Origin of the sequence: Enterocloster citroniae, from assembly GCF_040545455.1 — a bacterium.
GTDB classification, from domain to species: Bacteria; Bacillota; Clostridia; order Lachnospirales; family Lachnospiraceae; genus Enterocloster; species Enterocloster citroniae.
Map to the genome: position 1 here is coordinate 1 of NZ_JBEPLZ010000033.1, position 43,336 is coordinate 43,336.

Here is a 43,336-nt window from a genome sequence, read left to right on the forward strand (position 1 = left end):
AATGCTTATCTTTTGGTCTTTGGTTCGGAATAGTGTAGTGCTGGCGGTCTATCTCTTGTTTTCGGTTGCTTGCTTCCTTACCGTACATGAGCATTAGTTGCTGGTATGATACACTATAACGATATTCGATATAATAATTATAATATCGATATTCGATATAGTCAAGTATGTTTTGTATTAGATGAGAAACATGAAAAAAAGCTCTTGATATGACCCTTGGTTACCATTTATAGTAAAGCTGTTTATAGAATTTTTATAATTATACAAAAGGGTAGGAGAAGAGTATGAAAGATTTAACACCGCAGCTGTTTCTGTCCATGAAACAGTATTCCAAAGAACAGTTTGTCAATGACGTGGTATCGGGCATTATTGTGGCGATCATAGCCCTCCCGCTGTCCATCGCCCTGGCCCTTGCTTCGGGTGTGACGCCGGAACAGGGCCTTTACACTGCCATTGTGGCCGGCTTTGTGATCTCCTTTTTAGGGGGAAGCAAGGTGCAGATCGCAGGGCCCACCGCTGCATTTGCCACCATTGTTGCCGGTATCGTGATCAAAAATGGGACGGAGGGACTGGCGGTGGCCACGATCCTGGCCGGCATTCTGCTGATCATTATGGGCGTGCTGCGCCTGGGAAGCCTGATCCGGTTCATTCCATATACTATCACCACTGGTTTTACCACCGGTATTGCTGTCACCATATTCATTGGGCAGATCAAGGACTTTATGGGACTGACATTTGAAACATCCCCTGTGGAGACCATGGAAAAGCTTCATGAAGTCATTGCCTGTGCAGGCACCTTTAACCCCATGGCGGTAGCGGTGGGGGCGCTGTCCCTGGGAATCCTTATTATATGGCCCAGATTTTTTAAGAAGATACCCCCCTCGCTTGTGGCGGTGATCGTTTCCGCCGTGCTGGTAAAAGGCCTGGATCTGAGAGTAAATACTATTGGGGATCTGTACACCATATCCTCCAGCCTGCCCGTTTTTCACCTGCCCCAGATCTCCTTTGAACTGGTCCGCAGGGTCATGCCTGATGCTCTGACCATTGCGGTCCTGGCAGCCATTGAATCCCTTTTATCCTGTGTGGTTGCAGATGGCATGGTGGGAGGAAAGCATAATTCCAACATGGAACTGATCGCCCAGGGAGCGGGCAATGCGGCTTCCGCCCTGTTTGGCGGGATCCCGGCCACGGGAGCCATTGCCAGAACTGCGGCCAACATTAAGAACGGGGGGCGCACACCGGTGGCCGGTATGGTCCACGCCGCCGTCCTTTTGTTAGTCCTTATTTTCCTTATGCCCTATGCGGCTCTGATCCCCATGCCGGCCATTGCCGCCATCCTTTTTATGGTGGCGTATAATATGAGCGAGTGGAGGGAATTTCTGGATGTGGTAAAGACCTCTCCCAAAAGCGATACCGCAGTACTGCTGATCACATTTTTCCTCACCGTGGTGTTTGATCTGGTGATGGCCATCGGAGTGGGGCTGGTCCTGGCCTCCCTGCTGTTTATGAAACGGATGTCTGATGTTTCCGATATATATGGATGGAAGTATGAGGAGGATTACAGGGAAGGGGATGACAGGGAACGAATTGACTTAAAGCCGGTGCCAAAGCATGTGATGGTGTTTGAGGTGGACGGCCCCATGTTTTTTGGCGCAGCGGACAAGATTGCCCAGATTCCCCTTGACACAAAGAAACAGGTCCTGATCCTGCGCATGAGAAGTGTACCAGCCATGGATGCAACTGCGTTAAACAGCCTGAAAAAGCTTCATGCCCGGTGCCGCAAAGCACACATCACAATGATCCTGTCCCATGTCAATGAGCAGCCCATGTCAGTGATGGAAAAGTCCGGTTTTGACCTGGAGATCGGCAGGGATAATATAGCTGTCTCTATTGACGCGGCCTTAAGCCGCGCTGCCATGATTGACAGAACAGCTGAATCAGTATAGACTGTGAGTGACTGAATAATTTGACGCGGTCCCGAATAGATTGAGAGTACAAAAACGGCTCCATGACAGGGAATGAGGAAGACATGCAGGGAGGGCCGGGAAAAGAGGAACAGGTATGAAGGTTGTTGATATGCATTGTGACACCATTTCTGAATTATATAAGGATCACAGGGCGGGCGGAAACGCATCGATCCTGGAGAATTCCATGATGATCGACCTTAAGAAAATGCAGGCAGGTGATTACGGGCTCCAAAACTTTGCCCTATATACCAATCTGGACCGGGCGGAGGGGAAGCCCTTTGAATACTGTATGCAGCTTCTGGATACATTCTATAATGAGATGGAAGCCCACAGGGATATGATCGGTATTGTAAAATCCTACAAAGATATTGAGGAGAACTGGAAGCAGGGAAAGATGTCGGCCCTTCTGACCATTGAGGAGGGAGGCGTTTGCCAGGGGGAACTGGGGTTTTTACGCAATTTCTACCGGCTGGGTGTCAGGATGATGACCCTGACCTGGAACTATCCGAATGAACTGGCATTTCCAAACAAAAGGGAAATGCAGGAAAATGGCCGTTCCCGTCTGGTGGCGGACACGGAAAACGGCCTGACAGAAACAGGGGTCCGGTTTGTCCGGGAAATGGAGCGCCTGGGAATGATCATTGACATTTCCCATTTAAACGATGCGGGGATCTGGGATGTGTTCCGCCATACAAAAAAACCGTTTGTGGCCAGCCATTCCAATGCAAGGGCAGTTGCCTCCCATGCCAGGAACCTTACTGATGAGATGATACGCGCCCTGGCGGAGAGGGGAGGAGTGGTGGGGATTAATTACTACTCCTGCTTTTTACACGATTTTGCAGAGGGAGAATCTGAGATCAGCCGCATTTCCCATATGGTGGATCACATGAAGCATATCCGCAACATAGGCGGAATCGGCTGTCTGGGCCTGGGGTCTGATTTTGACGGGATCGAATGTGAACTGGAGATGAAGGACGCATCCCAGCTGTCCCTTTTGGCAGATGCCATGAGCAGGGAAGGCTTTTCCCAGTCGGACATAGAGGCTGTTTTTTATAAAAATGTCCTGGGATTATACAGGGAAATCCTCTGATCGTAAAAAATTTACGCAGATTTTACAATTCCATGGGGCGGATTTTACTTGCATTTGGTATGCTGTTTACATATCTTCCATGCACGGCCGTGTGTATACGGATGGCAGCCTTGTACACGGATGGCAGCCTTGTACACGGATGGCAGTCTTATACGTGGAAGCTACATACTCAGAAAGGCGGAGAAGCGGAGATGGAACGGATTTATATCATAGAGGATGATGAGAATATCAGGAACCTGTTAAAGATTGCCCTGGAGGGCTTTGGCTATGATCCGGAAGGGTTTGAGACAGCCGAGGAGGGCCTGGCAAGGATGAAGGAAGAAAAGCCGGACCTTGCCATCTTTGACTGGATGCTTCCGGGGATGGACGGAATTGAGGCGATCAAGCAGGTCAGGCTTTCAGAAGGACTTAAGGATATTCCCATCATGCTTCTGACCGCCAAGGAAAAGGAACTGGACAAAGTGGTTGGACTGGACTGCGGGGCGGACGATTACATGGTTAAGCCTTTTGGGGTCCTGGAATTGTCAGCCCGTATCCGAAGCCTGCTGCGCAGGACCAGGAGGGAGGAGGAACGGGACGTACTGTCTTACCAGGGGATTTCCGTAAACCGAAAGACCAGGGAGGTTATGAGCAGCGGCCGGGTGTCGGAGCTGACCCTGAAGGAGTTTGAACTTCTGGTATATCTTTTGGAAAACCAGTCCCGGGTGGTAACAAGGGATGAACTGCTAAACCGGATATGGGGTTATGAGTATGACGGGGAGACAAGGACCTTGGATATGCATATACGTACCCTGCGCCAGAAACTGGGCGAAGAGGGGGGATCCTGTATCAAGACGGTCAGGGGAGTGGGCTACCGCATGATCAAGGCGGAAGCATAGCTCGCTGAATATGTTGGAGTTACCTTAGGAGGAGATCATGCGTAAAGCCATATTGGAACGCTTTATTCTTGTATTGTTAGCGGCGCTGTGTATTAACAGCGTCATCTTTTATATTGCCAGCAGCAATATGATCCTGACCACGTCCAGCCGGGACATGAAATACACCATCAGGGCCATTGACAGCATACTGGATTATGACGGGGACCTGATGAGCCAGATGCACAAGCTGGAGGCATTTACAGACCAGGATTCCAGCCGGGTCACCCTGATCAGGACAGACGGAACCGTTATCACGGATTCGGATGCGGATGCGGAGTATCTGGACAATCATCTGGGCAGGGAAGAGATACGGATGGCGGTGGAAAAGGGGGAAGGGCATGCCAGAAGGTATTCCAGCACCCTGGGGAAGACCATGCTTTACGTGGCCTGCCGGTCGGACCACGCCGACATGGTCCTGCGGCTGGCCGTACCCTATTCGGGCATCAGCGAATACCTTCCCATGCTGCTGCCTGCCGCCATTGTAAGCTTTGGGGCGGCTATGCTGTGCTCCCTGATCACCACCCAGCGGTTTGTGTCCTCGGTCACCAGGCCCATGAGGGATATTTCCAGGAAAATGCTGCAGGTAAAGGGGGATTACACGGAGCTGCATTTTGACAGGTACCAGTATCCGGAGATCAATGTCATTGCCGAGACCATCACTAATATGTCCCAGAATGTGAAGGAGTATCTGAGCCAGATCGACAGGGAAAAACAGATACGCCAGGAATTTTTCAGCAATGCATCCCATGAGCTGAAGACCCCCATTACCTCGATCCAGGGATATGCGGAACTGCTGGAGAGCGGGATGATCCAGGATGAGTCCATGAAAATGGATTTTGCCAGGAGGATTAAGAAGGAGGCGGCCAATATGACAGGCCTTATCAATGATATCCTGATGATTTCCCGGCTGGAGGCAAAGGATGCGGAGGTGGTGATGACCGATGTGCGCATCAGCGTGCTGCTGGAGGAGATCATGGACAGCTTAAAGCCCCAGGCGGCATCCAGCCAGGTGTTCATGCATGTGGACTGCCAGCCCCTGTGCATAAAGGCCAATGTCCAGCAGATCAAAGAGCTTCTCACCAACCTTTTAAGCAATGCGGTAAAATATAATCACCCAGGAGGACAGGTTTGGATCAATATCCGGGAGCAGGACGACAACATGGTCATCCGGGTGCGGGACAATGGAATGGGGATCCCTGAGGAGAGCTTAGACCGCATTTTTGAGCGGTTTTACCGCGTGGATAAGGGGCGCAGCCGCAAACAGGGAGGCACGGGCCTGGGACTTTCCATTGTGAAGCATATTGTGAATTTTTATCATGGAACCATCCATGTGACCTCCAGGCTGGAACAGGGCACGGAATTTGTAGTCTCTCTCCCCTTAAACCGCTGTGAAAAATAGATTGTACGCAAAAAAATACACTTTATCGCTTTAAATTCGCAGGAATTTAAAGTAATAAAATTGACGGCGGAATTTTTTTGTAGTATGATAGAAAACATCCCTGAACGGGAGCAATCTATGGGATGAAAAGAGGAGAGAGCATTATGAAAAAAACATCAAAGATCATGTCTCTGGTGCTTGCGGGTGCCATGGTTCTGTCCATGAGCGCATGCGGCGGCAGCACGGCAGGGACAGCAGCAGACACCACGGCGGCAGATACCGCAGCGGCAACCGCTGCAGAGGCGGCTGAGACATCCAAGGAAGATGCCGGGGAAGCCAAGGAGACATCTGCACAGGCAGCGGACGGCACGGTTTATAAGATCGGCGTCCTTCAGCTGGTCCAGCACACGGCTCTGGATGCGGCAAACCAAGGTTTTATCGCAGCCCTGGATGATGCGGGAATCGCATATGAGGTGGATCAGCAGAACGCATCCGGCGACCAGTCCGCCTGCCAGACCGTTGCATCCAAATTTGCTAATGACAAAAAGGATCTGATCCTGGCCATTGCGACCCCGGCAGCACAGGCCGTGGCAGGCGCTGTTTCAGATGCACCCGTGCTTGTGACAGCAGTGACCGACCCTGCTGAGTCAGGCCTTGTGGATACCAATGAAAAGCCAGGGGGCAATGTAACAGGAACCTCTGACCTGACCCCTGTAAAGGAGCAGGTGGAGCTGCTTCAGAAGATCCTTCCCGATGCAAAAAAAGTGGGGATCCTGTACTGCTCAGCAGAGTCCAATTCCGAGATCCAGGCACAGATGGCAAAAGAAGCCATTGAGGCGGCGGGAATGACCAGCCAGGATTTCACCGTATCCAGTTCCAATGAGATCCAGACCGTTGTGCAGTCCATGGTGGGCAAGGTGGATGCCATCTACGCGCCAACGGATAACACCATTGCGGCCGGTATGACCACGGTGGGCATGGTTGCAGGGGACAACAAACTTCCTGTTATCTGCGGAGAGTCCGGAATGGTGGAGAACGGCGGTCTTGCAACTTACGGGATCGACTACTACCAGCTGGGCTACATGACCGGCCAGCAGGCAGTGAGGATCCTTACTGAGGGAGCTTCACCGGCCGATATGCCAATCGAGTACCTTCCGGCTGAAAAGTGTGGGTTGACAGTCAATGAGGAGACAGCTTCCACACTTGGAATCGATGTATCTAATCTGAAGTAATATTTGTATCAGGATGTTTCCCAAAGGCGGTGCTGCGGGGCTCCGGCGGACATGAAGATCCGCCGGAACCTGCGGCACCCCATTTTAGCGTTCAGGAGCAATCTTTTTTTGGTTAAAACTGGTTATGTGATAGATGGTTTGCTCAAGCCGGAGCGCGCTGCCATGGGAGGTTTGGGCAAGCTATTTATAGAATGATCAAAATAGCAGTACGAAAATGCACTACAAATGGAGGTTTAAGATGAATATACTAAATGCGCTGCAGGGCATGGGCCCCGCGCTGTTGGATGCAGTGGGGCAGGGTGTGCTCTGGGGGATCATGGTATTGGGCGTGTACATAACATATAAGCTGCTTGATATCGCGGATTTGACCGTGGACGGCAGCTTTGCCCTGGGCGGCTGCGTGTGCGCCATGCTGATCGTAAACAGGGGCATGGACCCGGTGGCGGCCTTGGCTCTTGCCACCCTTGCGGGCATGGCGGCAGGCTTTGTCACAGGTATCCTGCACACCGTGTTTGAAATCCCATCCATTCTGGCAGGGATCCTGACCCAGATTTCTTTGTGGTCCATCAATCTGTGGATCATGGGCAATAAGAGCAACCTTCCTCTTCTGAAGGTGGATTCCATGGTGACCCAGCTTTCAGGGGCCACGGGGCTGAACCAGGCCCAGTCCTCCCAGGTGATCGGCATTATCGCGGCGGTGATCGTTGTGGCGGTCCTGTACTGGTTCTTTGGCACGGAAATAGGAAGCGCCCTCAGGGCAACGGGCAATAATGAGGATATGATACGGGCATTGGGGGTCAATACCAGTGTTACCAAACTCCTGGCCCTGATGATCAGCAATGGTCTGGTGGGCATGTCGGGAGCACTGGTGTGCCAGAGCCAGAAATACGCAGACATACAGATGGGCACCGGAGCCATTGTGATCGGACTGGCGGCCATCGTGATCGGAGAAGTGATCTTTGGATGGTTCCGCAACTTTGCCTGCAAACTGGCGGCAGCGGTCATTGGTTCCGTTATCTATTTTGTGATCCGTGCCGTTGTGCTGCAGCTGGGGCTGAATCCAAACTATATGAAGCTGCTTTCCGCCATCATTGTGGCCCTGGCCCTGTGTATCCCGGTGGCGGCCGCAAAATGGAAAGCCTATAGGGCATATTCAGAAGGAGGGGAAAGCTGATGCTGGTACTGACTAATGTGAGAAAGACATTCAACAAGGGAACCATCAACGAAAAGAGGGCTTTAAACGGTATCGACCTTTCCCTGAAGGACGGTGATTTCGTCACTGTCATAGGAGGCAACGGCGCCGGTAAATCCACCATGCTCAACATGATAGCAGGGGTGTATCCCATTGATTCGGGAAAGATAGAGATAGACGGGATCAATATTTCCAGACAGCCGGAGCACAAGCGGGCCAAATACATCGGACGCGTGTTCCAGGATCCCATGAAGGGCACGGCCGCGGGTATGGAGATCCAGGAAAACATGGCGCTGGCTTTTAGAAGAGGGCAGAGGCGCGGTCTGGGCTGGGGGATCCGCGCCAATGAAAAAGACTATTACAGGGATATGCTCACCCGCCTGGGCCTTGGGCTTCAGACCAGGATGACCAGCAAGGTGGGACTTTTGTCCGGCGGACAGCGTCAGGCCCTGACACTTCTGATGGCAACCCTTCAGAAGCCCAGGCTCCTGCTTCTGGATGAACACACGGCCGCCCTGGATCCCCAGACTGCAAAAAAGGTTCTGGACCTGACCAATGAAATGGTAACGGAACAAAAGCTTACAGCACTTATGGTAACCCATAACATGAAGGACGCCATCCAGATCGGCAACCGTCTCATTATGATGAATGACGGCCGTATCATTTACGATATTTCCGGCGAGGCCAAGAAAAATCTTACCGTGGATGATCTTCTTAAAAAGTTCTCCGAAGCCAGCGGAGGCGAGTTTGCCAATGACAGAATGATGCTCTCCAAATAATTCCTTACGAAATTTAAGAAATATTTCACTTTTTCCCATACAATTTTGTGATATACTTTACGCTGTATGAGTTTACATGCCGAAAAACTAATTTGGAGACGAACGGAATCATGCTTGAACATAAGGATTATTTATCAAGCCTTAACAAGGCCAGAAGAAAACGTAATCAGAACATAGACCCCAGATATCTCCTGCTTTTGCTGGCAGCAGTGATCCTGGTGGGCTTAATTGTTGTGGGAATCAAGACCGTAAAGAAGCCGGCCTCCGGGCGGGTGGCGGGAAGTACGCCTTCACAGGAAGGCCAGATCGCTACCCCGGCTCAGGCACAGGCGGAAGGTTCACTGTCACCGGAGGAGGAGGCCGCCAGGAAGGAAGAGGAGGAGATTGATAAAACCATCAGCTCCTACACCAACCTGGGTATTGTGCAGGTGTCCGGATATCTGAATATCAGGGAGACACCCAGCACGGACGGTAAGATCATCGGTAAGCTGTCCGGAGACGGCGCCTGCGAGATACTGGGCACAGAGGGAGACTGGTCCCACATCACCTCAGGCGGTGTGGACGGATATATCAGCAACCAGTACCTGCTCACCGGGGAGGAAGCAAGGGCCAAGGCAAAAGAACTGGTTAAGCTGAGGGCCACGGTTACAGCGGACAACCTTAACATCCGCCAGGCACCGGAACTGGATCCCAGCAATGTGGTGGGACAGGCCTTAAAGGGCGAACGGTATGTGGTCCTGGGGCAGCAGGACGGATGGATCCAGATCGAAGAAGGCTATATATCAGCGGATTATGCGGATGTTTCCTATTCCCTGAATGAAGGACGCAAACTGGATATGAAGGCCATGGCCATCAACCAGTACGACAATCTGGTGATATCCAAGGTGAATAATTACCTGAACGTGCGGGCCGAACCCAAGCAGGACGGAAAGATCATTGGCAAGATGACAAGTAAGGCGGCAGGTGAGATCCTGGAGACCCTGGATGGATGGTACAAGATCAAATCAGGCCCCATTATCGGTTATGTATCCGCGGACCCGCAGTTTACGGCCACCGGCCAGGAGGCCAAGGATATTGCCATGCAGACAGCTGCGTTGAAGGCTGTTATCAACACGGATGTGCTCAACGTGCGCACGGAGCCCAGCACGGATTCCAAGATCTGGACCCAGATCGTAAAGGATGAGAGATATCCGGTAGTGGCCCAGCTGGACGGATGGGTAGAGATCGAGCTGGATTCTGTGGATGAGGAAGATGGAAGCACCAAGGATAAGGCGTACATTTCCACAAGGGATAACAATGTGGAGGTGCGTTATGCCCTGAATGAAGCCATCAAATTCTCGCCTCAGGAGGTTGCGGCTAATAACGCGGCATCCCGCCGTTCCCAGATTGTCAACTACGCACTGCAGTTTGTGGGAAATCCCTATGTTTGGGGCGGTACCAGCCTTACAAAGGGAGCGGACTGCTCCGGATTTACCATGAAGGTAATGGAACACTTTGGTGTTTCCCTTCCCCATTATTCCGGCTCCCAGGCCAAGATGGGCAAGGCGGTTACCTCCGGCAACATGAGGCCGGGTGATCTGATCTTCTATGCAGGCAGCGGCGGAAAGATCAACCATGTATCCATGTATATCGGCAACGGACAGGTGGTCCATGCAGCCAGCCGAAAGAGCGGCATCAAGATCTCCACCTGGAACTACAGGTCTCCGGTGGCGATCAGGAACGTACTGGGCGATTGATGAGCCGCCCTGAACTGTTGCAAAATTTCATAGATAAGTAAATGCAGCAGCCGGTCAGCGTATATTTTTGCTGGCCGGCTGTTTTTGTAACCTGGAAGCATTGTGATCCTCATATGCATATTTTGTCCCTGTTGGTGCAGACTATCCATAGACTGCGGATAGTAACGTAATACTTCATGAAAGGGAGGTCCGGTCATGGGACAGGGAAAAAATAACAAGAAAAACAGGAATGAAAACCAGGAACCTGAAAAAAAGGATGACGAAGCCAAAAAGCTGGAAAAAGAAATAGAGGAAAAAGAGGATAACCGCCTGGAGGAGTATGGCCAGGTCATTCTGGAGGACAACCGTAAACAGAGGAAGATCCACCTGATCACCATTATCGGCGAGGTGGAGGGACATGAGAATTCTTCAGGGAGTAGCAAGACCACCAAGTATGACCATATTCTTCCAAAACTGGCTGAGATCGAGGATGACGACAGCGTGGACGGACTTCTGGTCCTTCTCAACACCTCAGGCGGGGATGTGGATGCGGGGCTGGCGATCGCTGAGATGATCGCTTCGCTCAGCCTGCCTACCGTATCCCTGGTACTGGGAGGCAGCCACTCCATCGGCGTGCCCCTGGCAGTGTCCACCAACTATTCCTTTATCGTGCCCTCAGGAACAATGATGATCCATCCGGTACGCATGACAGGCATGGTGATCGGAACAGCCCAGACCTACGAGTATTTTGAAATGATACAGGACAGGATCCTCACCTTTGTGGCAAACCATGCGGATATCGCCTACGACCAGCTCAGGGATCTGATGCACAACACAAAGATGCTGACCCGGGACCTGGGCACCGTGCTGGTGGGAGAACAGGCTGTGGACGCAGGACTGATCAACCGGGTGGGCGGAATCAAGGAAGCCCTCGGAAAGCTGTATGAAATGATAGATGAGAGGGAGCGCCGCAGATGATCGCCAGGTGATGGATCCAAAAATCCGGATCCGGTTGCGCCGGAGCAAAAGCACGGGGGAGAGACTGGCTCCATGATAAGATGTATGCAGGGAAGCATCATAAAAAGTCTCCCCCTCCCGGCTTCAATTCACTTGAATTTTCATGATAAATAAGGCATAATAGGTACTATACAAAAGAATTGCCATAAAATACCATGGAATAAAGTGGAGGAACTCCAAGTATGGAAAAGACAGGCAGGGAGATTACCCAGGAACTGTTAAGCGGGTTTTGTATCCATTTAGAGGAATCAGGATATGCGAAAGCGACTGTGAACAAATATAAAGCGGACCTGATGCAGTACATATTATTTTTGGAAGGCGCGCCGGTGTGTGAAGAGGGACTGAGCCGTTACAGGGAATACCTGGAGCAGCAGTACCGGACAAGCAGCGCCAATTCCAAGATTGCGGCGGTCAATGCCTTTTTTAAGTCCGTTGGCTGGGAGTACCTGATTCCGGCCCTGGAGCCGGGAGAGAGCCTTCCGGTGATGGGGGAGGAGCTGACCCTGTCCGAGTACAGGCAGCTGTTAAAGGAGGCAAAGCAGCAGGGGAACCTGCGCCTCTATTATCTGATCCAGATCCTGTCTTCCACAAAGATCAATATAAGCGAGCACCGGTATGTGACCGTGGAGGCTGTATCCCGAGGATATATGGTGATCCCCCGTGGAAAGAGATCACGGGTGATATTTATACCGGACCGTTTAAGGCGTCAGATCCTGACGTATTGCAAGAAGCAGGAGATCCAGAGCGGACCTGTGTTTGTGAACTGGAAAGGGACGCCCCTGGACCGGAGCAATGTCCATAAGTACCTAAAGCGCCTGAGCCAGAATGCAGGAGTGGATCCTGAAAAGGTCAATCCCAGAAGCCTGACCCGTGTGGTGGAATTCAGTTCGGCCGTATACATGCTGGATGAAAAGATGGCAGGTGAGGTACAGGACCCGTAAACAGACGGGAAATCATAGCGAAAAGCCAAAAAACTTCGGACCTCTGCCAGGGGTCCGTTTTTTAAACGTTGCATTTCTCCGGATTTTTTTGTATACTAGCTATAACTGGGCCTAAATGGAAGAACACAGTGTTTGGATACCCAGGAAATAACATCAGACTTGTAAGTGAATGACAGGGGGCTATATTTGTGGCTGATTCAAGCAAACGACAGCAGAGTGGAAACAGAAAACCGGGCAGGCCAAAGGGCAGCACATCAGGAAAGGGCAGCTCGTCCTCAAAAGGCCGCAAAACCTCAGGAAAAAAGGGCTATACGGAAGAAAATACAGAGTTTATGAGAGCAGAAGTGGTCATCATCTGCTCTTTTGCTGTTGCCATCCTTTTGTTTTTAAGTAATTTCAGGCTGTGCGGCGTGGTGGGTGATGTACTCAGAGGCGTACAGCTGGGGATCTTTGGTATGGTGGGATATCTGGTGCCTGTACTTATTTTTGTGGGCACCTGTTTTCATCTGTCCAATCAGGGAAACCTTCATGCGGCCATGAAACTGGCGGCAGTGGTGGCGGCAGTGGTCACGATCTGCGGGCTGCTCCAGCTCTTTTTCGGGACCGCTCCCGCAGGGGCGCCATGGGGGGACTATTATAAGCAGTCCTACCTGACCGGCGTTGGAGGCGGATGGATCGGCGGTGTTTTGACCTCTTTTCTTATTATCGGACTGGGAAAACCGGGAACCTTTCTGATCCTGGCCGTGCTGTTTATCATCTGCATGGTGTGCATCACGGAACGCTCCTTTGTAAACGTTGTAAAAAAGGGCGGGGACAAGGCTTACCAGTACGCCAGGGAAGATATGGACAGGCGCAGGGAAGTGCATGCCCAGAGGGCGGAGGAGAGAAAGCGCCTCAGGGAGGAACAGAAGGTCCGGGGCGTCAACCTGGATGCCACGCGGCTTACTGCTTATGACGATTATGATGAGGAAGAGTATGATGAGGAAGAGTTTGACAGGGAGTTCGGCGCTGATCTGGATGAGATCCCGGATGAGTACCAGGACAGCCCTGCCATGGACAGCGTGGCGGCATCCGGCGCTCCGGTCATGGTGAATGAGTTCAGGGGCAAATTTGATCCGCCCTTAAATCACGGGCAGGAGGATACGGATGGGCTTGACCTGGATGATGTGGGAGCATTGGCCAGGTCTATTGAAGGGCACAGCAGACGGGAGTCCGATGCCCCTGTGGTGACGGGGATTTCGGTGGAGGAAGACGGATTTGGGTATGATGACCAGGATACCATCCGTGTACATAAGGATAACCGGACCCTGGAGGAGATGGATATGGCGGACTCCCTGAAGGGGGAGCCGTCAGGGTACAGTGAAGTGCCCTGGGACAGCCGGGAGGAAGGGATACCAGGGGAGAGCGGGGACTTTTCCGGTATGGATACATACAGCCGGGACACCTCGGAGCAGGGCCTTAATTATGACAGTGTATTTGTTCCCGAGGAGCCCAAGCGTGTGGTGACCGCATCGGGAAAAGTTATTGAGACCGAGACCGAACTGCTTCAGAAAAAAATAGAAAAGAAACATGAGGAGACAGCGGCCAAGGATGAAACTGATCTGACCGTTGCCGAGGAGATCAAAAAAAAGGAAGAGGTGGTAAAAAAGGAATATATATTCCCTCCCACCAGGCTTCTGAAAAAGGGCAATAAAAATCCAGGAGCTTTTTCCGGCGATGAGTATAAGGCCACGGCCATCAAGCTGCAGCAGACCCTGCACAATTTTGGCGTGGGCGTGACCGTGACCAATATAAGCTGCGGGCCGGCCGTTACACGGTATGAACTTTTGCCTGAACAGGGGGTGAAGGTGAGCAAGATCGTGGGCCTTACCGATGACATCAAACTGAGTCTGGCAGCTGCGGACATCAGGATCGAGGCGCCCATTCCGGGTAAGTCTGCGGTGGGGATCGAGGTGCCCAATAAAGAGAACAACATGGTATATCTCAGGGACCTGCTGGAGGCGGACGGGTTCACAGGCCATAAATCCCGGCTGGCCTTTGCAGTGGGAAAGGATATCGGCGGCCAGGTGGTGGTGACCGACATTGCCAAGATGCCCCATCTGCTCATTGCAGGCGCCACTGGTTCGGGCAAATCCGTGTGTATCAACACCCTGATCATGAGTATTATATTTAAGTCCAGTCCGGATGATGTAAAGCTGATCATGGTGGATCCCAAGGTGGTGGAGCTTAGTGTGTATAACGGGATCCCCCATCTTCTGATCCCCGTGGTGACAGACCCTAAAAAGGCATCCGGCGCTCTGAACTGGGCGGTGGCTGAGATGACGGACCGGTACAAGAAGTTTGCAGACTGCAATGTCAGGGATCTGAAGGGATATAATGAGAGGGTCGAGAAGATAAAGGATATAGAGGATGAGAATAAGCCTGAGAAACTGCCTCAGATTGTGATCATCATCGATGAGCTGGCAGATCTTATGATGGTGGCCCCGGGAGAGGTGGAGGATTCCATCTGCCGCCTGGCCCAGCTGGCCAGGGCAGCTGGCATCCATCTGGTGATCGCAACCCAGAGGCCCTCTGTGAATGTCATCACAGGCCTGATCAAGGCCAATGTGCCGTCCAGGATCGCATTTGCCGTATCCTCGGGTGTGGACTCCAGGACCATCATTGACATGAACGGGGCTGAGAAGCTGCTGGGCAAGGGCGATATGCTCTTTTATCCGGCCGGTTTCCCCAAACCCCAGCGCGTCCAGGGAGCCTTTGTATCGGATGAGGAAGTGGGCCGTGTGGTGGACTTCCTTACGGAGCAGGGCATGGTGGCGGAGTACAATCCGGAAGTTGAGAGCCGGGTGTCCTCGCCCAGCGCCGATACAGGGGGAGCACAGAGCGACAGGGATGAATATTTTGTCCAGGCAGGCAAATTCATTATAGAAAAAGAAAAGGCATCCATCGGTATGCTTCAGAGGATGTTTAAAATAGGTTTTAACCGTGCGGCCCGCATTATGGACCAGCTGGCAGATGCCGGTGTGGTGGGCGAGGAAGAGGGGACAAAACCCAGGAAAGTGCTCATGACCATAGAGGAATTTGAGGAAATACTGAAATAAGGAAAATAAATTATTTTAAGGAGGATGTATCCATGAAATCAGACATTGAGATTGCTCAGGAAGCGGTAATGCAGCCCATTAAGGAGATTGCTGCCTCTTACGGGATTTCGGAGGATGACCTGGAGCTTTACGGCAAATATAAAGCCAAGCTCACAGATGAACTGTGGGAAAAGGTAAAAGACAAACAGGACGGAAAGCTGGTGCTGGTGACAGCCATCAACCCCACGCCTGCCGGTGAGGGCAAAACCACCACCACCGTGGGGCTGGGGGAGGCCTTTGGCAGGATGGGGAAAAACGCCATCATAGCCCTGAGAGAGCCGTCCCTGGGCCCCTGCTTCGGTATCAAGGGCGGGGCTGCCGGAGGCGGATATGCCCAGGTGGTTCCCATGGAAGACCTGAACCTGCATTTTACCGGAGACTTTCATGCCATTACCTCAGCCAATAATCTGCTGGCCGCTCTCCTGGACAACCACATCCAGCAGGGAAATGCCCTGGGCATCGACCCGAGGCAGGTGTTGTGGAAACGGTGTGAGGACATGAACGACAGGGCCCTGCGCAATATTGTCATTGGACTGGGGGCAAAGGCTGACGGCATGGTGAGGGAAGACCATTTTGTGATCACGGTTGCCTCAGAGATCATGGCCATTCTCTGCCTGGCAGACAATATGGAAGATTTGAAGGAGCGTCTGGGACGCATTATTGTGGGCTACAGCTTTGCAGGACAGCCTGTGACGGCATCGGACCTGCATGCGGTGGGAGCCATGGCGGCTCTTTTAAAGGATGCCTTAAAGCCCAACATGATCCAGACCCTGGAGCATACAGGCGTGCTGGTGCACGGGGGACCGTTTGCAAATATCGCCCATGGCTGCAACAGCGTAAGGGCAACCAAGACAGCCCTTAAGCTGGCGGATATCGTGGTCACGGAGGCGGGCTTTGGCGCTGATCTGGGAGCCGAGAAGTTTCTTGACATCAAGTGCCGGAAAGCGGGGTTAAAGCCGGATGCAGTTGTGCTGGTTGCAACGGTGCGGGCGCTTAAATACAACGGCGGGGTTCCCAAGGACCAGCTTGGACCGGAGAACCTGGAGGCATTAAAGCGGGGGATCGTAAACCTGGAAAAACACATAGAGAACATCCAGAAGTATGATGTCCCTGTGGTTGTGACCCTGAATTCCTTCACAACAGATACAGAGGCGGAATATGCTTATATTAAGAAATTCTGTGAGGATATGGGATGTCAGTTTGCATTGTCCGAAGTTTGGGCAAAGGGGGGCGAGGGCGGGATTGCCCTGGCTGAAAAGGTGCTGGAAACCCTGGAGCACAGGCCCGGAAACTTCCATGTGCTGTATCCGGATGAGATGGGGTTAAAGGATAAGATTCATACCATTGCCACTGAGATTTACGGCGCGGACGGTGTTTCCTATACTCCGGCCGCATCTAAGGCCCTGAAGAACATTGAGGACATGGGATTTGGAAATCTTCCTGTCTGTATGGCAAAGACCCAGTACTCCCTGTCTGATGACCAGACAAAGCTGGGACGTCCCACTGCATTTACCATCAATGTAAGGGATGCATACGTATCCGCGGGGGCCGGTTTTGTGGTTGCCCTTACAGGTTCCATCATGACCATGCCGGGTCTTCCAAAGAAACCGGCTGCGGAGAATATTGATGTGGATAAGAACGGAAAGATCACAGGACTTTTCTAATATAACGGACTGCCGTGACAGAATGGATAGAGAGGACAACATATGGTATTAAGAGATTGGCTAGAGGGGCTTGGGTATGAACTGGTACAGGGAAGCCTGGACCGGGAAGTGACAGAGGTGGTGTATGATTCCAGGAAAGTGGTTTCCGGGGCTGTGTTTGTCTGCATGGCGGGAACCAGGGTGGATTCCCACGGGTTTGTGCCCCAGGTATTAAAAGCCGGTGCCAGGGTGCTTGTGACAGAGCGGGGGATTGAAGGGGAGATGGCCCGGTCGGGACTGTCCCCGGAGGAACTGGCGGATGTGACCGTACTCAGGACAGAGGACGGCCGCCGTGCCCTGGCTCTTTTATCCGCGGCCCGGTTTGGTTATCCTGCTAAAAAGATGATCACCATCGGGGTCACCGGAACAAAGGGAAAGACCACCACGACCCATATGATCAAAGCCATATTGGAAGCGGCAGGCAAAAAGGTGGGAATGATCGGAACCACGGGAATCGTCATAGGCGACACCGTTACCCCCACCATGAACACCACGCCGGAGTCCTGGCAGCTGCACCAGGCATTTTCCCAGATGGCAAAGAGCGGATGCCAGTATATGATTATGGAGGTATCCTCTCAGGGGATCAAGATGCACAGGGTGGATGGGATCACCTTTGATTACGGTATCTTTACCAACATTTCCCCTGACCACATCGGTCCGGATGAGCACGCGGATTTTGAGGAGTATCTGTATTACAAGTCCAGGATCCTGAACATGTGTAAGGTGGGCCTTGTGAATGCTAATGACAGCCATTTTAAGGCCGTTGTGAGGAACGCGTCCTGCGCCATCCACACCTACAGTGTTCTGGAGGAGGGGGAGGGTGTGCCGGATGCTGATTTTACCGCATCCAACATCCGCTATGTGTCCCGTCCGGATTTTGTGGGCACTGAGTTTGATGTAAAGGGCAGATATGAGATGGATGTGCGCCTTGGGATCCCGGGGCTGTTTAATGTGGACAATGCGCTGGCGGCAGTGAGCATTTGCAGCTTCCTGAATCTTTCAAAGGAGAGGATCAGCCATGCCCTGGAGCATGTCCGGGTCAATGGACGGATGGAGATCGTACACACCTCCGCCCGCTGCACCGTGCTTGTGGATTATGCCCACAATGCAGTGAGCATGGAAAGCCTGCTGTCCACACTGCGCCAGTATCATCCAAAGCGCCTGGTGGTGGTGTTTGGATGCGGCGGAAACCGCTCTAAGGAGCGCAGGTATTCCATGGGTGAGATCGGCGGAAGGCTGGCTGATTTAAGTATTGTGACCGCGGACAATTCCCGCTTTGAAAAGGTGGAGGATATTATTGCGGACATAAGGGGAAGCATTGAGAAGACCGGAGGCGTGTTTATAGAGATACCCGACCGGCGGGAGGCCATCGAATACAGCATTACCCATGCCCGGCCCGGGGATATGGTTGCGGTGATTGGAAAGGGCCATGAGGACTACCAGGAAATTAACGGTGTGCGCTATCATTTCCTGGACAGGGAAGTCATTGAAGAAGTAGTAAACAGGCTGGGAGATGAGGCATAAAGATGAAAGAGATAACAGCAGCGGAACTGACACAGGCCGTGGGAGGCAGACTTTTATGGGGAGAGGGTGAGATACTCATCGGGCATATCAGCCTTGATTCCAGGAAAATGGAGGGCGGCGACCTTTTTGTGCCCATCATAGGGGAAAATGTGGACGCCCATGATTTCATATGCCAGGCCCTTGGAAATGGGGCATCAGCCGTATTTACCAGCCGCCATCACTCCCCGGAGGATGTGCAGGAGACTGTTAAGGCTCAGTCGGGGGATGACTCTGCCAGACGGGAACGCGCCCTGGCGGCCGCCTGGATCCAGGTGGAGGATACCAGAAAAGCCCTTCAGGATTTTGGGGCGTACTGCAGGGCAGGCAGGACCCTTCCCCTGGTGGGGATCACAGGAAGCGTGGGGAAGACCACGACCAGGGAGATGATCGCTGCTGCCCTCAGTGCTGGATTTTGCGTGTATAAGACACCGGGCAACAGTAACAGCCAGGTGGGTGTACCCATTACCATTGCCGAGATTCCGCAGGAGGCCCAGATCGGAGTCATTGAACTGGGCATGAGTGAGCCGGGAGAGATGACAAGGATTGCCAGAGTGGCTCAGGTGAACTGCGCTGTGATGACCAACATAGGTGTGACCCACATTGAACAGCTGGGATCCCAGCAGAATATCCTGGAAGAAAAACTCCACATCCAGGACAATATGGCAGCTGACGGTCTGCTTGTGCTTAACGGGGATGACGGGCTGCTTAGGGATGTGGTTCCTGAGAACGGCAGAAGGAAGATCCTTTACGGATTGTCTGAGGGCTGCCATTACAGGGGGGAGGACCTTCACCTGGAACAGGGGTATCCTGTGTTTACGGCAGTCCATGGCAATGAGCGCGTTGCAGTCCGCCTGCGCGTCATGGGCAGCCATATGGTCAGCAACGCCCTGGCAGCCCTGGCCGTTGCCGGAACATACGGTGTTCCCATGAAAGCGGCGGCTGAAAAGCTGGAGGAGTTTGAAGGATATAAGGGAAGACAGCAGATCTTCACGCTGGACCGTGTGACGGTGATCGATGACAGCTATAATGCAAGCCCTGTATCCATGAAGGCGGGCCTGGAAGTGCTCTGCTCCGTGGCGGGAGAGGGAAGGAAGATCGCTGTACTGGCGGATATGAAGGAACTGGGAGCGGATGCCCCCAGGTTCCACCGAGAGATCGGCGCATATATCGCCGTTCATCCCGTGGATCAGGTGGTTCTGCTGGGGGAACTGGCTGCTGAGATAGGAGATGAGCTGGCTGCTCTGGCGCCCGGAATTCCCCAAGTATCTTTAAGGGAGCTGGGAGAAGTGGAGCATTGGCTGGATGAACACCTGAAGCCGGAGGACTGTGTGCTGTTCAAGGGGTCCAACAGCATGAAGCTGTCCCTGGCAGTGAAACACTTAAAGGAACAGGCCGCCCTAAATAAAATATAAGGTAACAGTTTCGGGACGGAACAGTTACAATATAAGAAAGACAGTACAGAAAACCATGCAGGAATGGATGACAGGATCCTTATGCCATGGTTTTCGTACTGCTTTTTTTATATCTGTTGTTTATCGGAACGGTTGGTCTGCCCAGAACTGCCGGCCTGCCCAGAACGGTTGGTCTGTCCAGAACTGCCGGACTGTCCTGAGCTGCCGGATTTCCCCGAATCCTCCTTTTTTTCTGAGTCACAGGGCTGGCATAACGCCTGGTGGGCGGCGATCGTATTGAGCGTATCACCCAGCTGCGAGTAAATGGAACTGATAAGGGCAATTTCCTCAGGCGATCTTCCTTCGGCGATACAGCAGGCAAGGGCTGATATGGACATTACTAATTCACATGATTGCATCTGATTCACCTCATATCATCATATGAGGTGGGGAGAGTATTTAGAATATTGGATAATAACAGCGCTAATTGCGGGGAGAGAGAATAAAAAGTGCATGTCTTTTTGCTGTTCGGGGAAGAATATTTCTCCATGAAGATAAATTCCTGGAAAAACAGGTACAGATAAGGAGAAAGACAAAAATGAAGCAGCATAAGGATGACAGAAAGATACTATGGCATACCCTTGCTTTTATGGCATTTTCCACAGTGTGGGGATTTGGGAATGTGATCAACGGATTTTCAGAGTATGGCGGGCTGAAGGCGATCGTGTCCTGGATCCTGATATTTGCGATCTACTTTGTGCCCTATGCCCTGATGGTGGGAGAGCTGGGATCCACCTTCAAACATGCGGGAGGCGGTGTCAGCTCCTGGATCCATGAGACCATCGGTCCCAGGATGGCCTATTATGCGGGATGGACCTATTGGGTAGTGCATATGCCCTATATCTCACAAAAGCCCAATTCCACGGTGATCGCGGCCAGCTGGGCCTTGTTCCAGGACAAGAGGGCCAGCGGCATGAATACCACGGTGATGCAGCTGATCTGTCTGGTGATCTTCCTGTTTGCAATGTATCTGTCCAGCAAGGGAATGAGCGTGCTCAAGCGTTTGTCCACTCTGGCCGGATCAGCCATGTTCATTATGTCCATGCTGTTTATTGTAATGATGGTGGCGGCGCCGGCCCTGACCACCGGCGCCTTTGTGCCCATTGAATGGTCGGTGCGGACCTTTATGCCTACCTTTGATATGAGTTTCTTTATGGGGCTCTCGATTTTGGTATTTGCAGTGGGCGGCTGTGAGAAGATATCTCCCTATGTAAATAAGATGAAGGACCCTGCCAGGGACTTTTCCAAGGGAATGGTTGCCCTGGCTCTTATGGTGGCTGTGACCGCCATCCTGGGAACCATTGCCCTGGGCATGATGTTTGACTCCAACCATATTCCTGGTGATCTGATGACCAACGGAGCTTATTATGCGTTCCAGAAATTAGGAGAATACTATCATATGGGCAATTTTTTTGTGGTAGTATATGCCCTGACCAATCTCATCGGTCAGTTCTCCGTCATGGTATTGTCCGTGGACGCGCCGCTGCGCATGCTTTTGGACAGCGCTGACTCCCGGTTCATACCAAGCAGGATGTTTGAGAAAAATGAACACGGCACCTATGTAAACGGCCACAGGCTGGTTCTGCTCATTGTGTGTGTACTGATCGTTGTGCCTGCCTTTGGGATCAAGAATGTGGACGTGCTGGTGCGCTGGCTGGTGAAGGTAAATTCCGTCTGCATGCCCCTTCGCTATCTCTGGGTGTTTGTGGCATATATCGCGTTAAAAAAGGCAGGGGACAAGTTTCAGGCCGAGTATCGCTTCCTGAAGGGGAGGATTCCGGGAATCCTGGTGGGAACCTGGTGTTTTGTTTTTACCGCATTTGCATGTATCACAGGTATTTATTCCGAAGATCCCTTCCAGCTGGTACTCAACATCATCACGCCCTTTGTGCTGGTGGGATTGGGCTTTATCCTGCCGTGGATGGCTGAGAGGGAGAAAAAAGCCTGATCGCCCGTTATCTGGCCTATTGCCTGAGCGCGGGCTTTGTGGTACAGTATTTAGGTATGAAACCAAAAGGAATCAAAGGAGAATAAGACATGACATTAGATAGAAACGACTGCAGGAAGACAGCGGAGGGACTGATCCGTTTCCTGGAAGACAGCCCCACCAGTTTTCATGCAGTGGAGAATATAGGCAGACTGCTCTGTGAAGCCGGGTTTACCCAGCTCCATGAAGGGGAGGCATGGGAACTTCGCCGGGGCGGTTCCTATTTTGTAACAAGGAACCAGTCCTCCATTCTGTCATTTAAGATACCTTTGGGAGCATTTAACGGATTTCATCTGATCGCAAGCCACAGTGACTCACCTTCCTTTAAGATCAAGGAGAATCCCGAGATGGAGGCAGGAGGGCACTATATCAAACTGAACGTGGAAAAATACGGCGGAATGCTGTGCGCGCCCTGGATGGACAGGCCCCTTTCCGTGGCGGGCCGCCTGGTTGTCAGGGAGGGAAAACGCCTGGTGACAAAGCTGGTGAAGGTGGACCGGGACCTGCTGATGATCCCCAATCTGGCCATCCATTTTAACAGGGAGGTCAATGACGGCTATAAATACAACCCCCAGGTGGATATGCTGCCTCTGTACGGAGATGCCTCTGCCAAGGGGACTTTTATGAAAAACGTGGCTGAGAGCGCCGGGGTCAGGGAGGAGGATGTCCTGGGCCATGACCTGTTCCTTTACAGCAGAACACCGGGGACGATTTGGGGAGCTGACGGCGAGTTTATCTCCTGCGGCCGCCTGGACGACCTGCAGTGTGCGTTTGCATCCCTAAAGGGCTTTTTGGAAGGGGAAAATTCTGAAAATGTGTCTGTCCACGCCGTGTTTGACAATGAGGAAGTGGGAAGCGGCACAAAACAGGGAGCGGATTCCACTTTCCTGGAGGATACGTTAAAGCGGATCAACAGAAATCTTGGGAGAAGTGAGGAGGAATACCTCATGTCCCTGGCATCCAGCTTCATGATATCGGCGGACAATGCCCACGCGGTCCATCCCAACCTTGACCTTAAGGCGGACCCCACCAACCGGCCCTATATGAATGAGGGAATCGTCATCAAGTACAATGCCAACCAGAAATACACCACGGATGCTGTTTCGGCAGCCATGTTTAAGGTACTCTGCCAGGAGGCGGACGTGCCCTTCCAGACCTTTGCCAACCGTTCCGACATGCCCGGGGGCTCCACTTTGGGCAACATCAGCAATGCCCATGTAGCGCTTAACACCGTGGATATCGGTCTTCCCCAGCTGGCCATGCACTCACCCTATGAGACGGCGGGGATAAAGGATACCTGCTATCTGGTCCAGGTGGCTAAGCATTTTTATTCCGCCGGTATCAGGGCGGGTGAGTCGGGAAGTTATGAGATAATATAAGGATGGTATGATATGTTTTCCAGAAAACAACTGATAAAGCTGCTGGCGCCGCTGATCGTGGAACAGATCATGGCAGTGCTGGTGGGAATGGTGGATGTGGTCATGGTGGCTGCCGTTGGCGAGGCCGCCGTATCCGGGGTTTCACTGGTGGACTCCATCAGCGTGCTGATCATACAGATCATGGGAGCCCTGGCAACCGGGGGCGCGGTGATCTCGGCGCAGTATTTGGGCAAGGTGCAGCCAAGGGATGCCCGCAAGGCGGCCGGGCAGCTGGTCACCGTGACCCTGGCCCTTTCCATGGTGGTGACAGGGATCGCGATCCTTGGGAACAGGCATCTCTTGGGCGCTATTTTTGGAAGGGTGGAGACTTCGGTCATGGACAATGCCCAGACATATTTCTGGATCACGGCCCTTTCCTACCCCTTCATCGGGCTGTATAACGCCTGTGCGGCCCTGTTCCGCTCCATGGGTAATTCCAAGGTATCCATGATGACCTCCCTTGTGATGAATGTGATCAACATTGCGGGCAATGCCGTCTGCGTGTTCGGCCTTGGGATGGGGGTGGCCGGAGTGGCTTATCCCACCCTGTTAAGCCGTATCATAGCAGCGGCCATGATGCTGGTGCTGATCCAGAACCGTCATAATTCCATCCGCCTTAACAGCCTGAAGCTCCTTGTGCCGGATGTGAGGATGATAAAGAACATACTCTCCATCGGCATACCGGGCGGGTTGGAAAGCGGTATGTTCCAATTTGGGAAAATCTTCCTCCAAAGTCTTGTGTCCTCCCTGGGCACGGCTGCCATTGCCAGCTATGCGGTTGCCAGCAATCTGGTGACCATCCTGTACCTGCCCGGAACTGCCATCGGGCTGGGGCTGATCACCATTGTGGGCCAGTGCGTGGGTGCCGGAAGGCTGGCGGAGGCAAAGCATTATGCAAAGACCCTGATGGGGGTGAATTACGGGATCCTGGCAGTGCTCAGTACCGCCATGGTGGTGTTCTCAGGCCAGCTGGTGGGGATCTACCATCTCTCGGAACAGGCGTCCCGGCTGTCCAGGGAACTGATTACAGCCCACAGCATAGCCATGATCTTGTGGCCCCTGGCCTTTATCATTCCCCATACCCTGAGAGCGTCCCTGGATGTGAAATTCACCATGGCGGTAGCCGTGTTTTCCATGTGGGCGTTCCGCATCGGATTTGCATACTTGTTTGTGAATATATGTAAGCTTGGGGTGATGGGAGTGTGGTACGGTATGTTCATTGACTGGATCTTCCGCGCCTTTGTATTCTCGTGGCGTTTCAAAGGGTTTGAAAAACGGGCCGTGGCTGTGAAGTGATGTGTGCCATTGTCCACTGAGGGAAAATACTGTAGGATAAGTGATACTGGAGCGCTGTGAACGGCAAGATCAACACGCCGGCCGGCAAAAGGGGGATGTACATATGCAGGACCATTTTATGGATATAAAAAATACGCAGGAGCTTCTGAGCATGGCCCGCACAGGCCTGTGGGTGATCGAGATGGACCAGGACAGAGCGCCTCGGATGTACAGCGACAAGGCCATGCTGGAACTGCTGGGATTAAAAGAGATGCCGTCCCCGGAGGAATGTTATGAACTGTGGTATGGACGGATCGATCCGGCATACTGCCCCATGATACAGTCCGGTGTGGAAAAGATGATCAGGAATGAGCGGGCTGAGGTGCAGTATCCCTGGGAGCATCCCGTTCTGGGCCGTATCTATGTGCGGTGCGGAGGAGTCCGGGACCTGAGTTACCAGGGGGGAGTGTGCCTTCGCGGGTATCATCAGAACATCACGGACACGGTCATGTTAAAGGACAAGGCCCGGCTTCGTGACAATGTGCTGTCCAATCTGTGCCAGTGCTATTATTCCATCTATCTTTTTGACCTGGACCACGATACGGAGGAAGCAATCTGGCAGGAGACATGGATAGAAAAATCCAGGGAGTTTCCCAAGGGGAGTCTGAAGCTATATTATGAAAAGTTTATACAGGGCCATGTTTGCCATGAGGACCAGGAGAAGATGCGCAGGGCCGGAAGCCCTGAGTTCCTGCGAATGACCTTATCCAGAGATCATCCCGTATATGACATTGACTTCAGAAGGCAGTATCCGGAGGGGGTCCAGTGGGTCAGATCACGTTTTAGCGTTGCTGAGATGGAGGGAAGCCGGGTCGCCAAGGTGATTTTTGCAAACATGAACATCCACGACCAAAAGATGATGGAGATGAAACAGGAGGAGGAGAAACGGAATGCCCTGATGGCCGCATATGAGGCGGCCAAGTATGCAAATGAGGCAAAAAGCAATTTCCTGGCCCAGATGTCCCACGATATCCGCACCCCCATGAATGCCATTGTGGGTATGACCTCCATCGCCCTGGCCCAGGTGAATGATCCGGGGCGTGTAAAGGACTGCCTGAAGAAGATATCCATGTCCAGCAGCCATCTTTTAAACCTGATCGATGAGGTGTTGGATATGTCTAAGATCGAGAAAGGAAAGATGGAACTGTCCAGGACCCCTTTCTGTCTGCGCCGCCTTCTGTGTGAGGTGGAAACCATTATTTGTCCAGAGGCGGAAAAGAAAAAGCAAAGCCTGACAGTGGACGGGGGACAGCTCATGCACGACCGGCTCATAGGGGACAGCGGACGGCTGCGCCAGGTACTGTTAAACCTGCTGTCCAATGCAGTCAAATATACCCCGGAAGGCGGAAGGGTGGAGCTTACGGCAAAGGAGGTGACGGAACGCTCGCCGGGATCCGGGACCTTTGTGTTTATAGTGGAGGATAACGGGATCGGAATGTCCGAGGATTTCCGGGATTACGTGTTTGTCCCTTTTATGCGGGAAAATGACGATAGTGCCGCCGCTGTCCAGGGAACGGGTCTGGGCATGTCCATTGCCCAGGGGATCGTAAATGCAATGAACGGCAGTATCCAGGTGGAGACCCAGAAAAACAGAGGGAGCCGTTTTACGGTCACCCTTTCCATGGAACTGGATGGGGAGGAACACATGGCGGGAGATCCGGGGCATGGTGCAGTCTCAGGGCTTCTGCGCAAGGTATCCCAAAAGACCGTCCGCCTGCTGGTGGCCGAGGACAATGAACTGAACATGGAGATCGTGCATACCATTTTGTCCGAAGCCGGATTCCTTGTGGAGGAGGCCTGCAACGGGCAGGAGGCGCTGGACCTGTTTGAGTCGTCTGCCGAGGGCTATTACCAGGCTGTCCTGATGGACCTGCAGATGCCTGTGATGGACGGCTATACGGCGGCCAGACGGATACGAAACAGTTCCCATCCCCAGTCGGAGGAGATTCCCATCATTGCCCTGACCGCCAATGCGTTTGCCGAGGACATGGCGAAGGCCCTGTCCGCAGGCATGAATGACCATGTTTCAAAGCCCATTGATTATGACCGTCTGTTTGCTGCCCTGAACCAATATATTCCCTGATTTGCATTTTTCCCTATTCTCATGTATAATAGGCTGGAGTACGGGAACGTACATATCAGATTTAAAGATTGACAGGTGAAGTGTGTGGGGCAGAAGTATGCCAATATTATCATAGATATTTCCCACGAAAGTGTGGACAGGACCTTCCAGTACAGGATTCCGCAGGAACTGGAGGACCGCATTCAGGTGGGGCATCAGGTATATATTCCCTTTGGGCAGGGCAACCGGCAGCGCAAGGGGTATGTGGTGGGCCTGACGGACCAGGCGGAGTTTGATGAGAATAAGCTGAAGGATGTGGCTGGGATTGTGCAGGGAAGCGTGACTGCGGAATCCCAGCTTATTTGGCTGGCATGGTGGATGAAGGAACGGTATGGTTCCACCATGAACCAGGCATTAAGGACCGTGCTTCCGGTGAAGCAGAAGGTAAAGGAGGCGCCCCGGCGCAGGATACGCTGCCTTTTGGATCCCCAGGGGCTGGAACAGGCAGCTGCACAGGCCAGGCAGAAGAACCATAAGGCCAGGCTCAGGCTTTTAGAAGCCCTTAAGGATTCAAGCATCATACCATATGAGGAGGCCGCAGGGCGCTTAAACCTTACTGCGGCTGTCATAAAACCCCTGGAGGAGGCCGGTGTCATTGCGGTGGAGGTGGTGGAGCGTTACAGGAACCCGCTGCTGGAAATGCAGAGACTGGCCGGAGCGGATTCTCCTGTATTTGCAGACCAGGCCCCGCCCTTAAACCAGGTCCAGCGTCAGATTGCGGATTCCATTATCCAGGATTACCGGGAGGGGATAAGAAAGACCTATCTGATCCACGGTATTACGGGAAGCGGCAAGACCGAGGTCTATATGGAACTGATCAGCCATGTGCTTTCGGCAGGGCGTCAGGTCATTGTGCTCATACCTGAGATATCCCTTACATGGCAGACCGTAATGCGGTTTTACAATCGGTTCGGCAACCGCGTGTCGGTGATGAACTCACGCATGTCGGCCGGGGAGCGGTATGATCAGTATGAAAGGGCCAGAACAGGGGATATTGATATTATGATCGGTCCCCGTTCCGCCCTGTTTGCCCCTTTTTCCGATCTGGGTCTGATCATCATTGACGAGGAACATGAGAATGCGTACAGAAGTGAATTGTCCCCCCGCTATGATGCCAGAGAGGCAGCCTCCGTGCGTGCGGAAGCCAACGGAGCATCCCTTGTGCTGGGATCGGCCACACCGTCCCTGGAATCCTACACAAAGGCTTTGAGAGGGGAATACACCCTGTTTACCATGAAGGAGCGGGCCAAGACAAAGGCAAGGCTTTCCCAGGTGGAGATCGTGGACCTGAGAGAGGAGCTGAGGGCCGGGAACCGTTCCATATTCAGCCGCCGCCTTCAGGAACTGATCCAGGAGCGGCTGTCAAACAGGGAGCAGATCATGCTGTTTATCAACCGCAGGGGGTATGCCAACTTTGTGTCCTGCCGCGCCTGCGGTGAAGCGCTTAAGTGCCCTCACTGTGATGTGACCCTGACCCTGCACAGGGACGGACGCATGATGTGCCATTACTGCGGCTACACCATACAGCAGCCTGGGGAGTGCCCTGCCTGCGGTTCCCGGTATATTGCGCCCTTTGGCACCGGAACCCAGAAGATCGAGACCATGGCCGGGGAACTGTTTCCCGGCGCCAGGATCCTGCGCATGGACACGGACACCACATCCAAAAAGGGAGGTCATCAGGAGATCCTCTCCGCCTTTGCCAGGGGAGATGCAGACATCCTCATCGGTACACAGATGATCGTAAAGGGCCATGACTTTCCCAAGGTGACCCTGGTGGGAGCGCTGGCAGCGGATCTGTCCCTGTATGCATCGGATTACAGGTGCGGGGAACAGACCTTTGAACTCCTGACCCAGGCAGCCGGGAGGGCCGGGAGGGGAAACCTTCCGGGCAATGTTATCATACAGACCTATCAGCCGGACCATTATTGTATCGTGACCGCTGCCAGCCAGGATTACGAGGCATTTTACGGTCAGGAGATGGCATACAGAAGGCTTCTTGGGTATCCGCCGGCCGTGGCCCTGCTCACCATCCAGATGGCCTGTCCCAGGGAGGATGTGCTGGAGCGGACCGCCTCAGAGACCGCCCGCTGGGTGGAGGAGAGGGCAGGGAGCGCCATGGAGGGCTTTAAGCTCATCGGCCCGGTGAATGCGCCTGTATACAAAGTTAATGATATTTATAGAAAAATTTTATATATAAAGCACGAAAATTATGATATACTGATACAGATTAGGAAAATGGCGGAACTGCGCCTTAAGGAGGCGGAGGGCCGTTTTGGACTGACAGTACAATATGATTTAACGTGACAGAACATAATAAAGGAGATTGAGACCACGATGGCAGTTCGACAGATAAGGGTTATGGGAGACGAGATTTTAACAAAGAAGTGCAAACCTGTGAAGGAGATGACCGGGCGTACCATGGATTTGATTGAGGATATGTTCGAGACCATGTATGAGGCCAATGGCTGCGGCCTGGCCGCACCTCAGGTGGGCGTGCTGAAGCGGATCTTTGTGGTGGACGTGGATGACGGCAACCAGTATGTGATGATCAACCCTGAGATCATCGCCCAGGAGGGGGGACAGACCGGTTATGAGGGCTGCCTGAGCCTGCCGGGCAAGTCAGGTATCGTGACACGCCCAAACTATGTAAAGATGCGGGCGCTGAATGAGAATATGGAGCCGGTGGAAGTGGAGGGAGAAGGTCTTCTGGCCAGAGCCCTCTGCCATGAGTATGCCCATCTGGAAGGCCAGATGTATGTGGAGCTGGTGGAAGGGGAACTGGTGGACACCAACCCGGAGACCGGCGAGGAGATCATTGAGGAATAGGAGTGGGAAGATGCGCATTGTTTTTATGGGAACACCTGACTTTTCCGTGCCCACCTTAAAGGCACTGGTAGAGGCAGGCCATGATGTGGCTGCAGTGGTGACCCAGCCCGACAAACCAAAGGGCAGGGGAAAAGAGATGCAGATGACGCCGGTGAAGATCCAGGCGCTGGAATATAAGATACCGGTGTACCAGCCGGTGAAGGTAAGGGATGAGTCCTTTGTAAAGGTTTTGCGGGAGATGGAGGCGGATGTCTTTGTGGTCATAGCCTTTGGCCAGATTCTTCCCAAATCCGTCCTGGACCTGCCGAGGCTTGGATGTGTGAATATCCATGCCTCCCTGCTTCCCAAGTACCGGGGAGCGGCGCCTATCCAGTGGTGTGTGATCGATGGGGAGAAGGAAACCGGCATAACCACCATGATGATGGATGTGGGGCTGGATACCGGCGATATGCTGGAGAAGGTGGTGATCCCCATTGACAGGGATGAGACAGGGGGAAGCCTCCATGATAAGCTGAGCCTGGCTGGCGGGGAACTGATCCTGTCCACCCTTAAGAAGATGGAGGAGGGAACCATAGTCCGTACCCCCCAGACGGAGGGGGGAACCTGTTACGCCAAAATGCTTACCAAATCCCTGGGAGATATTGACTGGGAGAAGAGCGCGGTGTCCATAGAGCGTCTGATCCGCGGACTGAATCCATGGCCCAGCGCATATACCATGTGGAATGGAAAAAACATTAAGATATGGTCCGCAGATGTACTTGGGAAAGACGAGGAAGAGGAGATTGCCCACAGCGTTCCATCCCTTGACAGTGCTCCCAGCGGTACGGTGGTATGTTCCGGCAAGCGGTCCCTGGTGGTTAAGACCGGCGAAGGCCTGCTGTCCATAAAGGAACTTCAGATGGAGGGAAAGAAGCGCATGGATGTGGATGCGTTCCTGCGGGGGTATCCTGTCCATGAAGGGGATATACTGACAAGGAAAACTGAGTAGCATGGAAGCATACTTGAATGCACAACTGATTGCACAATTGAAAGAGAGTGATGAATAACTATGTATTATCCATTTTTTTATGATTCAACCTATATCCTGGTTCTGATCGGCGTAGTCATATCCATGATAGCCTCCGCCAAGCTGAACTCCACCTATCAGAGGTATTCCTCCGTGCGCAGCATGTGCGGTCTTACAGGCGCCGAGGTGGCCCAGAAACTTTTGAACAACCAGGGTATCTATGATGTGACCGTGCGCCGTGTGGCGGGTAATCTTACGGACCACTACGACCCCAGGACAAAGACTGTGAACCTGTCGGATTCCGTGTACGGTTCCACCTCCATTGCAGCAATCGGCGTGGCGGCCCATGAGTGCGGCCATGCCATGCAGGATGCCAGTGACTATTCACCCTTAAGGATCAGGGCAGCCCTGGTGCCTGCCGCCAATCTGGGCTCCAGCCTGGCCTGGCCCCTGATCCTCATCGGCCTGCTGCTTGGGGGAGGCGGTTCCACCCTTGCCAGCATCGGTATCCTGTTGTTTTCACTGGCAGTGCTGTTCCAGCTGGTCACTTTGCCGGTGGAATATAATGCTTCACACAGGGCAGTGACCCTGCTGGATTCCACCGGGATCCTGTCCGGACAGGAAGTGGGGCAGACCAGGAGCGTGCTGAGCGCGGCGGCTCTCACCTATGTGGCGGCAGCTGCGGCATCCATTCTTCAGCTCCTGAGGCTTCTTATGATTTTTGGTAATCGAAGAAATGACTAATACCTGGAGGGGACATAAGAGGAATGGCTAAGATTTCGGACCGCGGACTTGAAAACAGGGAGATCGTACTGGATATACTGACAGAGGTTCTGGAAAGGGGGAGTTTTGTCCACCTTGTACTGAACCAGGCTTTGCAGAAGTACCAGTACCTGGACAAGCCGGACCGTGCCTTTATCACACGGGTCACCGAGGGCACTTTGGAATATCTTCTGCAGATCGACCATATCATTAACAGGTATTCAAAGACCAAGACAGAAAAGATGAAACCGCTGATCCGCAATCTTTTAAGGATGAGCGTGTACCAGATCCTGTATATGGACAGGGTGCCGGATTCCGCCGCCTGCAATGAGGCGGTGAAGCTGGCGGTAAAGCGGCATTTTTCAGGCCTGAAAGGCTTTGTCAACGGCGTGCTCAGGACTGTTTCCAGGGAAAAGGATTCCCTGGTGTTTGATACGCCGTCCCTGGCCTACAGCATCCCTCAGTGGATGTATGACATGTGGGAAAAGGAATATGGAAGGGAAAAGGCGGGGGCAATTGCCGCCTCTTTTCTTAGGGACGGACCCACCTGGGTGCGCTGCAATCTCAGCAGGGCGTCCAGGAAGGAGATCCTGGAATCCCTGGCATCCCAGGGGGTGGCTGTGACAGGACTTTCCTGGCTGGAATCCATGATATCCATATCAGGTTATGATTATCTGGAAAGCCTGGAAAGCTTTCGGAACGGATGGATCCAGGTTCAGGATGTGACCTCTGCCCTGGTAAGCGAACTTGCTGATCCGAAGGAGGGGGATTACATCATTGATGTGTGTGCTGCTCCGGGAGGAAAAAGCCTTCACCTGGCTGACAAGCTAAAGGGTACGGGCATGGTGGAGGCCAGGGATCTGAGCGAGCAGAAGGTGGCCATGATAGAGGAAAATATGGCCCGCTTTGGGGCCTCCAACATAAAGGCGGTGGTTTGGGATGCCCTGGTGACGGATGAAGATGCCAGGGGAAAGGCGGATATCGTTATCGCGGACCTTCCCTGCTCAGGCCTTGGGATCATTGGGAAAAAGCCTGACATCAAATACAACATGACCATGGAAAAGATGGCTGAACTGGCCTCCCTTCAGAGGGAGATCCTTGCCGCTTCATGGGAGTATGTGAAGCCGGGCGGAACCCTTGTGTACAGCACCTGCACCATTGACACAAAGGAGAACGAGGAGAATGCCAGATGGCTTTTAAGCCGCTTCCCGCTGGAGCCGGTGGATCTGACAAACCGGGTGGGGAATGCCTTTGACGAGCCATCGCTGAAGGAAGGAATGATCCAGTTTCTTCCGGGGATCCATCCCTTTGATGGATTTTTCATCAGCGTGTTCAGGCGAAAATAGAGAATCAGGAGTATGTTATGCTGGATTTAACGGATTTTAAAGGCCGGAAAGATATAAAGTCCATGACACTGGAAGAGGTGTCAGAGGAGATGGCAGCCCTGGGAGAGAAATCTTTCAGGGCAAAACAGATTTATGACTGGATCCATGTGAAGCTGGTGGAATCCTTTGAGGATATGAGCAGCTTATCCAAGGAACTGCGGCAGAAGCTGAAGGAGCATTACAGTCTGACAAACCTGCGTATTGTGGAAGAACGGGTATCACAGATCGATGGAACCAGGAAATATTTATTCGGTCTGGAGGACGGCAATATCATAGAGAGCGTCTGGATGCAGTACCATCACGGCAATTCCGTTTGCATTTCCTCCCAGGTGGGGTGCAGGATGGGATGCCGTTTCTGCGCCTCCACCCTGGATGGCCTGGAACGGAACCTGCGGGCATCGGAGATGCTTGACCAGATCTACAGGATACAGTCGGTCACGGGGCAGAGGGTTTCCAACGTGGTGGTGATGGGTTCTGGAGAACCCTTTGACAACTATGACAATGTGATCCGTTTTCTGCACCTGATCTCCCATGAAAAGGGCCTGAATATCAGCCAGAGGAACCTGACGTTGTCCACCTGCGGCATTGTACCGGGAATCAGGCGGTTTGCCGAGGAAGGACTGGGGGTCACACTGGCCCTGTCCCTTCACGCGCCCAATGATGAGGTCCGCCGGACGCTGATGCCCATTGCCAACAGCTACCAATTGAAGGATGTGCTGGAAGCATGCCGTTATTACCATGAGAAGACAGGACGAAGGCTTACCTTTGAGTACAGCCTGGTCCGGGGGGTCAATGACAACCTGGATGAAGCCAGGGCATTGGCAAGGCTGATCAGGGATCAGCACGGCCATGTGAACCTGATCCCCGTAAACCCCATCAAGGAGAGGGACTATGTCCAGTCAGGGCAGAAGGCCATTGCCGAGTTTAAAAATCTCCTTGAAAAAAGCGGGATAAATGTTACTATTAGAAGAGAAATGGGCCGGGATATAGGCGGAGCCTGCGGCCAGCTGCGAAAGAGCTATATGGAAGGAGAGGAGTAACCATGGAAGCATATGCATTAACGGACATAGGCCAGATAAGATCCATGAATCAGGATTATATCTATTCCTCGCCGGAGATGGTGGGCTCACTGCCTAATCTGTTTTTGGTGGCGGACGGAATGGGCGGTCATAAGGCCGGAGATTACGCTTCACGGTTTGCGGTGGAGAATCTGGTCATCTATATCAACAGGGCAGGGAAAGGCTCTCCCGTCATGCAGTTAAAGATGGGAATTGAGGAAGTGAACGAAAGGCTGTACGAGGAATCCCTGAAACGGGAAGAATTAAAGGGCATGGGCTGTACCCTGGTGGCCGGCGTGGTGGAGGACGGAACTCTTTACGTGGCCAATGTGGGGGACAGCCGCCTGTACCTGATCCAGGCAGGCGCCATACGGCAGGTGACCAGGGACCATTCTTATGTGGAAGAGATGGTGGCCATGGGCCAGATGCGCAGGGGCAGTGTGGATTACAACAGCCGCAAGAATATCATAACAAGAGCCATGGGAATCGGCAGGAGTGTGGAACCTGATTTCTTTGAGGTGGATCTGGAGGAAGGGGATTATATCCTTCTCTGTTCCGATGGTCTGAGCAATATGGTGGATGACGATACCATCTGCAGTATTGTTACCGGTCCGGGAAGCCTGAAGGAAAAGGCTTCACGCCTGATCAGGGAAGCAAACCGGCAGGGAGGAATTGACAATATCGCAGTGGTGCTTGTGAATCCCCTGGGAAGGGAGGCGGGCACATGTTAAATCCTGGTACATATCTTCAGAACCGTTATGAGATCCTGGAACGGATTGGTTCCGGCGGAATGTCTGTGGTGTATAAAGCCCAGTGCCATACCCTGAACCGTCCGGTGGCCATCAAGGTATTAAAAGAAGAATTTGCCTTTGACGATAATTTTGTCAGCAAGTTCAAGATGGAAGCACAGGCGGCCGCCCGACTGTCACACCCCAACATTGTCAGTGTCTATGATGTAGTGGATGAGGATGTGCTTCACTATATTGTTATGGAGCTGATCGAGGGGATCACCCTTAAGAATTATATAGAGAAAAAGGGGCACCTGGAGAGCAAGGAAGCGATTGGGATCGCCATCCAGGTAGGACAGGGGATCGCGGCAGCCCATGAACAGCATATCATCCACCGGGATATCAAACCCCAGAACATGATCATATCCAGGGACGGCAAGGTAAAAGTGGCTGATTTTGGAATTGCCAGGGCTGTTTCTACACAAACTATGAATGCCACGGCCGTGGGGTCTGTCCACTATATTTCACCGGAACAGGCCAGGGGAGGTTACTGTGATGAGCGCAGCGATATCTATTCCTTTGGCATTACCATGTATGAGATGGTTACAGGCAAGGTTCCCTTTGAGGGGGATAATACGGTTACAGTTGCACTGGCCCACCTGGAGGAGCCTGTAAGACGTCCCAGTGAGCTGGTACCTGATCTGTCCCATGCCCTGGAGCAGATCATTCTCAAGTGTACCCAGAAGCGCCCGGACCGCCGCTACTCTAATGTGCTGGATGTGATCGGGGACCTGAGAAAGGCGCTGATGAACCCGGACTGCGATATCTATGACCTGGAAGAGGGAGATGAGCTTGGAAAAACCAGATCCATTTCCAGGGAAGAACTGATCAACATGCAGGAGAGCCGGAAGGCGGGGCGGGAGAATGAACGGTCCGAGGAGGAGTTAAAGGATGATGTACCCAAACCTGTTTCCCGCGAAAAGGGCAAGCGCCGCGGGAACGGCCATCTGTCATCCAGAAAGAATCCTGAGAAGGATGTGAGCACTCAGTTTGAGCGCATAATCACGGGGATCGGCATAGTGGCCGCCATTTTGATCGTAGCAGTGGTGCTGTTTGTGTTCTCCCGGCTGACAGGATTGTTCCGGGCAGGCACCAGTGAAAAGCCTACGGTGACCGTGAGCACGGAGACGGCCACCGAAAGCGTGGAAGTGAATATAACCAACAATCAGACCTACGTCCCCTCTGTTCTGAAAATGACAGAGGAAAAGGCAAGGGAGGAACTGGAAAAAGCCGGTCTGAAGATGGAAGTGACGGGAACGGACTTTTCCGACAATGTTGCAGAGGGCCTTGTGATGTCCCAGGTGTTCGATAAAGACGTTGTCCTGGAAAAGGGAAGCGTGGTGGGCGTAACCCTGAGCAAGGGCAGTGACAAAGTGGATCTGGGCGAACTGAACCTTACGGTGCTGACCGCTGATAATGCCGCAAAGCTTCTGGAGGAAAAGGGGCTTACGGTGGAGATCAAGGAAGAGTTCAGCAACACGGCTGCAGCGGGCGCTGTTTTACGGTTCAGCCCGGAAACCGCGAAGGTGGGGGAGAGCGTGACCCTGTTTGTCAGCAAGGGAATACAGGTTGTACAGGGAATGGTTCCTGAATTAAGGGGACAGAACCAGACAGCCGCGGATGCCATGCTGGCAGCGGCAGGACTCCTTCCGGGGGATGTGACCCAGGAACACAGCGATACGGTGGCCGAGGGACTGATCATCAGCCAGGCAGTGGATGCCGGAACCATGCTGGAGCCGGGGGCTGCTGTGGATTATGTGGTAAGCGGTGAGCCGGATCTGTCACAGGCGGAATCGGACCAGTACTATGTGGCGTCCATTGACCAGACCTGCTCCCTGAGTAATTATATCGGTCCGGCATCCCAGACCAGCAGTGTCAGGGTCATGGTCCGGTTAAAACAGACCATGCCCAACGGGGAGGAGATCTATACACCCCTGATCAAAGAACGGCTGGTGGTAGGCGCCCAGACCATACCTGTGGTGATCCCAAGGATCAGAGGTGCTTACGGCGTGGACAGCGGTATTGTGGAAGTGGTAGATGCAGGAAGTGCGAATTTAACAGTAATAGCGTCCTATCCGGTTACATTTTTCCCGGTGGGATAAGAGGAGTGTATGACAGGTAAGATCATTAAGGGAATTGCAGGTTTTTACTATGTACACAATGGTAAGGACCGGATTTATGAGTGTAAGGCCAAGGGCGTGTTCCGCAATAGGAAGATCAAGCCCCTGGTAGGAGATAATGTGGAATTTTCCGTGCTGGACCAGGAGGCGGGGGAGGGCAATATTGACGTGATCCTTCCCCGGTCCAATGCGCTGGTGCGCCCGGCTGCGGCCAATGTGGACCAGGCGCTGGTGGTATTTGCCCTGACCCATCCCGCCCCCAACCTGAACCTGCTGGACCGTTTTTTGGTGATGATGGGGATCCAGGAAGTACCTGTGATCATATGTTTTAACAAGGTGGATCTGGGGGATGAGGACCTGGTGGAGACTTACAGGAAGATCTATGAAACGGCCGGATACCGGGTGGCTTTTATCAGCACCTATGAGGAGACCGGCCTGGAACAGGTGAGAAAAATCCTCAGAGGAAAAACCACGGTGCTGGCCGGGCCTTCTGGCGTGGGAAAATCCTCACTGACCAATTGTATCCAGCCGTGTGCGGCTATGGAGACAGGGGATATCAGCCAGAAGATCGAGAGGGGAAAGCATACCACCCGCCACTGCGAATTGTTCTATGTGGAGGAGGATACGTACATGATGGATACCCCTGGATTCAGCTCCATGTTCACGCCCGATCTGGAGGCCGGGGATCTGAAGGATTATTTCCCTGAGTTTTCAGGCTATGAGGATGGCTGTAAGTTTCTTGGCTGTGTCCATGTGGGCGAAAGGGTGTGCGGCGTAAAGGAAGCGCTGAAAGCAGGCGGCCTCAGCCAAAGCAGGTATGACAATTATCTCTTGATGTATGAAGAACTGAAGAATAAGAGGAGGTACTGATCATGTACTATAAATTAGCGCCATCGATTCTGGCGGCGGATTTTTGCAATCTTGGCCTGGAGGTGTCCACAGTGGCTCAGGCAGGAGCGGAATACATCCATCTGGATGTGATGGACGGGGCCTTTGTGCCCAGCATATCCTTTGGAATGCCTGTGCTCAAAAGCCTGCGCCCCTGTACAGAGGCGGTGTTTGACGTGCATATGATGGTGGAAGACCCGGGCAGATACGTGGCGGACATGAAGGCCTGCGGCGCGGATATTATCACGGTCCATGCAGAAGCCTGCACCCATCTTGACCGGGTGGTGAACCAGATCAGGGAGCAGGGGTGCAGGGCGGGAGTTGCCCTGAACCCGGCAACGCCCATCCATGTGCTGGACTGTGTCCTGGATCAGCTGGATATGGTACTGATCATGACCGTGAACCCGGGATTCGGGGGGCAGAAATTCATTCCCTACACGCTGGACAAGGTGCGTTCCCTTCGGGAAAGAATTAACCGTTTGGGGCTGAAGACCGACATCCAGGTGGACGGAGGAGTCAGCGCAGCCAATGTGAGGGGAATCATGGAAGCGGGAGCCAACGTATTCGTGGCAGGTTCCGCTGTGTTTGGCGGGGACGCTGCTGCAAAGACAAAAGAATTTATAGAGATATTTAAAGGATATGAGTCATGAAGCGATGTCTGATTGTCACCGGCGGCAAGCTGGATCTGTCTTTTGCCGGTTGTTTTTTAGAACAGGAAGTTTTTGATAAGGTCATAGCTGTGGATGCCGGGCTGGAGGCGGTGAAGGCGCTGGGCCTGGAACCGGATATGATCGTGGGGGATTTTGACACGGTAAAGCCTGAGATCCTGGAATACTACAGAAGCCGGGAGCACATCATCTGGGATACCCACCAGCCTGAGAAGGATGAGACCGATACGGAACTGGCCCTTCTCAAAGCCCAGGCCATTGGCTGTACCCAGATCGTGATCCTGGGAGCCACAGGCGGGCGTATGGATCACATGCTGGGGAACCTCCACCTTTTATACCCCTGTCTGCAAAAGGGAATCGAGGCATATATCCTGGACCGGCAGAACAGGATGTACCTCATTGACGGGGAACATACCTTCCGGAGCAGTGAACTGTGGGGGAAGTATATTTCCTTCCTGCCTTTGACGGAACAGGTAAACGGGATTACCCTTACCGGATTTAAGTATCCGCTTTATTTAAAGGATATTGAGATCGGGACCAGCCTGTGTATCAGCAATGAGCTGGAGGGGGAGGAAGGCGGTATCACATTTACAGACGGCGTTCTGATTGTGGTGGAATCCCACGACTGACCGGCTGGCGGCTTCCTGCGGTTCCGTGCGGTTCCGTCTGGCGACTGGCCTGGTTAAATTCAATAAAACTGGATATTTATAACACTCCACTTCGGTGATAAGATAGGGCAGGATCATGAAATAACCCCTTTGGGGTACAAGGAGTGAGAGAGTATGAAGACAAATCAGGTTACAACTGCCGGCTATGCGGGAGAGGAATCAAATCATTTATACAAAGTGGCCCTTACCGGGTTGTTTGCCGCATTATCCTATGTGGTGTTTACTTTTTTGCAGATCAAGATCACCCTTCCGGGAGGAGATGCCACATCCATCCACCTGGGAAACGCGGTCTGCGTATTGGGCGCCTTGATTATGGGCGGACTGTACGGCGGCCTGGGAGGCGCGATCGGGATGACCATTGGGGATCTGTTTGATCCGGTGTATGTGGTGTATGCGCCTAAGACATTTATCCTGAAGCTGTGTATCGGCCTGATCACCGGCCTGGTGGCGCACCGGATCGGAAAGATCAACGAGACCGGTGATAAGAAGCGGATCTTCCGTTTTGTTGTGGCAGCCTCTGTGTGCGGACTGTTGTTTAATGTGATATTTGACCCGCTGGTGGGGTATTATTATAAGCTGCTGATCTTGGGTAAGCCTGCGGCACAGCTCACACTGGCCTGGAACGTCACCGCATCCTCCATCAATGCGGTGACCTCCACCATTGCGGCGGCAGCCATATACATGCCACTGCGCAGCGTCCTCAAGCGGGCAGGCCTGTTTGAACGGCTCCGGTAGGACCTTTGTGCCTGCCAACGGACAGGAATGAAGCAGCTTCCATAAGACAGGAGAATAACATGAGTGAATACCGTCAAAAAAAAATAGCTATGATCAATGATTTATCGGGATATGGCCGCTGTTCACTGACAGTGGCTATTCCCATTATATCTGCCATGAAAGTGCAGTGCTGTCCCGTTCCCACCTCCATCCTTTCCAATCACACAGGGTTTCCTGTGTATTTTTTCGATGATTACACGGAGAAAATGCCATCCTATATAGAAAAATGGAAAGAACTGGATCTGTCCTTTGACGGGATCGTCAGCGGATTTCTGGGATCCGAAGCCCAGATCGCCATTGTAATGGATATGATCCGGAAGTTTGGAGGGGAGGAGACCAGGGTGATCATAGACCCCATCATGGGGGATCACGGTCAGACCTATGCCACCTTTACCCCATCCATGTGCAGACGGATGAAGGACCTTGTTTCCATGGGCGATATTGTAACCCCCAACCTGACCGAGGCATGTATCCTCACCGGAAGACCCTTTAGAAAAAAGGGATGGACCAGGGAGGAACTTAAGACCATGGCGGCGGACATCCAGGCCATGGGGCCGGAGTCCGTGGTCATAACCGGCGTGAACCAGGGCGGGTATCTTGTGAACGTGGTGGCGGAGGGAAGGCGTGAAGTCACATTTCCTAAAACCATCCGCGTAGGGCAGGAGCGCCCCGGCACAGGGGATGTGTTCTCCTCTGTGGTGGCCGCTGCCGCTGTCAGGGGATGGGATCTGGAAGAGGGGGTCCGCCTGGCCGCATCCTTTGTAAAAAAATGTATCAGGCGTTCCGAGGAACTGGACATCCCTGCGGCAAACGGCGTGTGTTTTGAGGAACTGCTGGATGTGCTGGTCCGGGCGGTCCACCAGGGATAAAGAAATAGAAGAGAGGCGCCGCGTGAAAACAGTATGCCCAAGGCAGTAAACTGTGGTACCGGCCGGAAAAACAGAAAAATAGGGCTTTTATTTCCTGGTAAAATGTTATATACTCTTTAACAGTACAGGAATACCTGTCCGGTGCGCATCAAAGTACCCTGTGGGACAGGTGATTACATCAAGGAAATCCAGGAGGAATACCATGTTAGATTTAAGGTTTGTAAGAGAAAACCCGGACATTGTCAGACAGAACATTAAGAATAAATTCCAGGACAGCAAGCTGCCTCTGGTGGACGAAGTGATCGCTCTGGATGCAGAGTTCCGCAGTGCCCAGAAGGAGGCGGATGACCTTCGCGCCAGCCGCAACAAGCTTTCCAAGGAGATCGGTAAACTTATGGGCCAGGGAAAGAAGGAGGAGGCCGAGGCTGTCAAGGCACAGGTAAGCGCCAACTCTGAGCGGCTGGCCGAATTGGAGACAAAAGAGGGGGAACTGTCTGAGCAGATTTTAAAGATCATGATGACGATCCCCAATATCATAGATCCCAGCGTTCCCATTGGCAAGGATGACAGTGAGAACGTGGAGGTGGAGCGTTTTGGCGAGCCTGTGGTTCCGGATTTTGAGATCCCTTACCATACGGAGATCATGGAGCGCTTTAACGGAATCGATCTGGACGCTGCAAGAAGGGTGGCCGGTAATGGGTTCTATTATCTCATGGGTGACATTGCAAGGCTGCACTCCTCTGTGATCTCCTATGCCAGGGATTTCATGATCAACCGCGGCTTTACCTACTGTGTGCCTCCTTTCATGATCCGCAGCAATGTTGTCACAGGCGTGATGAGTTTTGCGGAGATGGATGCCATGATGTACAAGATAGAGGGAGAGGACCTGTATCTGATCGGCACCAGTGAACATTCCATGATCGGTAAATTTATTGACACCATCACCCCCGAGGAGCAGCTGCCTCAGACACTGACCAGCTATTCCCCGTGTTTCCGCAAGGAGAAGGGCGCCCACGGCATTGAGGAGAGGGGTGTTTACAGGATCCACCAGTTTGAGAAGCAGGAGATGATCGTTGTGTGCAAGCCTGAGGAAAGCCCCATGTGGTATGACAGGCTGTGGCAGAATACTGTGGATCTGTTCCGCTCCCTGGATATTCCGGTGCGTACATTGGAATGCTGCTCCGGTGATCTGGCCGATCTGAAGGTCAAGTCCGTGGATGTGGAGGCATGGTCCCCAAGACAGAAGAAGTACTTTGAGGTGGGAAGCTGTTCTAATCTGGGAGATGCCCAGGCCCGCCGCTTAAAGATCCGTGTCCAGGGCGAGGATGGAAGCAAATATCTGGCCCACACCCTGAATAATACCGTGGTTGCCCCTCCGCGTATGCTCATTGCTTTTTTGGAGAACAACCTGCAGGCTGACGGCAGCGTGAAGATTCCGGAAGTACTTCGTCCATATATGGGCGGAATGGAAGTCATGGTTCCTGTGAAGTAAGGTCTTGAAACCTGCATCAATTTTAAAAAGACTGGTTTGCATGTTGTTATGCAGGCCAGTTCCTTTTATAATAGATCTATAATAAAAGAGAAGGAGAGTGCGGTATGATTACATTTAACCATTTTAACTTTAATGTTCTGGATCTGGAAAAAAGCCTTGCATTTTATAAAGAGGCCCTGGGACTTGAGCCGGTGAGGGAAAAGAATGCGGATGATGGTTCCTTTAAACTGGTGTATCTGGGGGATGGGGTAACGGGATTTAACCTGGAGCTGACCTGGTTAAGGGATAGGAAAGAGCCTTATAACCTGGGAGAATGCGAGTTCCATCTGGCGTTTCACGTAGACGAATTTGATGAGATCCACAAGCATCATGAAGAGATGGGCTGTATCTGCTATGAGAACCCGGGCATGGGCATTTATTTTATCGCGGATCCGGATGGCTACTGGGTGGAGATCGTCCCTGCAAAGAGATAATATGGTACATGAAGACGTGTCGGATCCCGTGTCCCAAACACGCTCCCGGAGGAAATTCAAATGGAAGAATTGGCAATGCTGCTTTTGAGCCTGAAGATGGTTAAGTATGCCGTGGCCACGGTCGTGGTTTTACTCTGTATCCTTGCGTACTGGATGATATTTAAAAAGGCAGGGGAAGCCGGCTGGAAGGCATTGATCCCTGTTTACAGCACCTATATAGAATATAAGCTGACATGGAGCGGGAAGATGTTCGGCCTGCTGGCGGTATTTGCCGTCATAGCAGTGGCTTTTCAGCATGTAGGAGGACTGGGGATCATAGTCTTTTTGGCTGCAAGCGTAGGCATGGTCGTCATGCGGGTCATTGCCTGTATCAAACTGTCGGTTTCCTTTGGGCACGGCGCCTGGTTTGGTGTGGGGCTGGTATTCCTTAACTTCATCTTTCTCCTTGTGCTTGCCTTTGACGGTTCAGAGTATATCGGACCAGAGGGAAGAAGAACGGTGATTTAGCTGCTTCAGACAATAGAAGGGGGTATCGGTTAATACCGACTTTTAACCCCTAACATGATAGGAAGAGACAATCCCAGAGAATTCGGGCCTTTTCTAAGGCAAAATTCT

The 43,336-nt window shown here is 52.7% G+C and carries 34 protein-coding genes and 1 pseudogene; 34 read left to right on the forward strand and 1 reads right to left on the reverse strand.

Features of this window, described 5'->3' with window-relative positions:
- Nucleotides 1–284: 284 nt before the first annotated feature.
- The 14 genes from ABID13_RS25795 to ABID13_RS25860 all read left to right on the forward strand — a co-directional run bounded on the left by ABID13_RS25795 (nucleotide 285) and on the right by ABID13_RS25860 (nucleotide 20,043).
- The gene (locus ABID13_RS25795) at nucleotides 285–1,946 is read left to right on the forward strand and encodes a SulP family inorganic anion transporter (RefSeq protein ID WP_048931235.1); all 1,662 of its coding nucleotides are present in this window, start codon (nucleotides 285–287) and stop codon (nucleotides 1,944–1,946) included.
- Between the two features lie 115 nt (nucleotides 1,947–2,061).
- A complete protein-coding gene (locus ABID13_RS25800; RefSeq protein ID WP_048931234.1) occupies nucleotides 2,062–3,057 on the forward strand; it encodes a dipeptidase in 996 nt (331 codons plus the stop codon).
- 191 nt (nucleotides 3,058–3,248) lie between these two features.
- On the forward strand, nucleotides 3,249–3,935 hold the full coding sequence (locus ABID13_RS25805; protein ID WP_045092666.1) for a response regulator transcription factor: 687 nt from the start codon (nucleotides 3,249–3,251) through the stop codon (nucleotides 3,933–3,935).
- Between the two features lie 37 nt (nucleotides 3,936–3,972).
- On the forward strand, nucleotides 3,973–5,373 hold the full coding sequence (locus ABID13_RS25810; RefSeq protein WP_007858223.1) for a sensor histidine kinase: 1,401 nt from the start codon (nucleotides 3,973–3,975) through the stop codon (nucleotides 5,371–5,373).
- A 143-nt stretch (nucleotides 5,374–5,516) separates the two neighbouring features.
- On the forward strand, nucleotides 5,517–6,584 hold the full coding sequence (locus ABID13_RS25815) for an ABC transporter substrate-binding protein (RefSeq protein WP_048931233.1): 1,068 nt from the start codon (nucleotides 5,517–5,519) through the stop codon (nucleotides 6,582–6,584).
- Between the two features lie 238 nt (nucleotides 6,585–6,822).
- Nucleotides 6,823–7,758, forward strand: coding sequence for an ABC transporter permease (locus ABID13_RS25820; RefSeq protein ID WP_007858212.1), 936 nt, complete (start codon nucleotides 6,823–6,825; stop codon nucleotides 7,756–7,758).
- Complete coding sequence (locus tag ABID13_RS25825) at nucleotides 7,758–8,555, forward strand: ABC transporter ATP-binding protein (RefSeq protein WP_007858211.1); 798 nt, start codon at nucleotides 7,758–7,760, stop codon at nucleotides 8,553–8,555. The genes ABID13_RS25820 and ABID13_RS25825 overlap by 1 nt, the downstream gene beginning before the upstream one ends.
- 110 nt (nucleotides 8,556–8,665) lie before the next feature.
- Complete coding sequence (locus tag ABID13_RS25830) at nucleotides 8,666–10,291, forward strand: C40 family peptidase (protein ID WP_007858210.1); 1,626 nt, start codon at nucleotides 8,666–8,668, stop codon at nucleotides 10,289–10,291.
- Between the two features lie 195 nt (nucleotides 10,292–10,486).
- A complete protein-coding gene (locus ABID13_RS25835) occupies nucleotides 10,487–11,248 on the forward strand; it encodes a ClpP family protease (protein WP_007858209.1) in 762 nt (253 codons plus the stop codon).
- Nucleotides 11,249–11,469: 221 nt separating this feature from the next.
- Nucleotides 11,470–12,228, forward strand: coding sequence for a tyrosine-type recombinase/integrase (locus ABID13_RS25840; protein WP_007858208.1), 759 nt, complete (start codon nucleotides 11,470–11,472; stop codon nucleotides 12,226–12,228).
- 188 nt (nucleotides 12,229–12,416) lie between these two features.
- Nucleotides 12,417–15,326: a DNA translocase FtsK gene (locus ABID13_RS25845; RefSeq protein ID WP_007858198.1), complete on the forward strand. Its 2,910-nt coding sequence runs from the start codon at nucleotides 12,417–12,419 to the stop codon at nucleotides 15,324–15,326.
- Nucleotides 15,327–15,358: 32 nt separating this feature from the next.
- Nucleotides 15,359–17,029, forward strand: a complete 1,671-nt coding sequence (locus ABID13_RS25850) for a formate--tetrahydrofolate ligase (RefSeq protein ID WP_007858196.1) — start codon at nucleotides 15,359–15,361, stop codon at nucleotides 17,027–17,029.
- Between the two features lie 42 nt (nucleotides 17,030–17,071).
- Complete coding sequence (locus ABID13_RS25855) at nucleotides 17,072–18,592, forward strand: UDP-N-acetylmuramoyl-L-alanyl-D-glutamate--2,6-diaminopimelate ligase (protein WP_048931232.1); 1,521 nt, start codon at nucleotides 17,072–17,074, stop codon at nucleotides 18,590–18,592.
- A 2-nt stretch (nucleotides 18,593–18,594) separates the two neighbouring features.
- The gene (locus ABID13_RS25860) at nucleotides 18,595–20,043 is read left to right on the forward strand and encodes a UDP-N-acetylmuramoyl-tripeptide--D-alanyl-D-alanine ligase (RefSeq protein WP_045092532.1); all 1,449 of its coding nucleotides are present in this window, start codon (nucleotides 18,595–18,597) and stop codon (nucleotides 20,041–20,043) included.
- 215 nt (nucleotides 20,044–20,258) lie between these two features.
- Here ABID13_RS25860 and ABID13_RS25865 read toward each other — a convergent pair.
- Nucleotides 20,259–20,441: pseudogene (locus ABID13_RS25865) on the reverse strand (DUF6774 domain-containing protein); the annotation flags it as partial.
- Between the two features lie 179 nt (nucleotides 20,442–20,620).
- Between ABID13_RS25865 and ABID13_RS25870 the strand changes: the two are divergent.
- From ABID13_RS25870 to ABID13_RS25965, 20 genes are all read left to right on the forward strand, one after another.
- Nucleotides 20,621–22,030, forward strand: a complete 1,410-nt coding sequence (locus tag ABID13_RS25870; protein WP_007858170.1) for an APC family permease — start codon at nucleotides 20,621–20,623, stop codon at nucleotides 22,028–22,030.
- 89 nt (nucleotides 22,031–22,119) lie between these two features.
- Nucleotides 22,120–23,448, forward strand: a complete 1,329-nt coding sequence (locus ABID13_RS25875; RefSeq protein ID WP_048931231.1) for a M18 family aminopeptidase — start codon at nucleotides 22,120–22,122, stop codon at nucleotides 23,446–23,448.
- Between the two features lie 12 nt (nucleotides 23,449–23,460).
- Nucleotides 23,461–24,783 carry an MATE family efflux transporter gene (locus tag ABID13_RS25880; protein WP_007858168.1) on the forward strand — a complete coding sequence of 441 codons (1,323 nt, stop codon included), beginning with the start codon at nucleotides 23,461–23,463 and terminating at the stop codon, nucleotides 24,781–24,783.
- Nucleotides 24,784–24,886: 103 nt separating this feature from the next.
- Nucleotides 24,887–26,905, forward strand: coding sequence for an ATP-binding response regulator (locus tag ABID13_RS25885; RefSeq protein WP_048931230.1), 2,019 nt, complete (start codon nucleotides 24,887–24,889; stop codon nucleotides 26,903–26,905).
- An 84-nt stretch (nucleotides 26,906–26,989) separates the two neighbouring features.
- Entirely contained in the window at nucleotides 26,990–29,248 is a 2,259-nt protein-coding gene (gene priA / locus ABID13_RS25890; RefSeq protein ID WP_045092534.1) for a replication restart helicase PriA, read from the forward strand.
- A gap of 30 nt (nucleotides 29,249–29,278) precedes the next feature.
- Nucleotides 29,279–29,770 carry a peptide deformylase gene (def, locus tag ABID13_RS25895; RefSeq protein WP_048931229.1) on the forward strand — a complete coding sequence of 164 codons (492 nt, stop codon included), beginning with the start codon at nucleotides 29,279–29,281 and terminating at the stop codon, nucleotides 29,768–29,770.
- Nucleotides 29,771–29,780: 10 nt separating this feature from the next.
- On the forward strand, nucleotides 29,781–30,758 hold the full coding sequence (gene fmt, locus ABID13_RS25900; RefSeq protein ID WP_048931228.1) for a methionyl-tRNA formyltransferase: 978 nt from the start codon (nucleotides 29,781–29,783) through the stop codon (nucleotides 30,756–30,758).
- A 60-nt stretch (nucleotides 30,759–30,818) separates the two neighbouring features.
- Complete coding sequence (locus ABID13_RS25905; protein ID WP_048931227.1) at nucleotides 30,819–31,520, forward strand: zinc metallopeptidase; 702 nt, start codon at nucleotides 30,819–30,821, stop codon at nucleotides 31,518–31,520.
- A gap of 23 nt (nucleotides 31,521–31,543) precedes the next feature.
- On the forward strand, nucleotides 31,544–32,884 hold the full coding sequence (rsmB, locus tag ABID13_RS25910; RefSeq protein WP_048931226.1) for a 16S rRNA (cytosine(967)-C(5))-methyltransferase RsmB: 1,341 nt from the start codon (nucleotides 31,544–31,546) through the stop codon (nucleotides 32,882–32,884).
- A gap of 17 nt (nucleotides 32,885–32,901) precedes the next feature.
- Entirely contained in the window at nucleotides 32,902–33,963 is a 1,062-nt protein-coding gene (gene rlmN / locus ABID13_RS25915; RefSeq protein WP_048931225.1) for a dual-specificity RNA methyltransferase RlmN, read from the forward strand.
- 2 nt (nucleotides 33,964–33,965) lie between these two features.
- Complete coding sequence (locus ABID13_RS25920) at nucleotides 33,966–34,712, forward strand: Stp1/IreP family PP2C-type Ser/Thr phosphatase (RefSeq protein ID WP_048931224.1); 747 nt, start codon at nucleotides 33,966–33,968, stop codon at nucleotides 34,710–34,712.
- A complete protein-coding gene (pknB, locus tag ABID13_RS25925; RefSeq protein WP_048931223.1) occupies nucleotides 34,706–36,871 on the forward strand; it encodes a Stk1 family PASTA domain-containing Ser/Thr kinase in 2,166 nt (721 codons plus the stop codon). The genes ABID13_RS25920 and pknB overlap by 7 nt, the downstream gene beginning before the upstream one ends.
- A 9-nt stretch (nucleotides 36,872–36,880) precedes the next feature.
- Nucleotides 36,881–37,759, forward strand: a complete 879-nt coding sequence (gene rsgA / locus ABID13_RS25930) for a ribosome small subunit-dependent GTPase A (RefSeq protein WP_007858158.1) — start codon at nucleotides 36,881–36,883, stop codon at nucleotides 37,757–37,759.
- A gap of 2 nt (nucleotides 37,760–37,761) precedes the next feature.
- Nucleotides 37,762–38,427 carry a ribulose-phosphate 3-epimerase gene (rpe, locus tag ABID13_RS25935; protein ID WP_007858157.1) on the forward strand — a complete coding sequence of 222 codons (666 nt, stop codon included), beginning with the start codon at nucleotides 37,762–37,764 and terminating at the stop codon, nucleotides 38,425–38,427.
- Nucleotides 38,424–39,074, forward strand: a complete 651-nt coding sequence (locus ABID13_RS25940; protein WP_007858156.1) for a thiamine diphosphokinase — start codon at nucleotides 38,424–38,426, stop codon at nucleotides 39,072–39,074. Before rpe ends, ABID13_RS25940 begins: the two co-directional genes overlap by 4 nt.
- A gap of 153 nt (nucleotides 39,075–39,227) precedes the next feature.
- Complete coding sequence (locus tag ABID13_RS25945) at nucleotides 39,228–39,848, forward strand: ECF transporter S component (RefSeq protein ID WP_048931222.1); 621 nt, start codon at nucleotides 39,228–39,230, stop codon at nucleotides 39,846–39,848.
- 59 nt (nucleotides 39,849–39,907) lie between these two features.
- Nucleotides 39,908–40,756 carry a pyridoxamine kinase gene (locus ABID13_RS25950; RefSeq protein WP_007858154.1) on the forward strand — a complete coding sequence of 283 codons (849 nt, stop codon included), beginning with the start codon at nucleotides 39,908–39,910 and terminating at the stop codon, nucleotides 40,754–40,756.
- A gap of 202 nt (nucleotides 40,757–40,958) precedes the next feature.
- Nucleotides 40,959–42,248 (forward strand): serine--tRNA ligase, encoded by a 1,290-nt coding sequence (gene serS / locus ABID13_RS25955; protein ID WP_007858153.1) that lies wholly within the window; start codon nucleotides 40,959–40,961, stop codon nucleotides 42,246–42,248.
- 104 nt (nucleotides 42,249–42,352) lie between these two features.
- Entirely contained in the window at nucleotides 42,353–42,721 is a 369-nt protein-coding gene (locus ABID13_RS25960) for a VOC family protein (protein WP_007858152.1), read from the forward strand.
- Between the two features lie 60 nt (nucleotides 42,722–42,781).
- Nucleotides 42,782–43,228 (forward strand): DUF5684 domain-containing protein, encoded by a 447-nt coding sequence (locus tag ABID13_RS25965; RefSeq protein WP_045092541.1) that lies wholly within the window; start codon nucleotides 42,782–42,784, stop codon nucleotides 43,226–43,228.
- Nucleotides 43,229–43,336: the final 108 nt, after the last annotated feature.

Excerpts from the sequence above, each read along its gene's own strand:
- ABID13_RS25795 (WP_048931235.1), top strand. The coding sequence starts at position 285 with ATGAAAGATTTAACACCGCAGCTGTTTCTGTCCATGAAACAGTATTCC.
- ABID13_RS25800 (WP_048931234.1), top strand. The coding sequence starts at position 2,062 with ATGAAGGTTGTTGATATGCATTGTGACACCATTTCTGAATTATATAAG.
- ABID13_RS25805 (WP_045092666.1), top strand. The coding sequence starts at position 3,249 with ATGGAACGGATTTATATCATAGAGGATGATGAGAATATCAGGAACCTG.
- ABID13_RS25810 (WP_007858223.1), top strand. The coding sequence starts at position 3,973 with ATGCGTAAAGCCATATTGGAACGCTTTATTCTTGTATTGTTAGCGGCG.
- ABID13_RS25815 (WP_048931233.1), top strand. The coding sequence starts at position 5,517 with ATGAAAAAAACATCAAAGATCATGTCTCTGGTGCTTGCGGGTGCCATG.
- ABID13_RS25820 (WP_007858212.1), top strand. The coding sequence starts at position 6,823 with ATGAATATACTAAATGCGCTGCAGGGCATGGGCCCCGCGCTGTTGGAT.
- ABID13_RS25825 (WP_007858211.1), top strand. The coding sequence starts at position 7,758 with ATGCTGGTACTGACTAATGTGAGAAAGACATTCAACAAGGGAACCATC.
- ABID13_RS25830 (WP_007858210.1), top strand. The coding sequence starts at position 8,666 with ATGCTTGAACATAAGGATTATTTATCAAGCCTTAACAAGGCCAGAAGA.
- ABID13_RS25835 (WP_007858209.1), top strand. The coding sequence starts at position 10,487 with ATGGGACAGGGAAAAAATAACAAGAAAAACAGGAATGAAAACCAGGAA.
- ABID13_RS25840 (WP_007858208.1), top strand. The coding sequence starts at position 11,470 with ATGGAAAAGACAGGCAGGGAGATTACCCAGGAACTGTTAAGCGGGTTT.
- ABID13_RS25850 (WP_007858196.1), top strand. The coding sequence starts at position 15,359 with ATGAAATCAGACATTGAGATTGCTCAGGAAGCGGTAATGCAGCCCATT.
- ABID13_RS25855 (WP_048931232.1), top strand. The coding sequence starts at position 17,072 with ATGGTATTAAGAGATTGGCTAGAGGGGCTTGGGTATGAACTGGTACAG.
- ABID13_RS25860 (WP_045092532.1), top strand. The coding sequence starts at position 18,595 with ATGAAAGAGATAACAGCAGCGGAACTGACACAGGCCGTGGGAGGCAGA.
- ABID13_RS25870 (WP_007858170.1), top strand. The coding sequence starts at position 20,621 with ATGAAGCAGCATAAGGATGACAGAAAGATACTATGGCATACCCTTGCT.
- ABID13_RS25875 (WP_048931231.1), top strand. The coding sequence starts at position 22,120 with ATGACATTAGATAGAAACGACTGCAGGAAGACAGCGGAGGGACTGATC.
- ABID13_RS25880 (WP_007858168.1), top strand. The coding sequence starts at position 23,461 with ATGTTTTCCAGAAAACAACTGATAAAGCTGCTGGCGCCGCTGATCGTG.
- ABID13_RS25885 (WP_048931230.1), top strand. The coding sequence starts at position 24,887 with ATGCAGGACCATTTTATGGATATAAAAAATACGCAGGAGCTTCTGAGC.
- def (WP_048931229.1), top strand. The coding sequence starts at position 29,279 with ATGGCAGTTCGACAGATAAGGGTTATGGGAGACGAGATTTTAACAAAG.
- fmt (WP_048931228.1), top strand. The coding sequence starts at position 29,781 with ATGCGCATTGTTTTTATGGGAACACCTGACTTTTCCGTGCCCACCTTA.
- ABID13_RS25905 (WP_048931227.1), top strand. The coding sequence starts at position 30,819 with ATGTATTATCCATTTTTTTATGATTCAACCTATATCCTGGTTCTGATC.
- rsmB (WP_048931226.1), top strand. The coding sequence starts at position 31,544 with ATGGCTAAGATTTCGGACCGCGGACTTGAAAACAGGGAGATCGTACTG.
- rlmN (WP_048931225.1), top strand. The coding sequence starts at position 32,902 with ATGCTGGATTTAACGGATTTTAAAGGCCGGAAAGATATAAAGTCCATG.
- ABID13_RS25920 (WP_048931224.1), top strand. The coding sequence starts at position 33,966 with ATGGAAGCATATGCATTAACGGACATAGGCCAGATAAGATCCATGAAT.
- pknB (WP_048931223.1), top strand. The coding sequence starts at position 34,706 with ATGTTAAATCCTGGTACATATCTTCAGAACCGTTATGAGATCCTGGAA.
- rsgA (WP_007858158.1), top strand. The coding sequence starts at position 36,881 with ATGACAGGTAAGATCATTAAGGGAATTGCAGGTTTTTACTATGTACAC.
- rpe (WP_007858157.1), top strand. The coding sequence starts at position 37,762 with ATGTACTATAAATTAGCGCCATCGATTCTGGCGGCGGATTTTTGCAAT.
- ABID13_RS25940 (WP_007858156.1), top strand. The coding sequence starts at position 38,424 with ATGAAGCGATGTCTGATTGTCACCGGCGGCAAGCTGGATCTGTCTTTT.
- ABID13_RS25945 (WP_048931222.1), top strand. The coding sequence starts at position 39,228 with ATGAAGACAAATCAGGTTACAACTGCCGGCTATGCGGGAGAGGAATCA.
- ABID13_RS25950 (WP_007858154.1), top strand. The coding sequence starts at position 39,908 with ATGAGTGAATACCGTCAAAAAAAAATAGCTATGATCAATGATTTATCG.
- serS (WP_007858153.1), top strand. The coding sequence starts at position 40,959 with ATGTTAGATTTAAGGTTTGTAAGAGAAAACCCGGACATTGTCAGACAG.
- ABID13_RS25960 (WP_007858152.1), top strand. The coding sequence starts at position 42,353 with ATGATTACATTTAACCATTTTAACTTTAATGTTCTGGATCTGGAAAAA.
- ABID13_RS25965 (WP_045092541.1), top strand. The coding sequence starts at position 42,782 with ATGGAAGAATTGGCAATGCTGCTTTTGAGCCTGAAGATGGTTAAGTAT.